Origin of the sequence: Dokdonia pacifica (genome assembly GCF_900188275.1) — a bacterium.
GTDB lineage: Bacteria > Bacteroidota > Bacteroidia > Flavobacteriales > Flavobacteriaceae > Dokdonia > Dokdonia pacifica.
Genome location: NZ_FZNY01000002.1, coordinates 576714 through 634384 on the forward strand (window position 1 = coordinate 576714; position 57671 = coordinate 634384).

Annotated in this window: 50 protein-coding genes (2 of these 50 cut by a window edge); 24 read left to right on the forward strand and 26 right to left on the reverse strand. The window is 34.1% G+C overall.

What is annotated here, in order from left to right:
- The 20 genes from CHB80_RS09760 to CHB80_RS09855 form a co-directional block, all read right to left on the reverse strand.
- Positions 1-1498 carry the 5' portion of a GumC family protein gene (locus tag CHB80_RS09760; RefSeq protein ID WP_089371254.1) on the reverse strand. It extends 863 nt beyond the left edge of the window, so only the first 1498 of its 2361 coding nucleotides appear in the window; the start codon lies at positions 1496-1498; its stop codon lies off the left edge, out of view.
- A gap of 20 nt (positions 1499-1518) precedes the next feature.
- Complete coding sequence (locus tag CHB80_RS09765; RefSeq protein ID WP_229746849.1) at positions 1519-2358, reverse strand: polysaccharide biosynthesis/export family protein; 840 nt, start codon at positions 2356-2358, stop codon at positions 1519-1521.
- 85 nt (positions 2359-2443) lie between these two features.
- Positions 2444-3604, reverse strand: coding sequence for a glycosyltransferase family 4 protein (locus CHB80_RS09770; RefSeq protein WP_089371256.1), 1161 nt, complete (start codon positions 3602-3604; stop codon positions 2444-2446).
- A 118-nt stretch (positions 3605-3722) separates the two neighbouring features.
- On the reverse strand, positions 3723-4802 hold the full coding sequence (locus tag CHB80_RS09775) for a glycosyltransferase (RefSeq protein ID WP_089371257.1): 1080 nt from the start codon (positions 4800-4802) through the stop codon (positions 3723-3725).
- Positions 4799-5704 (reverse strand): glycosyltransferase family 2 protein, encoded by a 906-nt coding sequence (locus CHB80_RS09780; RefSeq protein WP_089371258.1) that lies wholly within the window; start codon positions 5702-5704, stop codon positions 4799-4801. Before CHB80_RS09780 ends, CHB80_RS09775 begins: the two co-directional genes overlap by 4 nt.
- A 3-nt stretch (positions 5705-5707) precedes the next feature.
- Entirely contained in the window at positions 5708-6799 is a 1092-nt protein-coding gene (locus tag CHB80_RS09785) for an EpsG family protein (protein WP_089371259.1), read from the reverse strand.
- A complete protein-coding gene (locus CHB80_RS09790) occupies positions 6796-7920 on the reverse strand; it encodes a glycosyltransferase family 4 protein (RefSeq protein ID WP_089371260.1) in 1125 nt (374 codons plus the stop codon). Before CHB80_RS09790 ends, CHB80_RS09785 begins: the two co-directional genes overlap by 4 nt.
- A gap of 6 nt (positions 7921-7926) precedes the next feature.
- Positions 7927-8808, reverse strand: coding sequence for a glycosyltransferase family 2 protein (locus tag CHB80_RS09795; RefSeq protein ID WP_089371261.1), 882 nt, complete (start codon positions 8806-8808; stop codon positions 7927-7929).
- Complete coding sequence (locus tag CHB80_RS09800; RefSeq protein WP_089371262.1) at positions 8805-10145, reverse strand: glycosyltransferase family protein; 1341 nt, start codon at positions 10143-10145, stop codon at positions 8805-8807. Before CHB80_RS09800 ends, CHB80_RS09795 begins: the two co-directional genes overlap by 4 nt.
- On the reverse strand, positions 10138-11289 hold the full coding sequence (locus CHB80_RS09805) for a glycosyltransferase family 4 protein (RefSeq protein WP_089371263.1): 1152 nt from the start codon (positions 11287-11289) through the stop codon (positions 10138-10140). Before CHB80_RS09805 ends, CHB80_RS09800 begins: the two co-directional genes overlap by 8 nt.
- The gene (locus CHB80_RS09810; RefSeq protein WP_089371264.1) at positions 11286-12350 is read right to left on the reverse strand and encodes an acyltransferase family protein; all 1065 of its coding nucleotides are present in this window, start codon (positions 12348-12350) and stop codon (positions 11286-11288) included. The genes CHB80_RS09805 and CHB80_RS09810 overlap by 4 nt, the downstream gene beginning before the upstream one ends.
- 4 nt (positions 12351-12354) lie before the next feature.
- Positions 12355-13353, reverse strand: coding sequence for an acyltransferase family protein (locus CHB80_RS09815; protein WP_089371265.1), 999 nt, complete (start codon positions 13351-13353; stop codon positions 12355-12357).
- Positions 13343-14896 carry an oligosaccharide flippase family protein gene (locus CHB80_RS09820; RefSeq protein WP_089371266.1) on the reverse strand — a complete coding sequence of 518 codons (1554 nt, stop codon included), beginning with the start codon at positions 14894-14896 and terminating at the stop codon, positions 13343-13345. The genes CHB80_RS09815 and CHB80_RS09820 overlap by 11 nt, the downstream gene beginning before the upstream one ends.
- Before the next feature lie 27 nt (positions 14897-14923).
- Positions 14924-15763 (reverse strand): phytanoyl-CoA dioxygenase family protein, encoded by an 840-nt coding sequence (locus tag CHB80_RS09825; protein ID WP_089371267.1) that lies wholly within the window; start codon positions 15761-15763, stop codon positions 14924-14926.
- Positions 15764-15791: 28 nt separating this feature from the next.
- Complete coding sequence (locus CHB80_RS09830; protein ID WP_089371268.1) at positions 15792-16514, reverse strand: 4'-phosphopantetheinyl transferase family protein; 723 nt, start codon at positions 16512-16514, stop codon at positions 15792-15794.
- Positions 16515-16519: 5 nt separating this feature from the next.
- Complete coding sequence (locus CHB80_RS09835) at positions 16520-18946, reverse strand: condensation domain-containing protein (protein ID WP_089371269.1); 2427 nt, start codon at positions 18944-18946, stop codon at positions 16520-16522.
- Positions 18947-18985: 39 nt separating this feature from the next.
- The gene (locus CHB80_RS09840; protein ID WP_089371270.1) at positions 18986-21166 is read right to left on the reverse strand and encodes an acyl carrier protein; all 2181 of its coding nucleotides are present in this window, start codon (positions 21164-21166) and stop codon (positions 18986-18988) included.
- The gene (locus CHB80_RS09845; protein ID WP_089371271.1) at positions 21166-21963 is read right to left on the reverse strand and encodes a class I SAM-dependent methyltransferase; all 798 of its coding nucleotides are present in this window, start codon (positions 21961-21963) and stop codon (positions 21166-21168) included. The genes CHB80_RS09840 and CHB80_RS09845 overlap by 1 nt, the downstream gene beginning before the upstream one ends.
- Before the next feature lie 9 nt (positions 21964-21972).
- Positions 21973-24927, reverse strand: coding sequence for a non-ribosomal peptide synthetase (locus CHB80_RS09850; protein ID WP_089371272.1), 2955 nt, complete (start codon positions 24925-24927; stop codon positions 21973-21975).
- An 8-nt stretch (positions 24928-24935) separates the two neighbouring features.
- Positions 24936-26165: a HupE/UreJ family protein gene (locus CHB80_RS09855; protein WP_089371273.1), complete on the reverse strand. Its 1230-nt coding sequence runs from the start codon at positions 26163-26165 to the stop codon at positions 24936-24938.
- 596 nt (positions 26166-26761) lie between these two features.
- On the opposite strand from CHB80_RS09855, the gene CHB80_RS09860 reads away from it, so the two are divergent.
- The 8 genes from CHB80_RS09860 (at position 26762) to CHB80_RS09895 (ending at position 39084) form a co-directional block, all read left to right on the forward strand.
- Positions 26762-27913: an acyl-CoA dehydrogenase family protein gene (locus tag CHB80_RS09860; protein WP_089371274.1), complete on the forward strand. Its 1152-nt coding sequence runs from the start codon at positions 26762-26764 to the stop codon at positions 27911-27913.
- A gap of 30 nt (positions 27914-27943) precedes the next feature.
- Positions 27944-29509: an amino acid adenylation domain-containing protein gene (locus CHB80_RS09865; protein ID WP_089371275.1), complete on the forward strand. Its 1566-nt coding sequence runs from the start codon at positions 27944-27946 to the stop codon at positions 29507-29509.
- 1 nt (position 29510) lies between these two features.
- Positions 29511-29747 carry an acyl carrier protein gene (locus CHB80_RS09870; RefSeq protein WP_089371276.1) on the forward strand — a complete coding sequence of 79 codons (237 nt, stop codon included), beginning with the start codon at positions 29511-29513 and terminating at the stop codon, positions 29745-29747.
- Positions 29748-29760: 13 nt separating this feature from the next.
- Entirely contained in the window at positions 29761-32916 is a 3156-nt protein-coding gene (locus CHB80_RS09875) for a non-ribosomal peptide synthetase (protein ID WP_089371277.1), read from the forward strand.
- 56 nt (positions 32917-32972) lie between these two features.
- Entirely contained in the window at positions 32973-33440 is a 468-nt protein-coding gene (locus CHB80_RS09880) for a hypothetical protein (RefSeq protein ID WP_089371278.1), read from the forward strand.
- A 149-nt stretch (positions 33441-33589) separates the two neighbouring features.
- Positions 33590-35896, forward strand: a complete 2307-nt coding sequence (locus CHB80_RS09885; protein ID WP_089371279.1) for a TonB-dependent receptor — start codon at positions 33590-33592, stop codon at positions 35894-35896.
- 133 nt (positions 35897-36029) lie between these two features.
- The gene (locus CHB80_RS09890; protein WP_089371280.1) at positions 36030-37988 is read left to right on the forward strand and encodes an alpha-ketoacid dehydrogenase subunit alpha/beta; all 1959 of its coding nucleotides are present in this window, start codon (positions 36030-36032) and stop codon (positions 37986-37988) included.
- Positions 37978-39084 (forward strand): acetyltransferase, encoded by a 1107-nt coding sequence (locus CHB80_RS09895; RefSeq protein WP_089371281.1) that lies wholly within the window; start codon positions 37978-37980, stop codon positions 39082-39084. The genes CHB80_RS09890 and CHB80_RS09895 overlap by 11 nt, the downstream gene beginning before the upstream one ends.
- Before the next feature lie 45 nt (positions 39085-39129).
- Here CHB80_RS09895 and CHB80_RS09900 read toward each other — a convergent pair whose 3' ends face one another.
- The 3 genes from CHB80_RS09900 to CHB80_RS09910 form a co-directional block, all read right to left on the reverse strand.
- Positions 39130-39582 carry a carboxymuconolactone decarboxylase family protein gene (locus CHB80_RS09900; protein WP_089371282.1) on the reverse strand — a complete coding sequence of 151 codons (453 nt, stop codon included), beginning with the start codon at positions 39580-39582 and terminating at the stop codon, positions 39130-39132.
- Between the two features lie 79 nt (positions 39583-39661).
- On the reverse strand, positions 39662-40240 hold the full coding sequence (locus CHB80_RS09905; protein WP_089371283.1) for a Crp/Fnr family transcriptional regulator: 579 nt from the start codon (positions 40238-40240) through the stop codon (positions 39662-39664).
- Positions 40241-40250: 10 nt separating this feature from the next.
- Entirely contained in the window at positions 40251-41621 is a 1371-nt protein-coding gene (locus CHB80_RS09910) for a capsule assembly Wzi family protein (protein ID WP_089371284.1), read from the reverse strand.
- A 140-nt stretch (positions 41622-41761) separates the two neighbouring features.
- Between CHB80_RS09910 and CHB80_RS09915 the strand changes: the two genes are divergently transcribed.
- The 10 genes from CHB80_RS09915 (at position 41762) to CHB80_RS09960 (ending at position 51208) form a co-directional block, all read left to right on the forward strand.
- Positions 41762-42616 (forward strand): helix-turn-helix transcriptional regulator, encoded by an 855-nt coding sequence (locus tag CHB80_RS09915; protein WP_089371285.1) that lies wholly within the window; start codon positions 41762-41764, stop codon positions 42614-42616.
- An 89-nt stretch (positions 42617-42705) separates the two neighbouring features.
- Positions 42706-43056: a hypothetical protein gene (locus CHB80_RS09920; protein ID WP_143337094.1), complete on the forward strand. Its 351-nt coding sequence runs from the start codon at positions 42706-42708 to the stop codon at positions 43054-43056.
- A 2-nt stretch (positions 43057-43058) separates the two neighbouring features.
- Positions 43059-43553 (forward strand): anthrone oxygenase family protein, encoded by a 495-nt coding sequence (locus CHB80_RS09925; protein WP_089371287.1) that lies wholly within the window; start codon positions 43059-43061, stop codon positions 43551-43553.
- A gap of 190 nt (positions 43554-43743) precedes the next feature.
- Positions 43744-44574, forward strand: coding sequence for an SDR family oxidoreductase (locus CHB80_RS09930; protein ID WP_089371288.1), 831 nt, complete (start codon positions 43744-43746; stop codon positions 44572-44574).
- A 135-nt stretch (positions 44575-44709) separates the two neighbouring features.
- Positions 44710-45291 (forward strand): TetR/AcrR family transcriptional regulator, encoded by a 582-nt coding sequence (locus CHB80_RS09935; protein ID WP_089371289.1) that lies wholly within the window; start codon positions 44710-44712, stop codon positions 45289-45291.
- A 104-nt stretch (positions 45292-45395) separates the two neighbouring features.
- Entirely contained in the window at positions 45396-46289 is an 894-nt protein-coding gene (locus tag CHB80_RS09940; protein ID WP_089371290.1) for a hypothetical protein, read from the forward strand.
- A gap of 9 nt (positions 46290-46298) precedes the next feature.
- Positions 46299-48650 (forward strand): efflux RND transporter permease subunit, encoded by a 2352-nt coding sequence (locus CHB80_RS09945; protein ID WP_089371291.1) that lies wholly within the window; start codon positions 46299-46301, stop codon positions 48648-48650.
- 5 nt (positions 48651-48655) lie between these two features.
- Entirely contained in the window at positions 48656-49429 is a 774-nt protein-coding gene (locus CHB80_RS09950) for an outer membrane lipoprotein-sorting protein (protein ID WP_089371292.1), read from the forward strand.
- A 206-nt stretch (positions 49430-49635) separates the two neighbouring features.
- Complete coding sequence (locus tag CHB80_RS09955; RefSeq protein WP_089371293.1) at positions 49636-50835, forward strand: hypothetical protein; 1200 nt, start codon at positions 49636-49638, stop codon at positions 50833-50835.
- A gap of 4 nt (positions 50836-50839) precedes the next feature.
- A complete protein-coding gene (locus CHB80_RS09960; RefSeq protein WP_089371294.1) occupies positions 50840-51208 on the forward strand; it encodes a hypothetical protein in 369 nt (122 codons plus the stop codon).
- Here CHB80_RS09960 and CHB80_RS09965 read toward each other — a convergent pair.
- Positions 51205-51942: an alpha/beta hydrolase gene (locus tag CHB80_RS09965; protein ID WP_089371295.1), complete on the reverse strand. Its 738-nt coding sequence runs from the start codon at positions 51940-51942 to the stop codon at positions 51205-51207. The two genes, CHB80_RS09960 and CHB80_RS09965, sit on opposite strands and share 4 nt — an antisense overlap.
- A 40-nt stretch (positions 51943-51982) precedes the next feature.
- Complete coding sequence (locus CHB80_RS09970) at positions 51983-52861, reverse strand: RNA polymerase sigma factor (protein ID WP_089371296.1); 879 nt, start codon at positions 52859-52861, stop codon at positions 51983-51985.
- Positions 52862-53056: 195 nt separating this feature from the next.
- Here CHB80_RS09970 and CHB80_RS09975 point away from each other — a divergent pair, with 195 nt between their 5' ends.
- From CHB80_RS09975 to CHB80_RS10000, 6 genes are all read left to right on the forward strand, one after another.
- Complete coding sequence (locus CHB80_RS09975; protein ID WP_089371297.1) at positions 53057-53563, forward strand: SRPBCC family protein; 507 nt, start codon at positions 53057-53059, stop codon at positions 53561-53563.
- A 129-nt stretch (positions 53564-53692) separates the two neighbouring features.
- Entirely contained in the window at positions 53693-54214 is a 522-nt protein-coding gene (locus tag CHB80_RS09980) for a DinB family protein (protein WP_089371298.1), read from the forward strand.
- A gap of 132 nt (positions 54215-54346) precedes the next feature.
- Positions 54347-54850, forward strand: coding sequence for an SRPBCC family protein (locus CHB80_RS09985; protein WP_089371299.1), 504 nt, complete (start codon positions 54347-54349; stop codon positions 54848-54850).
- A 16-nt stretch (positions 54851-54866) separates the two neighbouring features.
- Positions 54867-55481 (forward strand): SRPBCC family protein, encoded by a 615-nt coding sequence (locus CHB80_RS09990; protein ID WP_089371300.1) that lies wholly within the window; start codon positions 54867-54869, stop codon positions 55479-55481.
- 2 nt (positions 55482-55483) lie between these two features.
- A complete protein-coding gene (locus tag CHB80_RS09995) occupies positions 55484-55837 on the forward strand; it encodes a nuclear transport factor 2 family protein (RefSeq protein ID WP_089371301.1) in 354 nt (117 codons plus the stop codon).
- A gap of 154 nt (positions 55838-55991) precedes the next feature.
- Positions 55992-57074, forward strand: coding sequence for a DUF2652 domain-containing protein (locus CHB80_RS10000; protein WP_089371302.1), 1083 nt, complete (start codon positions 55992-55994; stop codon positions 57072-57074).
- Between the two features lie 8 nt (positions 57075-57082).
- Here CHB80_RS10000 and holA read toward each other — a convergent pair whose 3' ends face one another.
- A protein-coding gene (gene holA, locus CHB80_RS10005) for a DNA polymerase III subunit delta (RefSeq protein WP_089371303.1) crosses the window boundary here: on the reverse strand, positions 57083-57671 show its 3' portion. 416 nt of this gene lie beyond the right edge of the window; 589 of the gene's 1005 nt are visible here — the last part of the coding sequence; the start codon falls outside the window, past its right edge — the gene reads right to left on this strand; it ends in the stop codon at positions 57083-57085.

Sequence of the window (57671 nt, forward strand, 5' to 3'; positions counted from 1 at the left end):
TAGGTGATACAGGTAAAAAGCTTGTGGGTGAAGCTCTATCTATAATTCGAGAGTTAGGCACTGTAATATGACTTGTAATATCTGCTTCTTCTTTTTTCTGGAGTAAGTATAAATACAACTGTTCTGTTACGCCTTGTTCTCTGGCAATCTCCCTCAAGTCTTTTTGTCTTTCAGGAGCTTGATATAGCTTACTTTGAAATCCGTTTTCTCGACGTTGCACACTATTTAACTTAATAGCTACTTTATCTTGTAAACTCACTAGACTTTGGAATAGTACTTCACGTAATCCAGCTAACTGGTCGTCTATTTTAACTACTACTGGGTTCTTAATCGTAGATGTTTTTAGTAGTTTTTTTCGTTGTAAGACTAAGGTATTATACTTTCCTATATCTGTAGAAATAGAAGAATCATCTATTCCTAAATTACTTGGAATAACTTCATTTTTTGCTTCTTTATTTTTTAAGAAATCAATGGTAGATTGTATCAAGAGGTTTTGTGTCTCGTAAATAGCAATCTGTCGTTTGTTTTCTGTAGAGATATCTGCAAGTCTTCCTGAAGATCCAGCTACATCTTCAGTAATGCCATATTGTGACATATACTTTGCAGCTTGATTATCTACACTGGATAAATCTTCAGATATATCTGTAAGACGGTCATTTATAAATTGAGCCGTTTTATTGGATGTTTCTTTTTTGTTATTAATAGTTCTTGTACCATAAGCATCTACAAGGTTATTTATAAAATCTTCTGCTTTTGGAATAACAGCATCTCTTAATGAAACTTGTAATACCGATGAGTTCTGTCCTACTCTAGTTATCATAAGACGTGCTCTATAACTCGCAACTAAACTTCGTACAGGTAGTAATTTTATTTTAATTACTTTTCCTACAGCACTATTGATATTTGTTTGATTAGGAATTAAAACAGCTTCTCCCACACTTGTCGCTACTGGAGTTCCAAAATCATGAGCACTTAATTCATTACCATCAGTATCAATAAAAGAAAAAGAAGTCCCCGAATTGATACGCACATTAAATATCCCACTTCTTCTGTAAAGCAAAGAATCAGGAACTAAAAAATCGATGGTTACAATAGGTTTTTCATACTCTTCTATATCTAGAACCCTACCTTCATAGAAGTATTGTACATGGAGCTTGAGCTTTGTGATTACATTCTTGATTAATGTTTTAGATTTTAATATCTGGATTTCGTTTTCTATTTGATCATTAGATTGTTCTAATCCTAAATCTTTAAATACAGAAAGTCCAGCATCGCTCAAATTATCTTCTTGGGAAATTACAATCGTAGAAGACACCTCATACTGAGGTACCGAATATCGCAATGACACGTATGCACATACTGTAAATACAATAAAACACAACACAAACCAATACCAATACCGTAGGTATTTAAGAAGTAAATCTTTTAGATTAAAATCTTTAAACCCCGGTATAGAAGGGGGATTAAGAGTCTCATCAGAAGTGGGATTTGATTTCATAAATTTCTAATCTAAATGGTTTATTGGGTGATTGCAATAACAGAAATGATAATCCCTAAAACAGATGTAACCGATGTTAATACGCGTGGCCAATTGCTATTTTTAGATGATTTTGCTTTAGACGCATTAGGCTCTACATACACGACATCATTTTGTGACAGATAGTATACAGGAGAGCTAAAAACATCTTTAGAAGTAAGATCCACTTTATGTATTACTTGCGTGTTATTTTCTTCTCGTATTACGGTTATATTGGTACGTTTCCCTTGAATACCTAAATCGCCTGCAAGCCCTAATGCTTCTATAAGTGTAATCCGTTCGTTGTTGACAGTAAAAGGTCCTGGATTTTGCACTTCTCCTAGAATCGTAATTTTAAAATTTTCAAGTCGTACAGACACAATGGGATCATTAATATATTCGGTTAATTTTTCTTTAATCATATCCTTAACCTCAGCACTAGAAAGTCCCCCTATTTTAAGTTCTCCTAATACAGGAAACTCTATCATCCCATTATCATCTATTAAATAGGATGGTCTCGGTGCTGTTGTACTTGTAGTTAAGGCACCACTTTCTGAATTTAATGAGGTCGTTCCTGCGTTAAATGGGATTGCAATAGCTGCATCAGGAGCAGAAACCTTAATACTAATAATATCATGAGGTTTATAGGTCGCTATAAAACGATTCCCAGAAGTGATTTGTTCTAAGTTTTCTGACTCTTGAAAGTACACAATGTCTTTAGGTGCTTTACAAGACACAATAAAGAGAACTAATACAATACAGTATATTATTTTCAGTAACCATCGGTGGTATACAGACATCTCGTTAGGATGTTTTTTGAGTATTTTGTTATTTATTTTCATGACTGGGTGGGTTGATATGATTTTTATGATTGCTTTGTATATGTTTCTTTATACGCTTTCGCGAAAGCGTACTCAGGCTATTTATTTATAATGATTCATATTCTTCTAAAAGAGACTTCCAGATACGTTTTCGTTCATACTTTTTACATATAGGCGCTCTTGCGTTTTGGGTTAGGTAGTTGTAATATTTTTTATTTATTAGGAGCTCTTCCATGCTATTTTGAAGTGCTTCTACATTTTTTACGGGAATAATTGTTCCATTGATGCCTTCTTCTACAATCTCATTACATCCATTAATATCAGAAACTATACTTGGTATTTGCATAGCACTAGCTTGCAATACTGTGTTTGGGAAACCTTCTCGATAACTAGGAAAAGTGAGCACATTAGAGATGGCTAAAAATGGACGAACATCTTCTTGCCATCCTATGAGAATGATATTCTTATTTGTTTCTATTTCATTTTCTGTTTCTAGAAATAGTTGCGCTGTTTCTTGATCATAATATCCTACTAAAAGCAGCTTTGTATGTGCATGCTCTTTTTGAATATTTTTAAAAGCTTTTACGAGCTCATTAATTCCTTTATCTTTTACAATTCTTCCTAGAAAAGTGTATACAAAATCTGATGGGTTTATTGATAATTGTTTGTAGAGCTTTTGCTTTTCAGTCTCTGTATAAAGCGATGGTGTAAAATGAGAGGTATCAATACCATTTGAACTTCCAGTTCCTATAACTTTTATTTTTTTAGAATCTGTAAACTTATGATCTAAGATAATCTCTTTAAGACCGAAAGAATTGGGATATACTTTTGTAGCACATGCATAGGTGATTTTTTCGACAAAATTTAGTAAACGCCTTCTCGACCCTGTGGCTTCTACCAGAGGTAAACCTGCTACGGTGTGTAATCTATTAGGGACTCTGGCAATTTTTGCTGCGAGCATTGCAAGTGTTCCTGCTTTTGGGGTATGACTATGAACAATGGCCGGTTTTTCTTTTTTGAAAATTTTATAGAGTTGATATAATGCTTTTAAATCTTTAAGTGGTGTGATTTCACGAGTCATTTCTACAGGAATTACTCGTACATTTTCTTTTTTAGCTAGCGTATCAATCACGGCTTCTCCATTGGTTACATCTCCCCTACTACCTATGCCTATCATTTCGTAGTAGGCAGACATAAAATGAAGTTGCCCTTGTAACAAAGTTCCTAAGGAACCTGAATGTGTCGCTACTCTAATTATTTTTTTCATCACTGGATGGTATACACTCTAATTTATGATACAAATAAACCTCAGTTCCTGCACAATACATTATAAAAGAATGTAAAGCGGAAAAAACAGGTTTGAAAAGGAATAATTGATCATTACTTTACAGCGCTTTATATACATTTATATAAGCATCTATCATGAATGATAGATCGTACTCTTGTGCCCTATCAAGACACTGTTTCTGAATTTTTAAATAGTATTCTTTATCATATAATAATTGTTCTATACTGTTTTTTAATTGCACATGATTACCGGGTTCAAATAAAATTCCTTCTTCTCCAATTACTTCAGATAAACCAGGAACATTAGATCCTATACATGGATTTCCAGCAGCCATACCTTCTACAATAGCAAGTCCAAATCCTTCATAATGGGAAGAAAGCACACTCACATCTGATAGTTTCAAGAGCTGAGGGATATCTGTTCTATAACCTAAAAAATGAACTCTATGTTTAATATTTAATGTCGTAGCAAGTCCTATTTTTTCTTCTTTTAGCACACCATCTCCTATCAGTAATAGATGTACTTCATCTGGTAATAGGGATATGGCTTTAAGCAAAGTGTCTTGATCTTTCTGAGGCGTAAAACTGGCTACTTGAATAATCACTTTTGCATTTTCAGGAATACCAATATGATACTTAGATAGTCCTGTAGCGTTTTTAAATACTTCTATAGGAATCCCATTGGGAATCGTTACAATGGTATCATTGCTTTTCTTAAGATGACTTTGCAAATTTTCTTTTACACCTTTAGAAATGGCGATTACTTTATCATATTTTTTATAGATCCATCTATCTATATATTTAAAGACAACGGAAGCTCTTCGTCTATTATCAGTATTATGTTCTGTTACAATAAGTTTTGCTCGATTTTTTAAAAACAATGTTGCTAATGACACCCAATATAAACTTGGAAATAGATGTACATGTACAATGTCATATTCCTTTAAATACTTTCTAAGTGCAATACTATATAATGGATTATATAAGCTCTTCTTCTTTGTAGTAACTATCTTTACTTGATGTTTTTGCGCTAACTCATTGTAGAAAAATGTCTTTTCGGGATGTAATACTAGAACATCAGTGGTGATTCCTCTTTCTATAAATTTAGGAATTGTGTCTACTAGCAGTTTTTCTGCGCCTCCAAAATGAAGTGAATTAATGACATGTATTATCTTCATAATTCCTTCTTTTGAGTGAGACTATCTTTTAGATAAAAAAACATTCCTAATGGAATCCATACAAAAGCGAGGTATTGCTTTTTAAGTAGTTGTATATGCTGGAGCATATGGGATCTATTACAAAAAAAGAATCTCCAAAAATTGATATGGGCTTTACATCTATTGACAAGACCTATTTTAGTAACAGCACCTAATTCTGCATATAAATGCATCACCCCTTTTGGGTATTTTCTTCTGAGTGTTATAGATTGTGCCGATAGTCCATCTTCTAAGTATTCACATTCATATACATTTTCATTAAAAAACAACATTTGATACTGTTGTCCTATCCGATTCCAAACTATACTTTCTGGGAGGAATTTTTCTTCTTCAAACTTAGGAAACGGGTATTGTTTTAAAATAGTCGTTTTAAATACCTCAGCTCTATCTCCTTGAATTTTATGAATATATCGATAGTCAAATATATCACAAATCGCATCTCTGTGAAGAGAATCAGAACCTACCACTTGTTTATTAAAATAACATTTTAGCCCTACAACACCTGCTATATCAGGGTTGTCTTTTATAGATGCTATTTTCTTATGAAGAATCGCTATAGCATCAGAGGGCAATCTATCATCACTATCTACGATAAAGAAAAAGGTTCCTTTTGCTTTAGAAACTCCTGTATTAATAGCAATATGTTTTCCTTGATTTTTTTGTTTATAATAACGTATCGGAAAAGAAGCATTTTGCTCAAATCCTTTTAGTACCTGAGCTGTAGTATCTGTACTTCCATCATCTATCACTATCCATTCAAAATGAGTATTTGTTTGCGCTTCAAGACTTCTATAAAGTATAGGAAGTAACTCACTTCTATTATAAGTGGCAGTACATATTGATATGAGTATATTGCTATCCATCTTTTATAAATATGTGAGTAACCAAACGAAAAACAGACTTACAGAAATCGCGCCTGCCATAAAATAAGATTGGTTTTTTAAATTCGTTGCGTAAATAATTGGGTATACTACAAGTACTGGTATTAAAAACCAGGATAAATAGGCTATTCTATTTGTATATGGGAAGTATATAAAATACAGCCATATGGTATTTGAAATAATGTAGAGGTTAAAAATCTTGGAGAAAAAAACATTTTTGAAGTGATATTTATAGATAAAATAATACCCTAAGTAAATAACAATACCGCTGTAGATGATAAAATCAATCCTAAAAGATGATCTTGCAAATACGCCATTATCAATGGCACTAAAATCTCCTCTATCATCTACCAATCCTATGGAAGATGTGACTAAGAAATTAATCACCGTAAGTAATCTTTTTCCAAACAAAAAACTTATTGGAATACTTACTAGCCAAAGCCCTAATAATACTTTTGTATTCCTATAAAACTGTGCAATAATAAGTGCCAGTGTAGGAAGTGCCATACTTGTATGGAAACTTATCGATAATGCGATTAAAGCATACATTATCAACTTTCTTTGATTAAAGGCTAAGGCAAATATGAAAAATGAAGTGGCCAATCCATTACGCATTCCGTTAATTCCAAATGGCCAAAAAGACATAGAGGTAACATACATCACCACTGCGAAAAAAGCATACTTTTTAAACCATTTTTGAAATGAAAAATACACAGGGAATACATACAATATGGCAGTAATTAGATAGAAGGTTTGAATATTAAAAAACTTTGCTAAGAACTTCATGTAGTAATAGAAACCAAAATCTTTGCCTGATTCCCATAAAGGATCTCTTTGAATATTTAAGTAGATGGTAGTGTACTTATAGGTATCTCCATAATAACGCCAACTTCCAAAGGGATTTCGCAAACCTATAAACAGGGTAACAATAACGAGTAGCAATATAGTCCCTACAAGCAAATTTGCTTCTGGAAATTTTTCAAGTGTTCGATAGCGCAACAACGGTAAGATACCAATCATAGATAGAATGGTAATTACCGTAAAGAAAGTGGTCATATAATATTGATCTGCTATCACGTTGAAATAATTTTATATAATTGTTTACAATAGAATTCCCATGTACTTCTTTGTAACACACGTTCTCTTGCTTTTGTAGCTTGTTTAGCAATAAGTTCAGGGGTTTCTATAATGTTAGTGAGTATGTGTGTTAATGCTTCAACATTATCTTGTTCAAATAACCATCCGCCATTTCCTACTTCTATGGCATCAGAAATTCCGCCTGTTTTTGTCCCTATTGCTGGGATTCCACAAGATTGTGCTTCTAAAAAAACTAATCCAAATCCTTCGACTTGATTGGATGTTTTTTCTTCTCTTGTAGCAAGAATAAATACGTCTTTGGTATTGTAAAAATCAGGAAGTTCTTGATCTGGTATAAACCCATGAAGATGGATTTGAGATTTTATAGAAGAAACCATTATTAACTTTTTTAGTTCTTCTAAATAAGGTCCCGTGCCTGCTATATGCCATTCTATTTTAGATTGTAGTTTCTGGGGAAGACTCTCTAATGTTTTTAAAATAAAATCATGGCCTTTAAATTTTAAAATACGAGATACGGTTACAAAGCGTATTACTTCATCTGTAGTGCTTTGTATGGATGTGTTAGGTGTGAAAAATTCATGATTTACTGCTAATGGTAATGCTTCGACCATAGCTTTCGGTTGAATATGTGCTACTAAGCCTTTTGTATAATGACTATTGGTGATTACCTTTTTTGCTTTCCCTAACATCCATTTTGCATAGATAGGTAACCAAAAGTGTTTTCTCATCATAGCATTTCCAGCTAAAAACTCAGCGCCATGGCCTAATATGTATATATTCTTCATTCCTCCTAGAAAGGCTAATAATGCTTCAGGATGCCAAATGCCACAAATAACATCATAAGATTGCTTATCCTTTATCTTACTAATCGTACGTATGGTAGCTAATTCACATTGTATACGCTTTGCTGGCAATCGGATAACTTCTACAGTAGAGCTTGTTTGATATGGTATTGAAACAGTAGGTATATCTACGGTTAGTATGGTGATTGTATTATAAAAAGAAGATAACCCACCTGTAATCTCATGACATAAACGAGCAATACCTCCAGTGGATGGAGGATAATCGTATGATAAGATTAATAGGTTTCTATTTTTCATAATGGTTTACTGTGTTCTTAATGAAGGTTGTTTTGCTACTCGTTTTCCGTCTTTTAATCCGTTGTAATAACTCTTGAAAATGCCAATATCTTTATACGCAATTGTATATGAAACAATAAGTTTTATGAGATAGAGATTTGCTGTTATGTTATGATGCCACGGTAAATGTCTGTAGATAACAATGGTACGATTTCGCGAAAGCGAATATATATATGCACGAATATCTGACACCCTACATCCCCCTGTTTCTGCTGCTAAATGTGTCATATGCGCTTTATGATTATAAAAAATGGTATGTCCTGTTTTTTTGAAACGCAAGCAAAAATCTGTCTCTTCATAAAGAGCTGCGCCTTTGGTAAGTTGCTCATCTATACCACCTACTTCTGTGTAGACACTTTTCTTTACAGAGAAATTTCCTCCGCCCGCATGATCTACTTCTCTTTGCCCTTCTAAATGAAACCCTCTAAGAGGGGTTGCTGTCCGAGACACAAATTTTCCGATCTCACAATCTGAATTTGTTTTAAACTTTTCTGTGATACCGCCCGCAACCATACTAATATCATTAGCATCTAAAAAGATAGCGTGTTGTGCTAATAAATCAGGCTCACACCGTATATCATCATCAAGATACAAGAGATACTCATAGATTGCATTTGTAGCGCCATAATTTCTAGCTTCTGGTAGGCCTTTAAAACTCGTAATATGATGGTATGTAATAAAATCAAAACCTTTGATATAGTTAAGAACCTCTACATCTTTTTCTTGTGATTGATCTACAATTATCACCTCAAAAGGATGTTCATACTGCTGTAGCACTAAATCCTTTAATGTATTTAACAGAAAAGCTGTTCTATGAAGGGTTGGTATGATGATAGAAAATCCTTTCATGATTGTAACGCTTCAAATAGGTTGATAAATGCTTGTACTTGAGAAGAAGCTAAATAGCGCTTGCAATAGGTTGTATTTGGGTTATGGATTGTTTGTTGATTTTGAAAAATAGTTTTTAGTTTCTCTACACTATCTTCTTCATTAAATTGTAAGAATGTGGCTGTATTTGCTTTTATAAGTTCTTTTTTAGCTTCACTTATTTCTGGTACAAATGCTAGTACTTGTTTTTGGAGCGCTATATAGTCTATTAGTTTTGCAAATACGCACCACCAATAAGCTTTATCTCCATTGATCAATAAAACATAAGCAGCTTTCTCTATCATGTCATAGAGCTGTGATTGCGGCATATGGTCATAGAATGTGACATGATTGGTAAGTTCTAACTCTTTTACATAAGGTAATGCGACACGTTCATTAATTTCTTTATTCCCTATAATTTGTATTTGAGGAATTTGCCCAATAGGAAGTCCTTCTATTGCTTTTTTATAAATCGTAAAGAAGGCATCTTTATACTCTTTTAAATACTCTCCTACCAATACTAAAGTATTCTCCTTTTCTACTTGTGGTGTAGGGATATAATCATCATCAATTCCTGTAGGAATGAACTCAAATTTTGCATCATATTCGCCTGCATATTGATCGTGAAATATCATCCCATAAGATGAGGATGTACCTACAATCTTATCGGCATATTGAAATGTAAGATCCTGAATACGTTTTTGTTTTGCATACACCTTAGCTATAGAAGAATGAAACCTTTTGCCATATGTAATAGGATCTCTAAAATCTGCTACCCACTGAATAGGCATTGTTTTTTTTAATTCAATCCCTATCTCATTTGCTGTAAACGGGAGTGTCGTTGTAAATACGGTTGCTATATTTTCTTCTTTTATTAGTTTTTTAGCAAGCTTTATAGCACCTCTCTTCCATGTCCAAAATCTATCTGGGTTTTTTAAATGTCTATTAAGGATATAATGATAGCATTTAGCTGCAAGTGTTGGTTTGGATTCTTTCTTAGTATGGGTAGTAGCAATAGTAGCTGCTTGGTCAAAAACACCTTGTTTTTTTAATGTTTTATAAGTTCTATCTGGACCCCCAAGTGCCATTTTAACACCTCGTATACTTGGTTCTATGTAGCTTGTTCTGTAGATAGGGATATCTTCTAACTCCTCTAATAATAAAGGGTCTTCATTATATTCATAATTAATCGACACTGTAATGACATAGGGTTGCCATCCCATCCGTTTTAAATACTTTACAAGCTTATGTGCCCTAAAAACAGCAGCATGCGTTTCAGGAGCAAAAAAGGGTGTGATGACAAGTACTTTCTTATTCATGTCCTATTACATTTTTGTAAACATTGATATTCTGTACAACCAATTTTTTCTGATCAAAGAAGTCGATCACACGTTGTTTTGCATTTCTTCCTAATCGCAAAGCATAGGAAGTATCTGTGAGTAATCTATTTATTTTCTGTGCAAAAGCTTGATATTTATCTGGATACTCTAACAAACCTGATTTTGTATCTTCTATAGATTCATTTGCCCATCCTATAGATGATGCAACAATGGGTTTTTCCATAGCCATAGCTTCTAACCAAGAGATAGGAAATGCTTCTGCAAAACTTGGGAAAACACAAATAGCCGATTGGGAAATCATTTGAGACATCTCTTCATAAGGAACAACACCTTTATAATGAACATTCTGTAATGCAGATGGTGTTAAAATAGATTTCATCACTTCCCAAGTAGATTTCTTTTCTATGAAGTCTACTGCATCTTTCCCTACTAGCGTTAAAGTTGCATTGGGATTTATGGTATGAAGAATATTAAAAATATGAGCTAAGGCCATCATTCCTTTTTTACGTACCAAGGTTCCGAAATAAAGGATGTTTTGACTTTCGGTAGCATTTTGAAATAAGGTATTGAATGCTTCTATATCTATTCCATTATACACCACCTCAAAATTAAGACACGGAAACTCAAAGACACTTTCGGTAAGTTTTCCTGAAAATTCGCTTACAGCTATTACTTTTTTAGATCTGTTAATCGCCATTTTTTCTAGATAATACAATAATCTAGGTTTTGACATTCCTTGAAGATGATTAAAATAAGTTACAGATCCATGTATTCTTGTCACCACTGGAATCTTGAAATTAAAAAAGGCATGTAATCCTTCCCAATCTGGTGCTTCAATAAGGTCTATGTGATCTGTTGCAATGTGTTTTTTAACTCTAGTACGTATTTTGAAACGATCTTTGATAGGAGAAAACCTAGAACGAGATACTCCTTTAATCGCAACAATACGTATATCTTCATCATACCATATACGATCACTGGATGATAAACATAAAAATATAGTCACCTGATACCCATTCTTTACTAATGAGGTAGCCATCATCTTGATAAAAGACCCTATTCCCCCTGCTGGTGGTGTACTAGGATGTGGATATTCTGAGGTTATGTAGGCTATATGTTTCACTTGCGAATGTATTTTTTACGTAAATAGATATTGAGAGGTTTTTCAAAATAACGATATAAAATGCCGCTCCCAAGCACAGAAATTATAAATGCTACAGCAATAAGCAGGTAGCCATTTTCAAAAAGACGAAACTTATAATTCACAATCCATAACACTTGGATCACTAATTGGTGAATCATATAAAAAGCAAAGCTTATTTCGCCTAACCATATCAGTGTTTTCTTTGATAAAATATGAGAGATAATCCCACGTTGAAATGAGAATATAAAAATCAAGAAAGCCATAGGAAGCCAGTAGTAAATAGACCACCTAAAATCTTGTGAAACTCCAGAGCGAAAAATATAACACATACTAAAAAATGCAATCGAAATAACTTCGAGTAATGTTGCATTCTTTTGTATCCATGCATGCTCTTTATAGCGGGTATACATATCAAAAAGTAATATTCCCAATATAAAATCAAAGACTCTAAAAAGCGGATTAATATAATATACCCAATGATTGGCATCTGTACTAGGTACAAAAGCGATAATGAGTATAGGAATTAGCAACACCAAAAGGATATACTTTCGTAATAAGGCAACAGCAAGAAGCAATAGAGGAAAAAGTGTATAGAAAAACATTTCATTTGAAATGCTCCAAGAAACTCCATTAAAAGAAAAGAAATACTCTTTTGCTGGAATAAAACTTTGTACCAATAATGTATTAGCTACCGATTTTAGCCAGAAGGTTATGTCTCCTAATCTTCCATAATAAGATAGCAAAAATGCAACCCCAAATGTGAGAATATGTAAGGGATAAATTCTAAAAATTCGAGCAAGTATAAATTTCTTAAATGGTATCTTTTTTTGTAGAAATGCATCTTTGTATTTGAATGACAAAATAAATCCGCTTAGGATAAAGAAAAAGCTTACACCTAAATATCCTTCACTCATGGATAAATAACTAGCATATGTATCTGTTAGAAAATCTTCATTGTAAGATAGAAACAACCCTCCTAAATGGCCTGAAAAAACCATGTAAGCAAATACAAAACGAAGGGATGTGAGTGGTTTTAGCATAGTTTTACTTAAAAATGATTTTTTTAATAATTCTTTTTAAAGGTGGTTCTATATAATAAGTGATGACTGTCGCTATTAAAACCGCAATAGATGTGGTCAATAAAATACTAATAGACCGATCCATATGCTTATCAAAAAATAACATGAAAATATATCCTACAAGTTGATGTACTAAGTACAATGGATATGAAACAAAGCCAAGGAATAATAAGAACTTACTTCTTCCTAAGATTTCAAATTTCAAATACACAAAAACGTAAAAAAACAAGACGATAATAGGAAACGATATCAGTAAAATGGTAAGTTCTAAATGAGGTCTTACCACACTATATAAAGCTATTGCTAGCGAAAGGTTTGCGATGATAAGCGCATGTAAGTATAGCGCTGGTTTACCCTTAGACATGTATATTCTATAAAAGCAAATCCCTATCATAAACAATAACACATAATTAAGATCTAGTAACCTACTTATAATCGGAATTGGGAAAAAATAGTGAATCAAGCAAATCACTAGCAAAGCGCCATTGTACAAAAGTATTTTATCTACTTTCTTGATCATAAAGAGAAATGCCATCAGTAAATAAAAAAGTAATTCTGGTAATAAAGACCAATAGGCTCCATCTACATGGTGAAATTTCAACAACTCATGAAACATGGTAAAATTGAATAGAATATCAATTACAGGTCTATCAAACATAGGGTCAATAGACTGAGACTTTGTAATCCAAATGACTCCTAAAGTAATTAGAATACAGATCCAAAACGTAGGATATAGCCGTATAAAACGTTTCTTTAAAAATTGCCACCCACTCGTACACCGTTCTATAGTAAGTGTAATTACAAAACCGCTTAGGATAAAGAAGAAAGGAACCCCTAACCATCCATGAGGAAAATACAGAGATGATTCGACACCAAAATCTTTACTATAAATAGTAGTATAATGATATAAAACCACACCTAAGGCCGCAAGCCCTCTAAAAGCATCTAACTCTTTAATTCTCATGACTAGACATTTTTTTTAAGGGATGAATAGATTTTGTACGCTTTCGCGAAAGCATACCCAGAAAAATTCCCATTAGAGATGTACGCTCAGTTTTACTTAGGAGCACATACATTCCTATTACAAATAATAGGGTAAATACAATACCTTTTAGAATAAAGAATCCCCATCCGTTTCCAATAAAATGAACAGCATAATATGTGATCACACACACCGGAATAAATAGTAACAGGTATGGGAATAATGCTTTTGTAAAATATTGTTTCATATCAAGACCTAATTTAATTTGATAGTAAAACACCACCATAATTTGAAGTATCATGAGTGCTCCAAAAATGCCGTAAATAATTCCTTTAAGTCCGTATATTGTAGATAGATAACCTCCTATACCAATACCAATAATGGTGAGGATTAAAGACGATAACGATTTAAATCGCATCAGTTTTTTAGCTTCTAAAATAGCATGGGCATACCCTTGTGATATAGGCATCACATAAGCTATCATAATAAGCAAAGCCACAAGCCACGCATCTTTATAGGTCTCTCCTACCCATAAAACAATAAACTCTTGCCCTAAAATCAAGAAACCGCCAAGTATATAAAAAAGTACGATCATCGTGATTCTTGAAATACGTATCATCTCAGCTGTAAGCAATGCAGTAGTATCATTTTTATAAATAGATTTTACCGCTTTAGGTAATACAAGCCCGTTAATGACATTACCAAATGTTAGAAAATATAACCCTAGTGTAACGCCTACTGCATAAATAGCAACGACAACTGTATTTGTTGTAGCTCCAAGAATAACTTGACCTGTACGCCATTGAAACTGATAGACCATTCCGAATACAAAAATCCAGATAGAGTAACTAAAAATTTCTTTTAAAAAGCGATGATCAAAACGGTGTAATTTGATACGTACTTTAAGTTTTGTAAACACATAATAGATGGTAGTTACAATAAACAATACATTTAATGCACTATCTAAGATGACTAAGCCCAATGCATCTGCGCCTTTATATAGTATTGCAATCACAAGCAATGCTCTGATTACATACTTACAGATAGTTAGCACCCTTGGAAAAACAAAGTGCTCATAACCATTACAGATCCCTGTAAAAGCGCCTCCTGGTAATGTAATCGCAATGTTGAAGATAAAGAGTAAAAGCATCATCTTTGCTTTGCTCATTTGGTCTAATGTCAAGGTATCACCAAATAAAGTTTCTACATTTAGGTACATGATCATTCCAAAAACGACCACGACTAAACTGATGATCGAATACAAAATAAGACTAACTGCTAAGAAGTTTTCCTGCCCTTTTTCATCTTGTTGCGCTCTGTATTGCGCAACAAATCGTACAATAGCATTTGTCAATCCTAAATCTAATATGGATAAGTACCCTACAAATGCTCCGATAAGTGCAAACAGTCCGTATTCTGAGTCACCTAACATCTTTACGATAAAAGGGGTCAAAACAATCCCTACAATATTGGAAATACCAAGATTGATATAGGAAAGTAATGCTGCTTTTTTTATCTGACTCAAAATGATTGGTTGTTGGTTAATTGATTATTATATACTTACAGATATACTCTGTGTAACTTCTCGTATCGATCGATTATCTATTTGTATAGGATTAAAATCCCGTAGACAGATATAATCGGGTCTATTTTTTTCTTTTCTATCTTCTGGTAAATTGGACGTTACATTGTAAGTCATGATCGCTGTATTTCTATCGTATGGAGAAATATTTGCATTAGAACCATGATATACATTTGGATGAAAAAAGATAGCGGTGCCTATTTTTCCAATACCAGGTTCAATGCCATCTTGATCTACCATTTTTTTAATCAATTCATTTTTAATGGTAAATTTTAAATCACCATTTAAAGAATTTTCTAGTGCTATCGTCCCTTCAGTTAAGTGTTCTTTGTGTTGAAAATCTGCAATACCAGTAGTATGCGATCTAGGAATAAACATCAAAGGTCCCTGTGCATGATCTGTATCTTGTAGTAATACCATAACAGAAAGCATATTTGATTCCTTTACACCATCATCTATATGCCAAAATGGATAATCTTGATGCCACTCCCATATACCACCTCCAAAGGCCTTTTTGTTATTAAGCTTATACTGATAGAGATAAATTGAAGGATCATTTAATAATTGTTGTGTTGGTACAACTAAACGTTCTTGTTTATATAACCAATCAAACTCTTCTCTAATAGTTTGTGGTGCAAATACAGAGCGTATAGCTCCATTTTCTTCTCTTATAATATTGGGCATGGGTTTATCATCTATCTGATGAACCCCATCTCGTATGCCTTGTACCTCATCTTCTGTAAATAAACCATCAACGATGAGGAATCCATTTTCGTGATAATGATCTATTTGTGCTGTTGTTAATTTCATTCTTATATTTTTTAAAGTGGATTTTCTGCTATTGATACCTCCATGAGGTTATACCAGACACATTTCCTTTTACAGAAACAGCACCGATGTAATCTTTTCTAGGTTCAATAGCATGTAACATCCATTTTTCTTTTTCTTTTTTATCCCATTTTGTATCGATAAGTGTTGCTTCTTTAGTAGAATCTAAACTCACTACAAATTGATCTAGCGGAAATGCGAGTCCGCTACCCATTGCTTTTATAAATGCTTCCTTTCGAGTCCAGCAATTGTAAAAAGCTTGAGTATGATAGGTATGATCTAAAGCAAACAGAGAAGTCACCTCTTCTTCAGAGAAAAAGAGCTTTGCAATCTTTTTAACATCTACTTTTCTCTTGGTATACTCTACATCTATTCCTATGGTATGTTCTTGAATAAATCCTAAGAGTATGGTATCTCCAGAATGCGAAATATTAAATTGAAGCGCTCCATAATTTTGCACAAAGGGTTTCCCGTTGTAACCAAACTGAAACTCAATTTGATCTGGAGCACTCTTTAAATAATTTCCTAATAATAATCTCAAAACCCCTCTTGCTATAATAAAACAAGAGCGATCTTTTTGGAACCTGTATTTCAAAGCACGCGCTCTCTCAGATGCATCAAGAAGATTCCAATAGGTAGCTAACCTATCTTCATGCGCATTTTTACACACAGACCAAATATGTAATTGATCTGATGATAATGAGAGGTGTTGATTTGAAAAATTAGTCCACATACGATTTAGCTTTCTATAATTACTTGATCCATCGCTTGCGCTGTATGTAATACATCTGGATCTTCAAAAAATGTAGCATGCTGTCCTTTTGTAGTCTTCACAATAATTTCTCCAAGTACCAGAGGTTTCCATGAGCGTACAATCTCATGATTGTAATGATCGTCTCCTTTTTCTGTAAGAATTAGCGATACATTATCAATTTTGGAATCCCATGTATATGCATTAAACAAATCCACCAGATGTAATCGCATCTTTTCTGTATTCTTTTCGGCTTCATTTCCAAAAAGCCTTACGCGTATAGGTTTTAAATAAAACATTACACGAAATCCAATCATAGCATATAAAGCTTTGAAAGGGTTTGAGAAAAATCGCTTTAAAAAGGCAGTTACTCTAATAAGTAATCGTTCTTTATCAAATAATAATCTATGTTCTGCAATGGTATCTGCAACAATAAGATGTGTTTCTCTTCCTTTAGATTTTAAGTAGCTTACCATTTCTAATCCTACTGCTGTACTAAAACAATAAACAACAATATTAAGCGTCCCTTCGGGTTGTACTAGACTTATCTCATCGGCATAATCTCTTGCCATGTCTTCAATACTTTGATGCATATTATCTTCTCCAAAAATCCCAACAGGCTGTAATGCATATACAGGTCTTTGAATATCTATTGCATCTGCTAAACTCTTATAAAAAAATACATGACCTCCCCCCGCATGAATACAAAATAAAGGTGTCTTATCTCCTTTTGTTTTGATAGGCACTAAGTATTTCCATGCAACAGTATCTGTATTTCCTTTGGTAGTAATCACTTCGGCTAATGCCTGGATGGTAGGTGATTCTAATAATGTTGTGGGAGGTAGTTTTACACCTAATTTCTCTTCTATAAGTGCAAACATTTTGACAGATAACAATGATTTTCCACCTAAATGGAAAAAGCTATCGGTGATACTTATATAATTTATTCCAAAGAGTTGTTCCCAGATTTCAACCAATGTTAATTCTACTTTATTTCGAGGAGCGATATAGGTAGTTTCTTTCTTTTCAAAATCCTCTTGAACTTGTAAATCATCTAGTATACGCTTTCGCGAAAGCGCACTAGGAATGATTGGAATTTGTTGTAAGGCGTCATTTACAGAAGTGTCTTTATTTAAAAGTAGCGTGACCGCTATTGTAGGAATCACATTAAGAAACCATTCTATAATAGCTGTGGGAATCACAGTTGTATTCACTAATAAATCATACTGAATACAATCTTCTATTTTGAAAATTACCGTCAAAGGATAGGTAGTTGTAATACCGCTTTCAAAACTACTCACTGTAAGATCTCCACTAGAAATATTTTCCCATGGGAAGTTTTCAAAAACAAATAAATTATCAAATAATGGTTGATCTTCAGGTACATTAGCCCAAGAAACAATCTCATCTATCTTACAATATTCATAGTTACGCGCTCCTTGTTGCTGAGATTGTAACTGCTGTAAACAAAACTGAAATGAGTGAGAGATATCAAATAGTGTTCGTACGGGAAGTACATTGGCAAACATTCCTGCCATACGTTCTATATTCGGAAAAGGAATAGAACGGCCAGAAACAGTGGTTCCAAAAGTTACATCTTTCGTATTGAAACATTTTGCAAGTGCCAATGACCAAATACCTTGAAACAACGTATTAAGAGTAACTTTATAATGTTTGGCTAGACTTTTTAAATCTTCAGATGTCTGTACCGTAAACTTATTTGTATAGGACGTAGGTGTTTTACCTAGCGACTGTGCTGTATTTTGTTGAAATAAAGATGCTTTTGTAAAGTCTTCAAAAGTAGTTTTCCAGAAATCTGCAGCGCCATTTAATGTATTGGTCTTTAACCAATTTCTATACGATGTATAGTTTGGAATTGTAGGTAATTGTGGTGATACTCCTGAAGATAAACTTGCATAATATGCAAATGCATCTTTTAAAATAATAGTAGATGACCATCCATCTAAAAGTAAATGATGACATTCCCACACAAAGTAATAACTATCTGATTCTTTTTGAATAACACTTATTCTGGAAAGAGGGTTTTCTTCAAAGGCAACTCCTAGATCTTTTCGTTCTTTTTTATAAGCTTCTAGTGATCTATTTTGTTCTGTAGCAGGTTGATCTCTCCAATCTAAAAAAGACCATTGAATTTCCTTTTCAGGTCGTACTAAAAGTACAGGACGCTCTACATTTTTCCAGTGTACAGAAGTACGCATTACCTCATGACGTTTTGAAACTGCTTTCCAAGCTTGCTTAAATAATGCAATATCTAACGGTCCATCTATCACACACTGAACAGTCAAAAAGCCTTGATCTTCGCCTTCTGTTAAGTGATGGAAAAGTAACCCCTGTTGCATTGCATTAAGCGGATAGATCGCATCTATTTTAGGTTTTTTGATCGTTGTTTCCATGTCTCTTTACTTTTATATGATGACTCTGTGTTTTCAGGTTTATTCTAAAAAACCGAGTAAACTATCTAAATCATCTTGACTTATTTCTGCATCAGAAAAATCAGAAGGCGTATATCCTCCATTCTCTATTTGATTGCAGTACGCCCCAATCTCTTGAATACGTTCTTTAAAGTCGTTTACTAATTGTGTGATTGTTTCATCTGCATGTACATTGCTTCCATAACTAAAGGTGCCGTGTAATTGCTCATCTATTATCTGTACATTAATTTCTAATTTGTAATGGCGCTCACTTCGTAAGTCTCTAAGATTTTCTGAAAGCGTACTGACGGTAATTCCATGATCTGCAACAGAAGTGGTTTTCGTTCCTAAGAAGTTAAATACGATTTCAGGGTTTCCAATAGCTCCAAAGGCATTTTTGATATAGCGTAATGCGCCATATCCTATCCCTCCGTTGGGAATGCTTCTCATTTTTTCTTTTACAGAAACGATTTGACTCTCTAAGTCATGGTAGGATGTATGCACAAACTTCATAGGGAAATAAGAGGTAAACCATCCTACGGTCTTAGATACATCTAGCGCCGAATTTGAAGTTTCTCTTCCATGTCTCTCAAAACCAATAGCCACTTCATCTTGATTACTCCAAGTACTAATTGTAGCTATGAAAGCTGTAATAAGAAGTTCTTCTATCTTTGTATTATACGCTTGATTTGCTTCCTGTAGCTCTTTGGTAAGTTCTTTATCAAGTGTAAAATGCAGTTGTGTGATATCTTTTTCTTCAATGACTTCGATAGCTTCTTTATCATAGGGTAAAGCACCCACTGGGATTATCTGAGAGGCCCAAAAATCAAACTCATCATTTGCTATCGTGTCTGCATACCTATGAAGATATTCACTCCATGATTTAATAGAGCTCGTTTTAGGTTCAGATGTTATAGTTCCTACTTGTTGTAATGCATTTATAAAATCGTCTGTAATAATCTGCCAAGACACGGCGTCTACTACCAAGTGATGTGCAATAAGTATACAGAAATTAGTAGTTGATACTCCTGTATTAAAGTAGATACACTTAAATAAAGATCCTTCAGATAAGATAAATGCATCTTGAACACCTTGTATATGTTGGGATGCTACTTGCTCATACTCTTCTGGGGCAATCCCTGTACAATCTACATACTCTAATGCAAAAATTTGTTCTGGTTTCCCTATATCTTGTATCCATCTATCTTCTTCAAATCTAAATCGTGATCGTAATGCATCATGTTGGATAATCATATAATCGCAAACTGCTTGCAATTGTTTTTCAGAAAAAGTAGCTAGTCTGTCTAACCAAACGCCTTGATTCCAATACTGGGGCGCATTTTTATGATCCTCAAAAAACCACTGTTGTATTGGAGATAAGGGTACAATACCTTGTAATAGTTCCCTTTTAAATTCTTTTGTTTCCGCTTTCGCGAAAAGCGATAACTCAGCAATTGTCTGATGTTCAAAGATGTGATTAGATTCAAGAATAATCCCTTCTTTTCTAGCCTTTGCAATGATCTGGATACTTAAGATAGAATCTCCTCCTATTTCAAAAAAGTTATCATTTGTATGTATAGGAGAAAAACCAAGAGTCTCTTCCCAGATACCTACAAGTTTTTCTTCCACAGAGATGTCATGAGTTTGAGTAGTCGCTGCAAAAAGACTTAATTCAGCAATGGTTTGATGTTCAAACAGTGCATTGGATGCTAAAACAATTCCCTCTTTTCTTGCTTTTGCTATAATTTGAATACTTAAAATAGAATCCCCTCCTATTTCAAAAAAGTTATCATTTGTATGTATAGGGGAAAAACCAAGGGTCTCTTCCCAAATGGTCACTAACTGTTGTTCTAGTGTATGAGAAGTACTTTGGGAAGTATGAGATGTAGATTCTTTGGTTGTTGTTGTTGTTGTTGTAAGTAACTGTTTTCTATCAATTTTTCCATTGGGTAATACGGGCATTTGAGCCACAGGCACAAATTGTGATGGTACCATATAATCTGGTAATTTACCATGAAGTTCTTGTCTTAATTGATCTACCGAAAACTGCGCACTACCTTGTACATAAGCAACAATACGCTTACGACCAGAAGTAGTTGTGTTTTTTGCTTGTATCGCAATGGCTTCCTTTACTTTAAGCAATAGTAATTGTTTCCTTTTAGGACTTAATGCTTCTATTCTATCTTCTATATTTCCTCCCATTATTTTATTGCTTTTACAACTACAATTGAATTTGCCCACCAGATATCTTTTACATCTTCTGGCATTGTCAAAGCAACTGTCTGAATACTAAATGAAGAAAAATGCTTCAATAATAAACGTTGGTGCTCTCTACTTAAAGAGTCTATCTCATTAGAGAAATAGGTGAAAGATCCGCCAGGATTAAGATGACTAGAAGCATACGGAAAGAAATGCTCTGCAAATGTGATACTCTCCTGAACATACTTCATATACTCCTCTTCATTTAATGGATATGTATGAAAAAATATTCCATCAAATAATCCAATATCATCTATTCTATCTTGCCATAATCCTTGTACCATTCGGATATCATTTCCTTGATATTTTTCTTTCCATTCTTGAAAATAATCATTGATGACAGCTTCATTACACTCTATAATTGTGTGAGATTTTACATCATACGCCTGAATCATATCTGAAGAGATGCCTCTTCCAAAACCAATTTCTAGAATATCACCCTGAGTTTCACAAATCACATCAGCCATCGCTTGCATGAGTGGTATTTGCCAATCTTCCATAATCTCCTGATCAGAAAGCTTTGTATGTGTTCTATCATGTATTTCTCTAATCTCCGTAGCGACATTTCCAGGCACAAAGTGTTTTGCCTGCTCATCTATCGCTTCTATATCTGCCGAGAACTCTTTGAGCGCTCTATTTATCACTGCCGATCGCTGAATAGCTCTAGGTGGATTAATAAAATTCTCCTCCTTTATCGTAAGTTGTACTTCGTATCCTTCTGATCTTCTAACTCTTCGCATGATCTCTTTTTAATCTAATGTATCTAGTACTACCTCTACAGCTTCTTCTTGAAGCGTCTCTATAGAAGTGAGTATTTGTTGTACTTCTTTATTTGAAATGTGTTTCGTAAGGGTATTGGTAAGTTGTGTAGCATTTAAAAATGCTAGGTTTTCCCAATCAATTGTGTCTGTTTCATTCTGAACCATCACTACCGCTTGTTCTACATGAGGCGCACTATGTATATGTTGCGCAATCTCATCCAGTTCTATTCTATACCCTCTTACTTTTACTTGTTGGTCTTTTCTTCCTAAAAATTCAATGGTACCATCGGCTCTATATTTGGCAATATCACCGGTTTTATAAAGACGTTTTGTAACATCTGTATCAAATGGATGTTGTATAAATGCTTGTGCAGTTTTCTCAGGATCATTTAAATATCCAGATGCAAGCCCTAAACCACCTATATATAATTCGCCAGGAGTACCATAAGGAACTCGCTTTGCATCATCATTAAGAATGTATACTTGTATATTTTTAATAGGGCTCCCAATAGGAATACTACTCGCATTACTATCGCTAGGTTGCAATTGATGTGCAATACACCATACGGTACTTTCTGTAGGACCATATTCATTATACAGTTTTACTTGTGGTATCGTATCAAAATGCTGTGCTGCCAATTGTGTTGTGCAGGCTTCTCCTGCTACAATAACCGTATCTAATGATGCGAGTTTTTTTACATCTCCATAGTTGATCAAATGCGTATACAATGAAGGAAGCATTAATGTATGTGTTACTTTATTTGCTTCTATGGTTTGTACCAGACGATCTATATCTTGTTCTAGATGTTTTTCTGAAATGACTAAGGTTCCTCCTGTACATAAACTCCAGAATATTCCTGTTTTTGAACTGTCAAAAGAAACCGAAGACATCACTAAAAATGATGTAGGATCATATCCATAAAAATCGGTTCTAGACAATGTAGAATTGATGATATTCTTATGTGTGATAGGAACTCCTTTAGGTTTTCCTGTACTTCCAGAGGTATAAATTACATAGGCAAGGTCACTATTTGATACTTGTGGTAAGGTAACCTCAGCAACATCTGTTTCAAAAATAGCTTCGATGGTAAGCGTTTGAACGGGTACATTCTCAAAACTTGATGCGATATGTTTTTGGGTGATAACCGCTTTCGCGAAAGCGTTATTAAGAATATAAGAAATACGTTCTGACGGGTATTCAGGATCGAGCGGAAGATAGGCAGCGCCTGCCTTAAGAATCCCTAATAATCCAATAATCATATCTTCTGAACGATCGATACATAGTCCTACTATATCATTCTTTTGGATGCCTCGTTCTAAAAGTTGATACGCAATGCGAGTTGCTCGTGTGTTTAACTCTTTGTAGGTGATTTTTTTATCTTTAAAAGTAATGGCTATCGCTTCTGGATGTTGTAATGCTTGTGCTGTAATAAGTTCGTGAATGCCTTGCTCAGCAATCTGATATTCTTGTACAGGAGCTTCTAGAGCAGTATAAAACTGTGTTTCTTGTGCTGTTTGTAATTCGATATCTGAAAGAATTACATCTGGGTTTTTAATCACCTTCGTAAGAATTCCTTCAAAATGCGCATGCATACGTTCAATAGTTGTTGCATCAAATAGATCTGTTGCATACTCCATTAATGACATAAGTGAACCTTCGTCTTCAGATATATATAGCGTTAGATCAAACTTTGCAACACCTGCATCATAAGGTTCATAGGTGATTTTTATAGCATCGCCTAACGTAGGGGTTTCTGGAACTTTATGATATAAAAACATCACTTGAAAGAAAGGATGTACACTTAAAGACCGTGTTGGTTTTAATGTATTTACTAAGGTGTCAAAAGAAATATCTTTATTAGAAAATGCATCTAAGGTGGTTTTCTTTACTTCTTTTACCAATGCGCTAAACGAAGCTTGTTTTTCAACCTGTGTTCGCAAGACTAACGTATCATTAAAAAATCCAATAAGGTTTTCTAAACGTGTTTGATCCCTTTTAGTAATAGGAGTTCCAACAATAATATCTTCTTGACCTGCATATTTCTGTAACAATACATAGTAGATACTAAGCATGGTTACATACGGGGTTGCTTCTAGCTTTTTACAGAGATCAAAAAAGTCTTTCGATATTTGATCACTATATACTTGCTTGTGAAATGTCCCTTTGTACGAAGGCTGTGCTTTTTTGGGATAATCTGTTGGTAGATTTAATGTGGATAATTCTCCAGAAAGTTTTTGTTTCCAGTAATCTAGATGCTCGTTATTAATTTCTTGATTCCCTTGCCAATGTGCATAACTTGCGTATTGTATTTCTGGTTTTTCAATTTGTGGTGTTACCCCATTTACAAGTTTTGCATAATTTGAAGCGAGTTCTTTTCTAAAAACCTTCATAGACCATTTATCCGTAATGATATGGTGCATGACGATTAAAAATAAAAAGTCGTTCTCTGCTACCTTTATAAGGGTAGATTGTAATAAGGTTTCATCAGAAAGGTAAAATGTATGACTCGCATTTTTACGTATGAGCGCATCTGCTTTTTGAGAAGCTATCTCATATGCTGTATTACTGAAATCATAGTATGAAAATACCGAATTAGAAGTAGGTGCTGTATGTACCGTAGGAATCCCCTCATCTACCCGAAAGTTGGATCGCAAGATATCATGTTTATCTTCAATGAGTCGTATACTCTTTTCAAATAATGCTACCTGAACATCTCCTTGTAATTTATAGAGTTCTGAATAATTATAAAAAGGATTGTCTGGAAATAATTGCTGTAAAAACCATAGTCGTTTTTGTTCTCGAGATAAGGGTACAGTTACTGCTTCTGGTATTTTTGTAATCTCAGTAGTATCTGTAGACTTCTTATCACGATTTTTCCATCTAGATAACAAAGACGCTTTGGAAGAGAGTGCACTTTCTTTTTTCACAATAGTTGTATTCATTTATGTTTTTATTTCAACCCTAATTTGACAGCAATTTCATATAACCAATAGGTAATAGTATCTTCTACTCCAAGGTTTACATCAAACACTCTTTCTATAATCCAATAGATAGAGGCAAGAATCAAAAAGATAGATCCTCCAATAAGTATTTTTGGGTATGATTTTCTATTTCTAATAAGAAAAAGTATAGGGAAGATCAGAGCGATAATAACGAGTTGTCCTATTTCTACACCAATGTTAAATCCTAGTAAAGAATACACTAAAAACTCATCCTTAAGACCTATATCTCCTAATACACTAGCAAATCCAAAACCGTGGAATAAGCCAAAAACAAAAGCAATAACCCAATCTCTTCCTTTAAAAATAGGCTTGATATTATGAAATGCTGCAAGTCCAATGGAAAAGGCGATAATAGATTCTACGATCCATCCTGGCAAACTAATAATTTGTAATGCGGCAAGACTTAATGTAATGGTATGTGCAATTGTAAAGAATGTTACAATCTTTATGATATATGAAAAAGCTGGTTTAAAACGAGTAACAGGTTTCCAACTTTTAAGAGGTGATAGTTTCTTATCTCGTCTACGCCATACAACAGCTGGCAATATAAGAGCGATGAGAAAGAAAATATGATCTGTTCCTATCCATATATGCCAAACACCTTGTTTGATCATAGCAACAAACCCTTTCCAAACAGAAACCTTTGTTAAGTCTAAGGTATCTGTAGTGCTACTTGGTGTAAAGTATAAAGAGATATTAGACTCATTATTAATAACACCAGCTTTCCAATTATATTCCATTGTTAGAAAGCCTCTATGTGTAGGAGATTCTTCAAATGCAATATCATAGTTAACATCCATAGTATCTGGAAGAGGGTCTACATTATCAAGGTCAAAAAACACCTGTATGTAATCTCCCAGTCCTGTGGACAAAACATCAATACCTTTAAAGGTTACATTATGGATTCCTGCAGATGAAGAAAAACTTGAATGCTGCAGTATATATGCTCTCAATTCTTGATAGTGAGGCTCTATAGCCTCCAAACTATTTCCTTCTTTAAGAAGTCCCCAATTAAAAATTTTATTTAAGTCTTCTGCTTGTATTTCAAATCGACCTTCTATACCATCAGATTCATATATCCTAAGAAATATAAAACCTTGTTCTGGAGCATGCGCATTTGCAAACAGAGAATTCAGTAGTATAAAAGCAAAAAGAAAACGGGTGATTATTTTTTTCATTAAAATGAATATTTTGTTTTTAAAAAATAGAAGAGAGCCATTTTGGTATTGTCAAAAATTAAAGCATCAATACTGCTTACATTATTTCATTTTGACAATCTCTAAAATTCATATTTTGTACACATCAGTGCTGTTTAAAAATGATCCCTCAACCAACTATTTTTAATTATCAGATCAAAAGAACAACATAAACACATCTTATTCTATTAAATATAGATGAAGAGGAAAAAGAAGACCTAAAAAGGAATTATATCCCATGAAAGAATTCCTAAAATCATAAGCAATCATCTTTATTTTCATTCAGCTTCATAACCATATCTTCACTATTGAAAGATATATTCATGAAATACCAGATAAGTTCACAAATCAATGATATTGTATTTAAATACCTGATTTAAAGTATTTTATGTTTAAAATAATAATATAAAATCATAAATAATATATCAGCACGTCTTATATTAAATTGGACTTTTTTCCTTTTTAAAGGGAAAAATTCCCATTGACCTAGTTTTAATTTACAATAAGAATAAGCTGTTGTTAATTTGCTCCAGTAATTACTCAAAGAGTGAAAAACAACCATTAAAAAGGATACTATTTTGGATTTTTCTTGGACAGAAGAACAGCTACAATTTAAGAATGAAGTTATCAGTTTTGCAGAAACAAAATTGAATGATTCACATCTTGTCAATGATCATAAATTAGAATTTATGAGGAAGAATTGGCAACTATGTGCAGACTTCGGCATGCTTAGTTTATCTGTTCCAAAACAATATGGTACTCATACTAAAGACATAGATATTCTATCTGCAATATTAGCCATGGAAGGTTTGGGATATGGATGTAGGGACAACGGATTACCCTTTGCAATGAATGCGCAAATGTGGACGGTACAGCTTCCTATTGCTCAATTTGGAACAGAAACGCAAAAGGAAACATTCCTTCCCAAACTTACTTCTGGAGAATGGATTGCTTGTCATGCCCTTACAGAACCAGAAGCAGGCTCTGATGTTTTTAATATGCAAACTACAGCTACAAAAGTAGAAGGCGGATATATACTTAATGGAAAGAAACACCTTATTACATTAGGCCCTGTTTGTGATATCGCATTAGTATTTGCAGTTACAAACCCAACGTTAGGAAAATGGGGACTTTCTGTTTTTATAGTAGAAAAGGGAACTAAAGGATTTGAAACAAGTCTTAATAAAGCAAAAATGGGACTTCGTACTGTCCCTATAGGCGACCTTACATTTACCGATTGCTTTGTGAAAGAAGAAAATAGATTAGGATCTGAAGGTGCAGGATGGAGTATTACAAATCACTCCTTAGAACTAGATCGTTGTAGCGTACATGCAAGTCAGATAGGTGCTATGGAGCGTCAACTAGAAGCTTCTATAGCTTATGTAAAGCAGCGTAAGCAGTTTGGAAAATCTGTGGGGCAATTTCAATCGGTTTCTAATAGGATTGCCGATATGAAATTACGACTAGAAACATCACGTCTCTTATTATATAAAGTAGCTTGGTTAAAAAGCCAAGGGAAATCGGCGATGCTAGAATCGGCGATGCTCAAATTACAAATTAGTGAAAGCTTTGTTGCTTCAAGTCTGGATACTATTCGTAATCATGGTGGGTATGGGTACTTAACCGAAAATGAAGTAGAACGGGATTTACGAGATGCCGTCGGAGGTGTGATTTATGCAGGAACCTCAGATATTCAACGAAATATAATTGCTAAAACTATTGGGTTATAAGCTTTCGCGAAAGCGTACTAAAAAACAGATATGTTAGTATACACACTTCCACATATTATAGAAAATGCCGCACAGCAGCAGCCTGATAAAATTGCATTTAAATACCTAAGTGATACCCTTACTTTTTCGGAGTTACATGTAAAATCTAATCAGCTAGCACAGTATTTAAAAAACAAAGGGATTCAAAAAGGTGACCGAATTGGAATATACATGCCTAGATGTCTGGAAACTACTATTGCAATATATGGCATCTTAAAAGCTGGAGCTGTTTATGTTCCTTTAGATCCTTTTGCACCTATAACTCGAACAGAATTTGTATGCAAAGATTGTGATATCAAGCATATTATAAGTATTCCGCAACAGACACGTAAACTAAAGAAGTTTTCAGGTGATACAGGTCTGGTATCTATTATAGGAATTCATCAAGAGCTATCTGTAGCAACCGCTATTTCTTGGGAAACTATTTTTGAAGTTTCGATAGTTCCATCTGCACCCGTAAATATTCTTGGAGATGATCTGGCTTATATTTTATATACATCGGGCTCTACAGGAACGCCAAAAGGAATTATGCATACGCATACCAGTGCATTGGCTTTTGTGAAGCTTGCAGCAACTATGTATGAGATGCAAGATGCTATTTATGGTATGCATGCGCCTTTACATTTTGATCCATCTGTACAAGGGTATTATGCAGCACCTTATGCATTGGCTACAACAATTATAGTATCAGATGCGCATACAAAAATGCCATCTAGTCTTGCTGAGCTTATAGAAAAAGAAAAAATAACGATTTGGTTTTCTGTACCATTAGCATTGATACAAATGCTTTCACATGGAAATCTTGATCATAGAGATATGTCATCTTTAAAATGGGTGTTATTCTCAGGAGAAGTATTTGCTACAAAGCATTTACAAGCATTAATGAAGCGTTGGCCTTTTGCAAAATTCAGCAATATATATGGGCCTACAGAGGCCAACCAATGTACTTATTACCATTTAGAAACACCTCCTCTTACGGATGTTCCTATTCCCATAGGATATATCTGGGGAGATACTGCTTTTAAAATTATAGACCCACAAGACCAAGAGGTCAATGATGGAGATATCGGAGAGCTTGTTATACGTACTGCAACCATGATGAAGGGATATTGGAATAACCCCGAATTAACACAAGCTTCTTTTTACAAAGAGGAAACTATTGTTGGCGCACCACATATTTATTACAGAACAGGAGATCAAGTTTGTCTAGATAAAGAAGGTAGACTCCTGTTTTTAGGAAGAAAAGATCATCAGGTAAAAATAAGAGGATATAGAATTGAATTAGGAGAGATAGAAAGTGTGCTTTCTTCTTATTCTGGCATTGAAGAAGCAGTGACCATTGTCATTAATGAAGAGATAACAGCCCAGAAAAAACTTATAGCTATTCTTTTACCTTCTCATCACACTAGTATAGACATCGCGGCATTAAAGGCGTATTGCCAGCAGAATTTACCTGCGTATGCAATACCCGATAGCATAGAAATTTATAATGAGTTTCCAAGAACTGCTTCAGGAAAAATAAATCGGAAAGAGATTGAAAAACGAATAACATCATAAAATGCAGGAGAAAATTATAAAATACATAGAAGAAGAATTAGCTAATGAAGAGTTAGATGGCGGATTAGAGGCTACAGAAGATTTATTAGGTAGTGGCATTTTAGATTCATTAGGGATGATGAAACTCATCGCATTCCTAGAAGATGAGTTTGGGTGTAAAGTATTACCAGAAGAAATGGTTATTGAAAATTTTATGACCGTAGCACACGTAAATGATTATCTAGTAAGTAAACAGTAAAAAGCATTTTACAATGAAAAACAACTACGAGCCTTTAACACAAAGTCAATCATTATTATGGATAGGACAGGAAATGAATCCTGAATCTCCTATGTATAATATGGTGATGACCTATGAACTAAAGGTTTCAATCTCTGTAATGCACTTTCAAATGGCTTTTCAAAAGCTGATACAAAAATATGATGCATTACGATCTGTTTTTCAGATAAACGAAGGAATACCTACACAAGTTTTTTTACCTGATCATACGTATGAACTAGAAATTATTGATTTTTCTAATGAAGAAGATCCAGAAAACTCTTATAACCTTTGGCAACAAAATAGAATTACAAAACGATTTGATATAGCTGCTTGTCTAGTAGATAGTGTACTTATAAAACTACACGATTCTCATTATATCTGGTATATAAATCAGCATCATTTAATTACTGATGCTTGGAGTAATAGCCTCCTTTTTTCTAAGATTGCGCACTATTATAAAGCGTATAAAAATGAAGTGTTGTTACCAGCAATTCAAGAAGAATTCTCTTATAAAACCTATATCCAGCAAGAACGATTAGAAAGAACACTCACAAAAAATGATACTGCAAAAGAGTATTGGGCACAAAAAATAAAGACCAGTCCTCCCACTCCAAACTTATATTTCAATCCCCCAATTAGTCTAGGCACTGAATCCACTCGATCGTATATAAATTTAGGTCTTGAACGATCTAAAAAACTAAGAGCATTAGCCAACGAAAGAGGGATTCGTGTCTGGACCGAACACTTATCGTTATATAATATATTCTTAACCACCCTTTTTGCTTATTTATATAGAGTAAGTGGACAAGAACAATTAACTATAGGTTCACCAACTCATAATAGAACTTCCAAAAAAATTAAAGAAACCGTAGGATTTTTTGTAGAAGTATTTCCATTGTTTGCTACGATAGATAAAGAAGAAACTTTTCTTTCCTTATTACAAAAAGTACAAGTAGAGAGTAATCACTTCCTAAAACATGCAAAACCAGGGATTTCTACATCAGATTTGCATAGAAGTTTTCATGTATTGTTCAATTACATCCATGCCGCAAACACAGATTTTGATGGAGTGCCAGTTCGTTCAGAATGGGTACATTCAGGGCATCATGATCCAAGACATCAAATACGCTTACACGTACACGATTTACAAAACACAGGAGAAATTCAACTGTATTTTGATCTCAACAATCATGCATTTGATACTCAAAAACAAGCATTAATTCCACAGCATTTCGTAATGCTCTTGGATGCATTTATTGCTCATAAAGAACAAGCAATAGCTCAACCCCCTTTAGTTAGCACGCATGAATATGAGAATATGTTTGCTGCTTTACATCAACATACAACTCCTACAGCTACCTATGATACTATCATAACTCAGATAGAACAGCAAGTAACAAAAACGCCTTTTGACACGAGTGTTGTTTTCGAAAAAGATACGATTACCTATCAAGAACTCAATGCAAAAGCAAATCAGTTTGCGCATTATTTATTAGCACAAGATATAGGTGTTGGGTCACAAGTTGCTATATGGCTTAAGCGCTCTCCAGAATATATTATAAGTGTACTTGCTATTCTTAAAACTGGAGCAACGTATATCTCAATTCCATACAATTTCCCTCAAGACAGGGTTGCGTATATAATAGCAGATAGCAAAGCATCATTGTTAATTTGGCAGGAAGAAGAACAACTTACAGATTTCAAAGAATCAAAATTAAAAACGCTCTGTATAGACACATTAGAAACAACCATACTTTCTCAATACAAGCATACAAATCCTGAGATTGCTATTCCAAAAGAAACGATCGCTTTCTTAATATATACATCAGGATCTACAGGAAATCCTAAGGGTGTTGAAATTACACATGAAGCCTTAAGCAATTATATTAAGTGGACCGAAAATGCATATATAAAATCACATGAACTAGAGCAACCATCTATCCCATTATTTACAACTGTTGGATTTGATATTACTGCAAATTCTGTATTTCTACCGCTCATTTGCGGAGGAAACATTCATGTCTATCAAGAACAGGATACCGAAGTAGATCTTTCGATTACAGATGTGATAGAAGATAATAGTGTTTCTTTTATCAAATTAACTCCTGCACATGTACACTTTTTAAAAGGCAAAGACCTTTCTCAAAGTACTATCCAGGTAATTGTAGTAACCGGTGATGAATTCAAAACGGCTTTAGGGGTTGATATTGTCAACACTTTCAATAAACCAGTACATATATACAATGAGTATGGACCTTCAGAAGCAACTATAGGATGCATCTATCATAAATTCAATCCTGAAGAAGATGTAGCCGCTAGTGTACCTATCGGGTTGCCTATACATAATATGCAAGTATACGTATTAGATCGTTTTCTTAACCCTGTACCGCAAGGCGTTATAGGAGAACTATATCTAGGAGGAACAGGACTCTCAAGTGGCTATTGGAATAAACCTGAACTTACCCAACGTAAATTTATAAAAAGCCCATTTCAATCTACAGATACTATATATCGTACAGAAGACCTTGTGAGAGTAAATGATCAAGGGATTATTGAGTTTCTAGGACGTACCGATTTTCAAGTAAAAATAAACGGGTATCGGATTGAACTGGGAGAAATAGAAGCCCATCTTTTATCGTATACTGGTATTACTACAAGTACGGTAATAGTCTCAAAAAATGAAGATGATTTTAAGAGTCTTGCGGCCTATTTTTCTGCTACTACCCCTATTGATTTAAAGGATTTACAATTGTTTCTCAATACAAAATTACCCAAATACATGGTGCCTGTGTATTACAAGCAATTAGAGACCCTGCCGCTTTCACCCAATGGAAAAGTAGATAGAAAAGCGCTAGAAATTATAGAAACAAAAACCATACAGAGTAATACTTCGTATGTATCCCCAAGAAACGAAATAGAAGAAGAAGTTGCTACCATATGGCGTGCTGTATTTAATCTAACAAAAATTGGAATACATGATTCCTTTATTGAATTAGGCGGAGAATCATTAATGGCTATTCAAATTACGACACGAATTAATGAAACATTTGAATTCAAACTGCCGCTTAATAAAATATTTGAATTACAGACCATTGCCCAGATAGCATCTTATATAGAAGAAACATTAATCAATTTATTACAAGAATAACACACTATAAAAACAATAACCATACAGGGTACGCTTTCGCGAAAGCGCATAAAAAAATGAAAACTACAGTATCAAAAGGCTTAAAGCCATTCGTCTTTCACCTCATCATAGTCGCCATGAGCGTATTGTATGTGTTTGGTCCTGTACATGTAGAAGTAAATAAACTTTTACATACCATCAGTCATGGTTTAGAAATGCCTGATTATATTCTTGATCATCAAAATACTTCAGGAAGTCATACCAATACTCACAAAAGTGAAACACATGAAAATATTGCTGTATTCCATGATCATAAAGTCATCACCCTGTTAGATAAAATACTAGAAGGAGCTGACCAAAATAGTGACGATTCTGATATACAAACTATTATTTTCAAAATAGATAAACATATAACTCAATACACAGGTAATCCTGAAGAAACCTTTTCCATAGTAGCTTTAGAAGCAACACAACCCATTTTAGAACAGAAAAAAAAGGTTTGCAAAGGATATTTAAGAGGATTCAGGAAACCTCCAAAAGCATAATTACGTATACACATTTAGAAAGCTTAAAGTATCTGAATACATAATTGAGGATACACTCATTTACATATTTAAAAACACTACTCAAGCTAGATATATCACAGAAAAAATCAGTGATATAGGGATTGTATTGAGTAAAAATTAAAAAAACCATGTTTAAAAACATACTATATGTCGTACTATTTTTAGTAATCAGTACTACATATGCAACCGAAACCGAGACGATAATAATAGATCCAATAACGACAGCTCCTCATGAGATAAATGGAGTGGTTAAAGACAGCCAAACTGATCTTCCTATTGAAGGTATTGTTGTCTATAATAAAACATCAGGAGCATATGCATCTTCAAATATTTCTGGATATTATAAATTAAATGATATTTCAGTAGGTGATATCATTACTTTTTCAGGATTAGGATATGCAAGTCAGGAAATTACAATTACCGAAACGCAACTAGATACGATATTAGACATTCGCATGGATGAAGAGGCAGTATCTTTAGAGCAGGTAGTATTAGTTTCTGAAATAAATTCATTGACAAGCCTCGTAGATATAGATGTTCAAAATAATCCTGTAAAATCTGCTCAGGAGATTTTACGTAGAGTACCCGGATTGATCATTGGGCAGCATGCTGGAGGAGGAAAAGCAGAACAACTTTTCTTACGCGGATTTGATATAGATCACGGAACCGATGTAGCCATAGATGTAGATGGACTCCCCGTTAACCTACCTTCACATGCGCATGGACAAGGGTATGCCGATCTTCACTTTGTGATTCCAGAAACAATAGATAATATAGATTTTGGAAAAGGCCCATATTATGCAGATAAAGGGAATTTTAATACAGCAGGTTATGTAAGTTTAAAAACTAAAAAAGCCATTGATGAGAATCTGATTTCTTTAGAAGTAGGACAGTTTAATACTGTAAGAGCAGTAAGTTTAATTAAACTATTAGATGGAGAATATAGTAATGCTTATTTCGGATCGGAATTAGTTCTTACTGATGGGGTTTTTGACTCTCCACAGGATTTTAACCGTATCAATCTACTAGGGCGTTATAACTTTAATAATTTCGAAGATGAGGAATTAACCATTTCTATTTCTCATTTTCAAAGTAAATGGAATGCTTCAGGACAAATTCCACAGCGAGCTGTAGATCAAGGGTTAATTTCTAGATTTGGGGCTATTGATGATACTGAAGGAGGGCTCACAAGTAGATCAAACATATGGCTTAATCATAGAAAACAGTTGAGTGAGCACCAAGAATTAAAGACAAAAGCATTTTTATCTCGATATGATTTTGAACTCTACTCTAACTTTACTTTCTTCTTAGAAGATCCAGAAAATGGAGATCAGATTCGTCAGCAAGAAGGGCGTACTATCTTTGGAGCAGAAACGGTATATGAACATACATTTGATCAAAAGAATGAGCGTAATAGATTGCGTTTTAATGCTGGATTAGGATTTAGATATGACGACAATAATGATGTAGAATTATCCCGTACACGTGACAGAAGAGTCCTCTTAGAGAGACTTGCCTTTGGTGATGTAGATGAAGTAAATGCTTATGGATTTGCAAGTGCTACATACAAAGTAGGAAATTGGACCTTCAATCCTGGACTACGTATTGATTATTTTGAATTTGATTATGTAGACTTTTTAAACCCTTTTGGTTTTCTAAATCCTGATTTAAACATTGATTCAATAAGTGAGGACGATATTATTTTTAGTCCAAAATTTAATACCGTATTCACACCTAACTCACAATTACAATTATTTGCAAAAGCAGGCTTTGGATTTCATTCAAATGATTCTAGAGTTGTAACTGCAAGAACTGGAGAAGAAACACTTCCTTCTGCATTTGGAGTAGATATAGGTACCATTGTAAAGCCATTAAATGGATTAGTGCTTAATGCCACTTTATGGGGGCTTTCACTTGAACAAGAGTTTGTATATGTAGGTGATGCAGCTGTCGTAGAACCAAGTGGTAGATCTAGACGTTTAGGAGTAGAGCTTGGGGCGAGATATCAAATTAACAAATGGTTATATGCCAATGCCGATGTTAATTATACCTATGCCAGAAGTATTGATGAGATAGATGGTCAAGACTTTATTCCATTGGCGCCAGACCTTACCTCATCAGGAAGTATCGCTGTTCAAAACTTAGGTAAATTTTCTGGAAACCTATCCTATAGATATATCAAAGATAGACCAGCAAATGAAGATAATTCTATCGTAGCTGAAGGATATTTTGTAACTGATTTAAGTGCCAATTATGCTTTCGCGAAAGGTTGGAATATAGGTTTAATCGTAGAAAACCTATTTGATACTGAGTGGAACGAGACTCAATTTGCAACAGAGACACGATTATTCGATGAAGTAAATCCAGTTGAAGAGATAACTTTCACTCCTGGAACTCCTTTTTCCGCTAGAGTTAAATTATCTGTGACTTTTTAATAGAAGTCAAGATATTGCATATTGTATTAATGACACTCATGGCAGTTATAGTTAAAAGCATTTTTATAGCTGTAACTGCCTCATTTAAAAATCAAATAAACATACCTATACAGCTATTTTTTAGTACCATCTGATGACAGAAAAAACGAGACATAGAATCATTAAAAAAAGCCTTCTTATCCGTTCTGTAGAGCAAAAGCTTTTAGAACTTTTTCAGCAAGGCAAAATTAATGGTACTGTACATACTTGCATTGGGCAAGAATTAATAGGCGTATGCGCAGCAGAATTTCTAAATGATAATGATCACGTATTATCAAATCATCGTGGTCATGGTCATTTTTTGTCCAGAAATGATAATCTTGTTGGCTTCTTTGCAGAATTAATGGGCCGAGTAGATGGAATTTGTGGCGGTATAGGAGGTAGTCAGCACTTTTATACTCATAATCATATCTCAAATGGTATTCAAGGAGGGATGACTCCTATCGGAGTAGGTATTGCCCTTGCCAATAAAATTAAAGTCACAAACAATATTGTTGTATGCTATATTGGTGATGGAACTCTAGGTGAAGGTATCATTTATGAAGCCTTCAATTTAGCCTCCTTATGGGAACTTCCTATCGTATTTGTACTTGAAAATAATAAAGTAGCACAGTCTACAGCTATAGAACAAACTCTATCAGGTTCTATAAAAGAGAGAGCTATTGGTTTTGGATTAGAATACCTAGCTTCCAATACATGGGATTTAGAGCATCTAGTAACTACTTTTGAAAAGGCTACTACGCTTTCGCGAAAAGATAACAAGGCGGTTTTCCTAGAAATAGACACCTATCGTTTAAACTCACACTCAAAAGGAGACGATAATAGAAATCCAGAAGAGGTTCGACGTTATGAAATAAAAGACATTTTAAATAAAGAATTAGAAGAAAATAGTGATGTATTAGCCCCCGTACTTCAAGATATAGATACTAAAATTAACGAGGCATTACATAAAGTACAACACTCCCCTTTTACAGAAACGATACTTCCCATACCATCGGCATATACCGAAGTTACCTATTCAAAACAAGAAGGTGTTCAAAGTGATAAAAGAATAAATGAATTAATTCATGATGCTTTACGATCACAATTTGAAAAGGAAGAGAACACCATTATGATTGGTGAAGATATTGAACATGTAACCCCTTGGACATCAGCACCGTATGGAGGTGCATTTAAAGTATCTAAAGATCTAAGTGAACATTTTAAAAATGTAAAAAACACCCCTATCTCAGAAGCAGCTATTACGGGAGTAGGTACTGGTTTATCAATAGGAGACATGCTCCCTATTATTGAAATCATGTTTGGCGACTTTATGACGCTAACCTTTGACCAATTGTATAACCATGCATGTAAATTTCATAGAATGTGTAGTGGTCAAGTATCTATTCCTTTAATTATACGAACCCCAATGGGAGGTAAAAGAGGATACGGTCCTACACATAGCCAATCTTTAGAAAAACATTTTTTAGGAATTACAGACCTAACTATGGTTGCACTTAATTATAGAATTCCTCCAAAAGATATCTATGCCTCTATTTTTGCACAAAAGAATCCTACCATTGTTATTGAAAACAAAGTATTATATACAAAACGTATCCAAAAACAAGTGCTCATAGGATATGAAGCAGTTATAAGTGATGAAACCTATCCTACTCTAAAAATAACTCCTCAAAAAAGAATACCAGACATTACTATCCTCTGTTATGGAGAAGTACTAGAAGATGCTGAAAAAGCAGTAGAGCTTGCATTTGAAGAAGAAGAAATTCTATGTGAAATCATCTGTCCAACACAAATCAATCCTATAAACATAGTACCCATACTTCAATCTATCAAGAATACACAAAGCTTATTAACCATAGAAGAAGGAACAAACATTGCAGCGTATAGTTCAGAAGTTGCTGCGCTCATTATGGAACATAATGTGCCTCTTAAAACATTTAAAAGGTTAGCAAATAATAACATTATACCTAGTTCATACCAATCTGAATTGAATATCATTCCTAATGAAAATTCAATTTTGAAAAAAATCAAAGAAACCTATTATGCAAAATAGTATAGCACCCATTATTGTAACAAAAGAAGGCGTTAGTGACGATTTTTATAAAGTAATAGAATTATACAAAGATCACGGATCGTGGGTAGAAGAAGGTGATTTAATTCTCTGTTTTGAAACATCAAAAACGGCTATTGATATAGAAGCGCCTAAAAATGGATATGTATTTTTTGATACCAATGAAAATGAAGAAATAACCATTGGGCAAACTATTGCTGTTATCGCAGAAGAAGAAACATTTTCTTATGACGATTGGTTTCGATTTGTAAATAAATCACAAGAGCATAAAAAAGACATCCAAAATAATACTATAAAAATATCAAGACCAGCACAAAAGCTAATCGATCAACATACTATTGATATTGCTGTTTTTAAAGACGCATCCATGATTACCCGAGCTGATGTAGAAGACTATATCAAAAGCTTAGACTCTGTTAACATTGTAGATGATATTCAACTAGATAAAGGCAGTGTTCTGATATTTGGTGGTGGTGGCCACGCAAAAGTGTGTATTGAAATCATAAAACAAACAAAAACACATACCATGATTGGTGTGGTAGATGATAATATACCACTAAACACCCCCATTTTAGATATTCCTATTATTGGAAATTTACTAACAGTAGATCAACTTATACAAAAAGGGCTTCAGAATGTTATTTTAGGAATAGGAGGCATTTTGCGTAAAGGAATGCGAAAAAAAATATTCCTTTCACTAAAAGAAAAAGGATTGTATGTACCTAATATTATACACCCTTCTGCCTCTGTTGAACCCTCTGTACAATTAGGCGAAGGAAATCAAATCATGCAAGGAGCTATTGTAGGAAGTAATGTCACCATTGGAAATAATTGTATTATCAATTCAGGAAGTATTATTTCTCATGATACTGTGATAGGTGACAATGTCCATATTGCGCCAGGTGCTATCATTGCCGGAGGTGTCACTATTAAAGAAGACAGTATTATTGGCATGGGAGCAACTGTCTTTTTAGGACTTACCATTGGTAAAAACGTAATCATTCAAAATGGTACTCACATATTTACTGATATAGAAGATGATAGCCATATCAAGAAAGATGTAATCATAGAAGAATAATTCCATTACCTCTACACACAAAAATTATATATGTTGATATATGATTTAATGAGCAACTTTATAATTACCAGGCGTAAATTGAAATGTTTTCATTAATCGTGTCCAAGTATTTATTTGAGCAATTGCTAATGTCAAAAAACATATTTCTTCTTTAGAAAAAAAGTTTAATAAAGGAGTATATACCTGATCAGGAATAGGTTTTTCAGATAAATCTGTTAACACCTCTGTAAAGGTAAGTGCCACTTTTTCTTTTTCTGTAAAATAAGGTGCCTCTTGCCATACACACAAAGAAGAAAGTCGTAGGTCGGTTTCATTTACTTCTTTTAATTCTTTATGGTGCATATCAACACAATAAGCACATCCATTTTTTTGAGCAACTCTTAGTCTTATGATTTCGAGTAATTTAAATTCTAAAGTAGATGAGCTAATAAAACTTTCAATCTTTCTTAAATTTTCAAACATTCCATCAGGAATATCTTGATACGTAATTCGTTCCATGCTATATGATATGTAAATTAGTGTACAAATGTATAGCAGGCTTCTATAAGAACTACTTAAGATATCTTAAGAAAAATGATTAGATATTCTTTCGTATTTCGCTTAAGTACTCAGGAGTAATATCTAGATAAGAAGCAATCATATACTGAGGAACTCTTTGAAAAAAATCTGGTAGCTGTTTTACCATAGTATAATAGCGCTCTTTACTATTAGTTTTCATAAATATTTCATCTTTCCGTTGAAGAGCAATCAACATATTTTCAGTAATTTTTCTAAAGGCTCTTTCTAAAGCAGGAATCTTAACATATAGTACTTCTAGGTTTTCTTTTGTGATTTGAAGTACTATGGTTTCTTCTATTGCTTGAATTGAATTTGTAGAAGGTGTCTGATTTAGAAAACTATTTAAATTAGTAATCCACCAATTTTCTATCCCAAAAGCACTAATATTTTCATGTCCGTTATCATCAAATCTAAATTGACGTACTAAACCTTTCAGAATAAAAAAATTGTATTGACAAACGGTCCCTTGTTTAAGTAAGAAATCTTTCTTTTGATACTTCTCATATGAACACTGATGAAAAATCAATTCAATATCAGTCTCATTAAAAGTTGCGTAACGAGTTAAGTATTCACGCAATTGATTCTTTATTTGAATCATTTTTCTTGAATTAAAAAGTATACCTATACCCTATTCCAGCACCAAAAAATGTATCACGATCTTCATTAAAATCGGCGCCAATTTCTGCACTAAAAACCCCTATATTTTCTACAGGTAGTAATGCTTTAAAATAGCTATATACAAAAGTATCTCTAGGGGATCTAGGTACTGCAAAAGTTCCTAAATTTTCTAGATAGGTAAGTTTTAATATATAATCTAGCTTCCAGAAACTTCCTGTTACTCCTAAGTGATGTGCAATACTCCTATTATTTGTTCCAGCAGCTATACCCTCAGCAGAAGGAACTACAGTGATAAAAGGTAAACCTATCGTTCGGCCTTCATAAGTCCATCCTGATCTATACGTACCATTTGTAAAATAATTATCCCCTCCACTTTGTTGTCCATCATTCTGTACAGCTCTTGGGCTACCACTTTGCGATACCGTTTGAACGTACTCATATAAAAACTTCTTAAACAATGTAGAAGACTTTGGAGAGACTGAAATTCCCCAAACACCATCAGGAAAATTATTAAGTTCTATTCCTGATCTATCTTCAAATAGAGATTGATAGTATACATCAAAATCTATCCCATCTGTGTTTCTTTTTTTATACTCAATACTATAAGAACCAATATGATTTCCTAATGCATTTACTTGATCTCCAAAATCGGCATTATCTCCCCCTCCGCTTCCAAAAAATATTTTTGTAAAGTCAGAAAAACCATCAGGTTGCTCTCCTCGCAACGGAGACGTTCCTCCCCATTGAGCCGCGTGTTGTAATCCAAAACGCAACGTACTGCTCGTAGTAATATCCCAATTAAAATATACGTTTTTGTAATGTACATTTACATTATCTACAAAACGATCATCATTAAGTATAAAATGAGCAATAGTACCATCTACCGAAAAGTTTTTAAATAATTTAATAGGCGATGAATTTTGAATAATTATACCAGGCAATGCGCGTGTATTAGATGAGAATAAAATGTTCCTTCTTACACTAGATAACTCATAAGTATTATCTGTAAAATCTTTAGATCCTACCGTAATATCAATCCATGAGTTTCTAAAATTTGCATATAACTCTGCTCGTTGCACACTTGGATCGATCCCATCACGTCCAACTCCAGATGCTTTAATAATTATAGAACTATTAGGAGATAAGGCGTAGTCCGCTTTCGCGAAAGCGTATACCAGCCCATTAGTCTCAGGGCCTAATCGACCGTATGTGTTTGTAAATGTCCAGAAAGGAAGTTCTTCATTTGAAAGGTAACCAAAGGCTTCAACACCTCCGCTAAAACGTATATCTTCTTGCTCCTGAGACAATGCCAAGGTATATATACCCACAGAGAAAAGTATTGAAATGAACAGTTTTTGCATACTGAGAAAATTTTTCTAAATATAGTAATACCTGCTCTTAAAACGGGTGTTTTTTTACCCTATTTAGAGATGCATACTAAAAATGTTTTAGATATATCGTATCACATATTTGATAACAAATACGTATTTTTATGTGAGGTATGACAAGAGATTTTATACATATTAATGACTTTATCATTTTGGTTGAAGAAGCCAAATCGGCTACTACAGAAATAGATGCATGCCGCTTTGAAGAACCACTTATAGCCGTCGCTTTTTATGGCTCTGGAAATGTAGATCTTGCCGTTCAATATGGTGAAAAGAAAAAGAAATTTAAGCATACTAAAGGGCTAGCGCTTTCTTTTTATGCCAATGACCAAGTAATATTTGAACATACTATTTCTCCTGATAAAAATTTAGAATGCATTGTGGTAGCTACTGCTTTACGGAATCTAGACCAACTTCCAAATCAAGAAGGCGAGATTTTTAGAGATTTATTACAAGAGTTAGTACACCCCAAAGATCATTATGTAGAAGGACCTAGTTTCTTCATGACCCCAGATATGCAAAGCATTGTAGATGCCATTTTTGCCAATCAATACTCAGGTAAAACAAAAATGATGTTTTTCAGAAGTCAGATTACGGCACTTCTTTCTCACTTCTTTGGGCAACTCGCTATGATGCATGAAATGACCTCAACATCAAATCATAGTGATCAATTAAATAAGGTGAAAGAAATTCTTATCGCCAACTTAGACAATCCACCTTCTCTTACAGAGCTTTCAAAGCAAATAGGACTCAATACCACCAAACTAAAAAAGGAATTTAAAGCAGTTTTTGGAGTCCCTGTGTTTAAATACCTCCAGAATGAGCGCCTTTCTACTGCACATGCATTGATACACACAAAAAATGCAACAGTGCAAGAGGCCGCTTGGCAAGTAGGTTATGATAGCTTGAGTTCTTTCTCTAATGCATTTGCAAAAAAGTTTGGCTACAGACCTAGTCAAATTAAGTAACGCTCTTTTCGAACAAATCAAACTTCCGCTCGAATAAATGTTTCGAGCTACATCCCTGCATCTTTGTATCATCAAAACAATAAAAATGTATGATGATGACAACACTTATAAAACTCATAATTGGACTTACGCTTTCACTAGCAAACATGACTGCGATATCTAGTACTTCATCAGAAGAAGTAACCCCTATTATTCTAGAAAATAATACTCGCACAGAAAAAGAAACAGCTTACCAAATACTCAATAACAAATGTAATGTCTGCCATATAAAACGTAATAAGAGACGTGTTTTTACTCTAGAAAATATGACGCAATGGGCAGACGATATTCATAGGCAAGTATTTATCAAAAAGAGAATGCCCAAAGGCAAAAAAATCAAATTAACAACTACAGAATATCAGCAATTATTAACGTGGATTACTACTACAAAAAATCAATAACTATGGAATTTTCAATCAAAACGGGGATACTTTTCATGAGTATTCTATGTACAGGACTTACCGCAGGATTATGCTTTACATGGTCTAATGCCATAACACCTGGAATAGGTAGACTAGATGACCTCTCATTTTTACAGTCATTTCAAGGGATGAATAGAGCTATTATCAATCCTAGTTTTTTAATCGTGTTCTTTAGTCCTGTAGTATTACTTTTTCTCAATGTATACTTTTTTAAAGAGGCGCATCGCGCTACATTTTGGTCATTTCTTGTTGCCGCAATCCTGTTTTTTGTAGGGATAGGATTGATCACCATTTTCAAGAATGTACCACTTAATGAAATGCTGGACAAAGCTTCTTTAGAAACCATGTCTACTATTGAGTTAAAAGAACTACGAGAAGCCTTTGAAAAACCTTGGAATCGTTGGCATATACAACGTACTATCACCTCGTTTACGGCTTTTACATTACTACTTATAGGAATTATATACACAAAATAATAATACTGTATACGCTTTCGCGAAATCGAGCTTGCGAGATTCACGACCAGAGGGAGAGCAAAGCGATAAAGCGGACTTATAAAATTCATAATCAAAGAGATAGTGAAGCGTTAAAGCGTACTTAGGAGGATTCATCATGTACATCAAAAAACGAATTATATCAATTAATACTCATAAAAACGAACAAACAATGAAATCAGAAAACATCTTAGTCATCGGAGGAACCGGAAAAACAGGGAGAAGAATTGTACAACAACTTCAAGAACTCGGACATCACGTCCGTGTGGGATCAAGATCTAATCAACCGTCATTCGACTGGCACCAACCAGAAGGCTGGGCAGAAGCATTAGAAGGAATGGATAAAGTGTATATCACCTACCAACCAGATCTAGCGGTGCCTGGCGCATTAGCAGCCATAGAACAATTGGTTAAAGAAGCAAAAAGAGCCCAGATCAAAAAACTCGTGTTATTATCTGGAAAAGGAGAACGTGAAGCAGAACTATGTGAACAAGTAGTGATTCATTCTGGAATAGCATATACAATTGTACGTGCCAGTTGGTTTAACCAAAACTTTAGCGAAAGCTTTTTATTAGATCCTATTTTAGAAGGGGTCGTAGCACTTCCACAGGCAGCAGCGCAAATTCCATTTGTAGACGTACAAGATATTGCTGCCGTTGCAGTAGAAGCATTACTAGACGAAAAGCATAATGGACACATTTACCAACTCACAGGACCACGTACACTCACCTTTAATGATGCAATTAATGAAATTGCAAAAGCAAGTAATAGAACCATTACATTTATTCCTGTAAGTGTTCCTGAATATGGTGAAGGAATGCGTAAAGCAAACCTCCCTGAAGATTTTATATGGCTTATTGAATACCTATTTACTGAAGTGTTAGGAAATCCAAACAACTCCGAAGTAACAGAGGACATTCAGAAAATATTAGGAAGAAAAGCCATTGACTTTAGTGACTATGTACAACGAACAGCAGCTACAGGTATTTGGAATAAGAATTAAAATCCAACCGATCTTATATGATCATATCCAGAAACGGTTTTGCTGTTTCTGGATATTTTTTTGAAAGAAAAAGTTATGTTAAAATAAATTAAACCGATTAGTCTAATTTAAAAATATTTCTATATTTGCAATCAAATGGGCTATAAATATAACAAAGAAGAAATTCTAGATGTAGGATATGATGTTTTTCGTAGAAACGGATATCACAATGTGGGAATTAATCAGATTTTAAAAGAATCTGGTATCCCTAAGGGCTCTTTTTATAACTTTTTTGACTCTAAAGAAGACTTTGCGCAACAGGTAATCAAACGATATGGTGAAAACAACCAATGTTGGATGCAAAAATATTTTGATGATTGTGAGCTCTCCCCTATTGAGTGTTTAAAATCATTTTATGCAATGATGATTCATTACAACGAAGAAGATAATTATGCCGGCGGTTGTTTAGTTAATAATATGTGTGTTGAAGTGGGAAGAAATAATGACATGCTAGCAAAAGAATCTAACCAGCAGTTTGTAGGCTGGTTACAAATACTTGCAAGTGTTGTAAAAAAAGGACAAGATCAAGGACAAATTACCACACAATATAACTCCTTATGGCTAGCAGAATATTTACATGCTGGATTTTATGGAGTCCTTTCTAGAACTAAAGTAACTCGTAATCGTGAATATATGGATGCTTGGCATACCATGACTTTTAATTTTATCACACAGTAATAAAAAAATTTATTGTAAAATTAAACAGAACGGTCTAATTATTTTAATATAACACTCTAAAATCAAGAATATAAACTGTTACATCACCCTTTAAAAACAATTTAATGAAAAAGTACATTCAATTATCTGTCATACTTTGTGTTATCATTTCGATTCAAGCATGCAAATCTGTAGACTTACGATCTGAGGATTTAAAATCACAAAACATTACAAACGCTGAGCAAAAGGGGAAAGCACTTTTACAGCAAGCTAAACTGGCAATGGGTTATGACAAGCTTGCAACTTCTGAAGTCTACCAAGTAGATGCCCTATTTAACTGGAAAGGTGCCTGGTTATTATTTCCTATGAATGCATTCCCAGGAAACAACAATAAAGATCTCAAACTAAAATTTGCTACTAACTCGTTTGATGGGCAGTTAGAATACCTCGAAGGGCGCAAAAAAGGAACCATCCAAGGGGTACAATCATGGCATGGTTATAAAAAAGAAGTCGGTAGTGATTTTTTAAAACAACATGAACATGATCGTTATATATGGGGACTCGCTACCTATCATTACTTATTAGAGGCACCCATGCATCTACCTGATGCTGAGATTATACGATATTCAGGCACCAAACAACTAGATGGGATTGTGTATGAAACCGTCTATGTTACTTGGGGTTCAGAAACTCCTAATAAGCAATACGATCGCTTTTTAGCCTATATCCATCCTGAAACAAAGTTTATAGATCTTTTAGAAGTTACTATCAATGATTTCTTCCTTCCTATGCCTAAAGGAATGCAACATGCAACAGCTAGGTATGAACGTAAAAAAACAAGTATAGGAGCTTACTTACCAAGCAACGTCACTATTCAGTTAAAAGCTCCAAAAAAGGCTGAGAGCAAAGTCTATAGTTTTTCCTTAGAAAACTACGAATTTGACTCTTTTGAGAAAGAAACCCTCTACCCTATTGAAGGACTCACCTACTATGGATTTTCAAAACCTGTAACTGAATAAAACATAGCTATGAAAAACATTAAAAAAAATCATTCGGATAAAAATACATTTGCAAAAAAATGGGCAACTTTTGTAATTAAGTATAAATGGCCCGTTGTTATCCTCTCCATACTACTAGCTATGGGGTTAGGCTCGCAAGGAAACATGCAATTTGATGGTGATTATCATGTTTTCTTTAGTGAGTCTAACCCAGAATTGGAAGCCTTTGATGCCTTACAAGACACCTACACCAAAGATGATAATATTGTATTAGTATTAGCTCCTAAAAATGGAGATGTTTTTACGAAAGAAAATCTTATTGCTATAGAAGAACTCACTGCAGAAGCATGGAATACTCCATATTCTTCTCGCGTAGATGCTGTGACTAATTTTCAACATACTAGCGCAGTAGGAGACGATTTATATGTAGATGATTTATCTTATGATTCTGCCTCAAAAACAGCATCTGACATCAAAGAGATTAGGCAAAAAGCATTAAAAGAACCTTTACTCGTTCATAGGTTAATAAATGAAAAAGGAAGTGTGACTGCTATTAATATTACGGTAAGACTTCCTGGAAAAGATAGCGCATTAGAAATCCCTGAAGTGACCGCTGCTACTAGAGAAATGGTTACTAATTTTCAAGAAAAACATCCAAATTTTGATGTATATACCACTGGACTTGTTCCTTTGAATACAGCCTTCTTTGAATATTCTGAAAAAGGATTTGCCTTAGTTGGGATCATGGTATTAGTAGTATTATTACTTACATTATTGCTTACGCGAAATTTCTTTGCGATGCTCTCTACACTACTTGTATTCATGTTTTCGTTCATGGCAGCATTTGGATTTATTGGTCTAATGGGTATTAAATTAACGCCGCCTTCTTCTGTATTTCCTACCATGATTTTAACACTCGCCGTAGCAGATAGTATACATATTCTAATTACTTACCTCCAAAAAGTAAGAAAAGAAGGATATGATAAACAAGATGCTATTATAGAAAGTATCAGGCTTAATTTTATGCCTGTATTTATTACCAGTCTTACCACAGTGATTGGGTTCTTAACAATGAATTTTGGAGATGTACCTCCTTTTTGGGATTTAGGAAATATTGTAGCTTTTGGAATGACCATGGCGTTTCTATTTTCAACAACATTTCTTCCTGCATTTATGGCAATACTCCCACTCTGGAAACGTAAAAAAGGAACACAAGAAGCAGCAGTTCAAAAAATAAGTATTTATGCTCAATTCGGAAACTGGGTTATAAAACAACCTATCAGGCTTACAGTTATATCTCTAGTGATTATAGCAGGACTCACTTACCTATCTACTTTAAATCAATTTAATGATGAGTTTGTAGAATACTTTGACACTTCTGTAAAATTTAGACAAGACAGTGACTTTATTAATGAAAATCTTACGGGTTTTTATAATGTAGAGTTCTCTGTAGGTAGTGGCGAAAGTGGCGGAATAAACGATCCAGCTTACCTTACGAAACTCAATCAATTTGAAGATTGGTTAAATGAACAACCCGAAGTCGTACATACCAATGCTTTTAGTGAAGTAGCCCGAAGAGTCAATAGATCAATGCATGGAGACAACGATGCATTTTACCGAATACCTGACACCCGTGAAGAGGCTGCTCAATATTTATTACTCTATGAATTATCACTTCCCTTTGGTTTAGATTTAAACAATCAAATTAATGTCGATAAGTCGGAAACCAGAGTTACAGCTACGCTAAAAAACAATTCAAGTCCAGAAATGATTGCTTTTTCAGAACGTGCTGAAAACTGGTTAAAAAATAATGCTCCAGAAGCCATGCATAGTATTGGAGTAAGTCCAACCCTTATGTTTTCAAAATTAGGGTTTAGACAAGCAGACAGTATGTTTAATGGAAACATTGTTGCGCTTATCCTTATTTCGTTAATCTTAATGATCGCGCTAAGAAACATTAAACTAGGACTCCTAAGTATCATACCTAATGTAACACCAGTAATTGTAGGCTTTGGGCTATGGTGGTTATATAAAGGCACAATTAATACAGGAATGGTCATTGTATTTGGAATGACATTAGGTATCATTGTAGATGATACTGTACATTTTATGAGTAAATTTTTAAGAGCACGTAGAGAATTAAACTATTCGGCTAAAGAAGCAGTTATCTATGCCTTTGAAACCGTAGGAAAAGCTTTAGTTACCACTACAATTGTCCTTGTCGCAGGATTTAGTATTCTTTCTACATCGCCTTTTGCACTTAACAGTTATATGGCGCGTATTACCCTTATCATCATACTTGCCGCATTAATTATAGACTTTATACTACTCCCCTCTTTACTCATCCTATTAAGCAAAAAAGAACAAAATTCAATTCAATAAAAATCATGAAAACATCCATAATAACACTACTATTTCTAGCTACTTTTACAGTAGGAATTGCTCAAACCCCACAAGAACGTGGCATTGAAATTGCAAAAGCCGCAGAAACGGCAGATTTAGGTTTTGGAAGCTCTACTGTAGCCATCAAAATGACACTCAAGAATAAAAATGGTCAAACCAGTGAGCGTTATTTAGAAAATAAAACCCTAGAATTAACTGAAGATGGTGATAAATCTCTTATCGTATTTAATAGCCCTAAAGATGTAAAGGGAACCGCTACCCTTACATTTACTCATAAACAAGGAAGCGATGACCAATGGTTATATCTTCCAGCAATTGCACGTGTAAAAAGAATCTCTTCCAATAATAAATCAGGTCCTTTTGTAGGAAGTGAGTTTGCATATGAAGACCTTTCTTCTCAAGAAGTAGAAAAATACAACTATACATTTATAAAAGAAGAAGGAAGTAATTTGATTGTAGAGCAAGACCCTGTAGACCCAAAATCTGGTTATACAAGACGATTAGTCACCTACAATAAAGACAAGGGATATCGTATTGAAAAAATTGAATTTTATGATCGAAAGAATGCCTTATTAAAAACACTTACGTATAGCAATTATAAACTATATAAAAATAAATTCTGGAGAGCCAGTACTTTCAATATGGTCAATCACCAGAGTAATAAAGAGACTTTACTCGAATTTAGTGATTACAATTTTGAGGTTGATCTAGCTGAAGAAGATTTCAGTCAGGTAGCACTAAAACGAGCAGGTAGTTAATTAGTTATTGGTTAAGTGATTAGTTAGACAACTGGCGGAAGACATAAAATACTTTTCGCCAGTTTAACTCATAGCAATCATTACAAGAATTAGTTACAAAAAATAAAAATGCTTTCCCCCACAATAATGTTGTTGCTTTTTTAAAGTCCAAAGAAGTCACGTTACATCTATCATTTTTGTAGCGTGATACTTTGGCACAATATCGTATGAAAAATGCCTTTATTTTAATTGCTTTCCTTTCTTTTCACGCTTTCGCGAAAGCGCAGACAGAAACTAAAAAAACAACCCAAGAGTTTGAACTTGAGATTGAAACGGAGTATCGTTATTTTTATGAAAATGCACAATTTGAGCAGCAAGAAGATCATTATCCATCTATTGCGTTACGCCCAGAATACAGTATTGAATGGAATAAAGGATATGAAGGGATTCATTTTAAAGGATTCTTGCGTTTAGATCGTGATAATGAACGTACCCATTGGGACATTAGAACACTGTATTACCAGAAAGCAAAAAATAATTGGGAACTAAGTATTGGTTTAAAAAAAGTATACTGGGGTGTTACAGAAAGTAACCATCTGGTAGATATTATTAATCAGACAGACGCTGTTGAGAGTTTTGATGGTGAAGACAAGCTAGGACAACCTATGATTCAATTTAGTTGGATTACGAATCGTTGGGGAACTTTTGATTTTTTTTACCTTCCCTTTCATCGTAAACGTACCTTCCCTGGCACTGAAGGAAGATTACGTTTTGCAACTGTAATAGATAAGGATGATGTAGGGTATGAAAGCGGAGCTCAAGAATGGCGTCAAGATATTGCATTTAGATGGAAGTATTATATAGGGGCATTTGATATTGGCGTTTCTCACTTCTATGGAAACGGAAGAGAACCACTTTTTACTGTCTCTCCTACTGGAACAATTAATGCGTTTTACCCAGTAATTAATCAAACAGGAATAGATATACAAATCACACACAATGCATTCTTATGGAAAGTGGAATCTATATATAGGCATGCAAAAGCGCAAGATTTTATAGCGCTAGTAGGCGGATTAGAATATACTTTTAGTAATATAGATGGGAATGGTCTAGACATAGGTCTCTTGGGAGAATACCTTTATGATGAACGTGATGAATTAGCACTGACTGCGCTACAAAATGATCTCTTCTTTGGAAGTAGAATTGCTTTTAATGATATACAAGACACTTCCATTCTCATAGGCGGTATTACAGACTTAGAAAATTCGAGTACCATTATGAGTCTAGAAGCCTCTAGACGTTTTGGTTCTAATTGGACTGCCGAAATAGAAGCAAGAATCTTTAATAACGTAGATACTTCCGAATTTATCTTAGCAAACTTTAGAAACGATAGTTTTTTAAGAGTTAGTATTTCAAGGTTTTTTTAAAAAAATGGAGACAATACGACTTCGTTATACCATCAAGAAACCAAAAGCTATTGTCCAAAAAGCATTATTAGAAGGAATAGCAGTACACCAAGAGTTTGAGACATTAACGATTCTTAAACGCAATAAAATCTCTCACTCGTATATTATTCATATAAATCCGCTATTACAGTATAAAAATCTTACTGATGTTTCATTAGTTATTGATGTATACGATGCTGCAAACTCAAAACACCATACACAAATAAGACTATTATTACATTATACGAATACTACATACTATACCTTTAGGAAGTTGATCCTAAAAGGACATCTTAAGTGTGAGCTATTAAGTCATTTTAATAGATTTAAATCTCGCGTTGAAAAATGGAGTTAGTGATCTAGCATAAAATTTAAAACTTGCTCCAATTGACTATTCCAATTTTCAAAATCATGAGCGCCTTCTGTCTTTAAATTCTCAATATGGTAGTCTTTTGATTTATATAACTGAGTGAGAGGTACAACATAATTCTCAGCATCATTTTTTCCTGTAGAAATGAAGATATTCAAATCTTTATTCTCTGAAAAGGCAATGGAGGAAAGTGCTTCTTGGCAAGGGTACGTAATGGGTGATAACAAAGCATAATTCTGAAATAAAGCGGTCTTCCCAGAGAAATACGCCCCATTAAGCCCTCCGAAGGACAGCCCTACTAGGCTTCTGTTTTTAGGTTTTCGCGAAAGCGTGCTTTCTATAGTAGGGATTAATTCTTCTTCAAAAAACCTTATATAATCATCATTACAAAAAAAGTAGGTGTTACGTTTATCTTCTTTGGTTTCTGGATCAATAGTACTTACAAAAACATAAAACGTATCTGGGATTTTTCCTTGTGAAGTGAGTTGTTTTATTTTATTCAAAGTGCCATTAGCTATCATTTTCTCGCCATCGGTGATATAAACAATAGAAATCGGCTCTACGTCCTGAATAACTCCATAAGTAGTCACTGATATCTTTTCTGAAAGAATCGTACTGTTGATATGAAATTGAGTTTGGATATCCTTAGGAAGGTATGATAAATATTGAAGTGTCAGTACTATAAAGATAGAAAAACCTGTAGAGAAAATACGCATCATAATATGCTGTATAAGGTTAGGAAGATAACAAGTGCATATTTCAATTTAATCGCATGGCTTGATTGATCTTTTCATCATTAATGATATCCAATAAAAAGGTTTTCTTGTCAAAATCTTTCTTGAAGGGCATTTGTCTGTAGAGTTCGTCAAATTTATCTTCGACTGTTTCTATCATAAAATCGGCATCAGGTTTGATCATTTCCTTAAAACTTGCATGTTCCTTCCTATTAAAAAGTAAATTCTTTGCATCTATGATTTTATTATCAATAGCAAATTGTACTTTTTTATGGCAACGACACGGGTTTTCTTTATTGACAAGACCACATTTATTATTCATGTAATTGAACATGTCTTTACGTGCTCTTGAAAGTCGTTTTCTATAATTATCTTTAGAGATATTCAAAATTTCAGAACCAATAGTCTGATCTGCATCAAACATTTCTCCCAGAATATACACCATACGTTGGTCTCTATTTAAACAAAGTAGCATCCCACTCATACAAGAATAATTCATCTCTTTGATCAATTTTTCATTGGCTTTTTGTTCTGCTTCTGTCATATTAGAATCGGGTGTTTGTTCTAAGGCATTAGCATGTACCTCAAAACTGGTAAAAATCTTTTCACTAGCTTTTCGTTTTGACGCTAAAAAATGATTGACCACAATTCGATAACACCATGTAGAAAATTTACTTTCCCCTTTAAACTTACTCAAATTTGTTACGATTTTTATAAGTGCTTCCTGTGTCAAATCTTTCGCATCGGCTGGATGGCGTACCATCTTCCAAGCCACATTATAAATAAAAGGTTGATGCTTTAATAAAAGCTCCTCTAGTGCTGCTTTGCTTCCATTTTGAGCACTTTCTACAAGAGTCGCATCTGTTTTATCACCTGTATATACTTTTAAAAAAGGATTATTCATTGTATGTGTTTTATTCTTTTAGATGCAACTTTTAACAAGGTGTGACAAAACCTTATCTCCATGGGTAGTATGATAGTTTAAAATTAAGTAAATATCTCTTGGTACGCTTTCGCGAAAGCGTATAAAAAATAATCCTACTCGTCACACATTACATATTCTGTCATCAAAAGAGCATAACTTTTTAAATAAAAAAACATGAAAACTTTAAAATTAGTAGCGCTAACTGCCTTATTTATGTTAGGATTAAATACCACAAATGCAGTTGCCCAAAATGCCGATGCAAAACTAGTACATACCCAAATCGTTGAAAAAAGTGCAGATGACGTATGGAAAATTGTTAGAAATCTTGATTTTTCAAAATACTCGTCTACAATAGGTAACGTAAAAGTAACTGGTAATCATGAAGCTGGAGCCTCAAGAGTATGCGCTACACCAGATGGCAAAGGTCAGTTTAAAGAAAATATTCTTGCCTATGACAATGTAAACAGAACTTATACCTATGCTGTTGTAGAAGGTGTTCCTGTAAAAGGACTCATTAATAACTTTAAAGTAGTTGACCTAGGTTTTAATAAATCTATGATCGTTTGGTGGTCCAACTATGAAGCATTTATGAAGAATCCTCAAATGACTGAAGAACAGTTTACAGCTTTTATGCAATCTTCTATCCAGGAGATTACTACAAACATGGCAAATGACGCTTAATTTTCTTCCCCCCTATATAGTATGGGCTCACTTTATGAGTGAGCCTTTCTTAGTATTTAATGTGCTATGTATGAAGAAATATGAGTTTAAAACAACAAGCATAAAAAGAATCTTATACCTCTAAATAACATGACATTTCATCAAAAAGCACGAGCCTTATTCATTTTAATAATTTCATCCTGGATGCCTATGACAGCACAACAATCATCATTCAAAAAAGAATTTCTAAAAAAATGGAAGAATGCCACAACATATACACTAGAAGTTGCAGAAAAAATGCCTGCAAGTAAGTATGGCTATCGACCTAATGAGGGCATGCGAACTTTTGGTGAACAAATGGAACATATTGGGTATGCCATGACCTATTTATCTATGAATGCTATACATAGTAAGGAAATTCCATACCAGGGAAACCTTACCGATAAAGATGCTCTTATTGATTACTTAAAAAAACAATTTGAAATCGTTAGAGTTGCTGTAGAAAAGATGGACAGTACTGACTTTGAAAAGACAGTTTCGTTTTGGGCAGGTAGAATGACACGTAGGAAAATCTTAAACATCGCTTTTGACCACACTACTCATACGCGTGCGCAAGCCATTGTATACCTTCGGTCACAGGATATAAAACCACCTCAATACATTGCATGGTAAGCAATTACAATAGCTAAAAGGAACTTATGTTTTTATGCAAAGTTGTCACAGATATACTATTTCTGAATCAAAGTATAAACATAGAGAGCGACTTTTCTAATCTCGCTTTCGCGAAAACAAAACCAGATACCTATGAAAGTCAATAAGACAATACAAATTAATGCATCAGCGGTTACCGTCTGGGAAACGCTATTCAAAAACTATGGCCAAGCCTGTGATTGGGCTAGCACTGTAAATGAATCGAAACTACGTGAAGCTGTAGGATCGAAATACGGAGGAAGAACTTGTTCAACCACTTTTGGTGATGTAAGTGAGATTATAGACCATGTAAATGAAGAAACCATGGAACTACAATATCATCTTGATGATACGCCCTTTATTATGAAAGCCGCTACAGCACACTGGAAAGTAACATCCGCAAGTGTTAATACCTCTGAAGTTACTATGCATCTAGATGTCACTTTAGCAACACTCCCTGGTTTCTTAATGGGTTGGCTAATAAAACCCAAAATGCGTAAAGACATTTATCAAACTATAGATGATCTAAAATATTTTATAGAAAATGGAGAACAATCTGAAGTAAAGAAGAAATCTGACGCTAAATATTTCAAGAAAAAAGGCAAAAAAGCCGCATAACCTTAAAACATAAAAAATGAAAAATAAATCAATTGTATTCATAGTCATTGCCATCATGGCAACTACTTTCTCTTTTGCGCAATCCATGGAGAAAAGTTTTAGAACTGTACACGTAGAACTTATAATCAATGCTCCAGCAGAAAGAGTATGGGAAGCAATGGTGCTAGATTATGGAGAAATTTCAAACTTCTCTCCATATATCTATACATCTGAATACACTAACGGATCTTTAAAAGGAGAAGTGGGTGCAGAGCGTAAATGCAATTTTAATGAAAAAGGTACGCAATGGTCTAAGGAACGTATTGCAGCTATTGACACTAAAAATATGGTGATGCGCAATGTAGTTATAGATGGTGCAAAGCTTCCATTAAATTTTGATAATTCTCAAGCATTTTATCGTGTAAAAGATAATGGGGATGGAACCTCAACGGCTTCCTATGAATTTCAATTTAGAACGAAACCTGCATTTCTTGGTTTTATAGCAAAAGGCTGGTTTAAAAAACAAATGTCTGGAACTTTAGTAGGATTAAAACATTATATAGAAACCGGAGAAAGAGTAACAGGCGGAACAGATACCTACAAAGAAATAAAAGGAAATTATCCCAAAGCAACAATCGTTAAAACCAACTAAAAATGACAAATCAAGAAGTAGCAAATAGATTGGTGAGTCTTTTGAGAGATGGAAAATTTGAGACCGTGTATGATGAACTTTTCCATCAAGATGCACATCATATAGAGCCACAATCAGAATATTTTTCAGATATAAAGGGTATTGTAGCTATTAAAGCAAAAGATGCTGCGATGCAAGAAAATATTACAGGTGTTGAAGCAATGGAAGTTGGAGATGCAATTATTGCAAAAAACTACATAGCGATACCCTATAAAATGACGGTCATTCTTAAAGATGGAAATAAATGGCCGCTAGATGAAATTATTGTTTACAAAATCGAAAATGGCAAGATCATTTCTGAACAATTTTTCTATTAAAATTTTAGTGGTTGATAGTGAATTATCCCTCATAGTCATTAAATAAACTATGGGGGATTTTTATGCAATATAAAATTAAGATTACCTTGATATATTAACAAATCTTTTACGACTAATGCTAGAAATCATGTTTGAATATTTTTACCTTTAGTGTATGCCAAAATCATTACTTTTTATTCCAGATATTTCAGGATTTACAAAATTTGTTCAAACAACAGAGGCAGAACATAGTCAGCATGTTATTGCAGAACTTCTGGAAGTCCTTATAGAAGCAAATACACAACAATTACGGCTTGCTGAAGTAGAAGGTGATGCATTGTTTTTTTATAAAGAAGGGCAAATACTCTCTCAGGAAAAGCTTTTAGCGCAAATTGAAACGATGTATACTGCTTTTTACAGTCATCTTAAATTACTAGAAAAAAACAGAATTTGCCCGTGTTTAGCATGTTCAAGTGCTGTAAATCTCGAACTTAAGATTGTAGCGCATGTGGGTGAATTACAATTCATAGAAGTTCAGAATAATAGAAAACCTTTTGGAGAAGCAGTGATCAAAGCCCATCGATTACTCAAAAACTCTGTAGAGAGTGATAATTATGTGCTTTTAAGTAAAGAACTGGCTACAGAAATCAAAATGCCCTTAGATTATAAAAGTTCCTTATTCCGCTTTCGCGAAAGCGTAAACACCTATGATGATTTCCCTGTGCATTATATTTTTTCTGAAATCGCTGTAAATAATTTAAAACTGCAGCCCTTCCAACAGGGACAAACAGTCAATTTTTTACGACTTCCAGATGTCCAACTTGAACGCACTTTTCCTGTAAAAGCAGAAAAGTTATTAGAATTGATTACGAACTATAAGTACAGGCATTTATGGGCTGAAGGCGCTGATGAAATACACTATGATGAAAATGAAGTAACCCGATTAGATTCAGAACATATGTGTGTGATTGGGGGTAAACATTTTAATTTTAAAGTTGTAAACAAACCTCCTAAAACCGATGAAATCGTATATGGAGAGTACACAACAAACCCGCCACCTGTGGATGCACTCTATCAGTTTTATAGTGTTAAACCAATTTCTGATAACAGCTCACTACTGACAGTAGAGCTTTTTTGGGAAGCACGATCTATTTTTAAGAAAATAATGATTGCATTGGTTGTAAAAAATGGATTCAAAAAAAATATTAAAAGTGCCTTACATAAACTGCATGAGGTAGTTGCAAATGATCTAAGTTAAATACAGGATCACCCCATAATTTTTACGAGTAATTCCTTGAGTATATCTGGTGTTGCAAAAGCACTTGACCCTACGCCTTTACTCTTTACATCTGCTTCTCGTAAAAGAGCAATAGCTGCACTCACGCGCTTCATAGGATAATGACGTGCCGCTGTTGTATATTCACCTACAAAGTATGGATTTACACCTAGTGCTTTGGCAACAGAGCTTTTATCTTTTTGAGGAAGTCCGTGGTATTTAAGAAGATTAGAGAAAAAACCATATAAAGAAGATATGGTAAGTACTAATGGATTATCTTTTGGGTTTTGTGTAAAGTATAAACTAATACGCTGTGCTTTTACAATATCACGCTCTCCAACTGCCTTACGAAGTTCGAAATTATTGAAATCTTTACTGATTCCTATATTCTCTTCAATGGCTTCTGGAGTAATTTCACTTCCTTTTGGAAGGATGAGCATTAATTTTTTTATTTCGTTATTTACTTTACTTAGGTCCGTACCTAAATATTCTACAAGAATATGTGCTGCTTTAGGGTTGATTTGATAGCCTTTTTGGGTCACAATACCACGTAACCAATCCCCTACTTGGTTTTCATAT

Coding starts and splice junctions, on each gene's coding strand:
- CHB80_RS09765 (WP_229746849.1), bottom strand. CDS start 2,358: ATGAAAATAAATAACAAAATACTCAAAAAACATCCTAACGAGATGTCT.
- CHB80_RS09770 (WP_089371256.1), bottom strand. CDS start 3,604: ATGAAAAAAATAATTAGAGTAGCGACACATTCAGGTTCCTTAGGAACT.
- CHB80_RS09775 (WP_089371257.1), bottom strand. CDS start 4,802: ATGAAGATAATACATGTCATTAATTCACTTCATTTTGGAGGCGCAGAA.
- CHB80_RS09780 (WP_089371258.1), bottom strand. CDS start 5,704: ATGGATAGCAATATACTCATATCAATATGTACTGCCACTTATAATAGA.
- CHB80_RS09790 (WP_089371260.1), bottom strand. CDS start 7,920: ATGAAAAATAGAAACCTATTAATCTTATCATACGATTATCCTCCATCC.
- CHB80_RS09795 (WP_089371261.1), bottom strand. CDS start 8,808: ATGAAAGGATTTTCTATCATCATACCAACCCTTCATAGAACAGCTTTT.
- CHB80_RS09800 (WP_089371262.1), bottom strand. CDS start 10,145: ATGAATAAGAAAGTACTTGTCATCACACCCTTTTTTGCTCCTGAAACG.
- CHB80_RS09810 (WP_089371264.1), bottom strand. CDS start 12,350: ATGCTAAAACCACTCACATCCCTTCGTTTTGTATTTGCTTACATGGTT.
- CHB80_RS09815 (WP_089371265.1), bottom strand. CDS start 13,353: ATGAGAATTAAAGAGTTAGATGCTTTTAGAGGGCTTGCGGCCTTAGGT.
- CHB80_RS09825 (WP_089371267.1), bottom strand. CDS start 15,763: ATGAAATTAACAACAGCACAAATAGATCATTATCACGAAAATGGATTC.
- CHB80_RS09830 (WP_089371268.1), bottom strand. CDS start 16,514: ATGTGGACTAATTTTTCAAATCAACACCTCTCATTATCATCAGATCAA.
- CHB80_RS09835 (WP_089371269.1), bottom strand. CDS start 18,946: ATGGAAACAACGATCAAAAAACCTAAAATAGATGCGATCTATCCGCTT.
- CHB80_RS09840 (WP_089371270.1), bottom strand. CDS start 21,166: ATGGGAGGAAATATAGAAGATAGAATAGAAGCATTAAGTCCTAAAAGG.
- CHB80_RS09845 (WP_089371271.1), bottom strand. CDS start 21,963: ATGCGAAGAGTTAGAAGATCAGAAGGATACGAAGTACAACTTACGATA.
- CHB80_RS09850 (WP_089371272.1), bottom strand. CDS start 24,927: ATGAATACAACTATTGTGAAAAAAGAAAGTGCACTCTCTTCCAAAGCG.
- CHB80_RS09855 (WP_089371273.1), bottom strand. CDS start 26,165: ATGAAAAAAATAATCACCCGTTTTCTTTTTGCTTTTATACTACTGAAT.
- CHB80_RS09865 (WP_089371275.1), top strand. CDS start 27,944: ATGTTAGTATACACACTTCCACATATTATAGAAAATGCCGCACAGCAG.
- CHB80_RS09870 (WP_089371276.1), top strand. CDS start 29,511: ATGCAGGAGAAAATTATAAAATACATAGAAGAAGAATTAGCTAATGAA.
- CHB80_RS09875 (WP_089371277.1), top strand. CDS start 29,761: ATGAAAAACAACTACGAGCCTTTAACACAAAGTCAATCATTATTATGG.
- CHB80_RS09880 (WP_089371278.1), top strand. CDS start 32,973: ATGAAAACTACAGTATCAAAAGGCTTAAAGCCATTCGTCTTTCACCTC.
- CHB80_RS09885 (WP_089371279.1), top strand. CDS start 33,590: ATGTTTAAAAACATACTATATGTCGTACTATTTTTAGTAATCAGTACT.
- CHB80_RS09890 (WP_089371280.1), top strand. CDS start 36,030: ATGACAGAAAAAACGAGACATAGAATCATTAAAAAAAGCCTTCTTATC.
- CHB80_RS09895 (WP_089371281.1), top strand. CDS start 37,978: ATGCAAAATAGTATAGCACCCATTATTGTAACAAAAGAAGGCGTTAGT.
- CHB80_RS09900 (WP_089371282.1), bottom strand. CDS start 39,582: ATGGAACGAATTACGTATCAAGATATTCCTGATGGAATGTTTGAAAAT.
- CHB80_RS09905 (WP_089371283.1), bottom strand. CDS start 40,240: ATGATTCAAATAAAGAATCAATTGCGTGAATACTTAACTCGTTACGCA.
- CHB80_RS09910 (WP_089371284.1), bottom strand. CDS start 41,621: ATGCAAAAACTGTTCATTTCAATACTTTTCTCTGTGGGTATATATACC.
- CHB80_RS09915 (WP_089371285.1), top strand. CDS start 41,762: ATGACAAGAGATTTTATACATATTAATGACTTTATCATTTTGGTTGAA.
- CHB80_RS09920 (WP_143337094.1), top strand. CDS start 42,706: ATGATGATGACAACACTTATAAAACTCATAATTGGACTTACGCTTTCA.
- CHB80_RS09925 (WP_089371287.1), top strand. CDS start 43,059: ATGGAATTTTCAATCAAAACGGGGATACTTTTCATGAGTATTCTATGT.
- CHB80_RS09930 (WP_089371288.1), top strand. CDS start 43,744: ATGAAATCAGAAAACATCTTAGTCATCGGAGGAACCGGAAAAACAGGG.
- CHB80_RS09935 (WP_089371289.1), top strand. CDS start 44,710: ATGGGCTATAAATATAACAAAGAAGAAATTCTAGATGTAGGATATGAT.
- CHB80_RS09940 (WP_089371290.1), top strand. CDS start 45,396: ATGAAAAAGTACATTCAATTATCTGTCATACTTTGTGTTATCATTTCG.
- CHB80_RS09945 (WP_089371291.1), top strand. CDS start 46,299: ATGAAAAACATTAAAAAAAATCATTCGGATAAAAATACATTTGCAAAA.
- CHB80_RS09950 (WP_089371292.1), top strand. CDS start 48,656: ATGAAAACATCCATAATAACACTACTATTTCTAGCTACTTTTACAGTA.
- CHB80_RS09955 (WP_089371293.1), top strand. CDS start 49,636: ATGAAAAATGCCTTTATTTTAATTGCTTTCCTTTCTTTTCACGCTTTC.
- CHB80_RS09960 (WP_089371294.1), top strand. CDS start 50,840: ATGGAGACAATACGACTTCGTTATACCATCAAGAAACCAAAAGCTATT.
- CHB80_RS09965 (WP_089371295.1), bottom strand. CDS start 51,942: ATGATGCGTATTTTCTCTACAGGTTTTTCTATCTTTATAGTACTGACA.
- CHB80_RS09970 (WP_089371296.1), bottom strand. CDS start 52,861: ATGAATAATCCTTTTTTAAAAGTATATACAGGTGATAAAACAGATGCG.
- CHB80_RS09975 (WP_089371297.1), top strand. CDS start 53,057: ATGAAAACTTTAAAATTAGTAGCGCTAACTGCCTTATTTATGTTAGGA.
- CHB80_RS09980 (WP_089371298.1), top strand. CDS start 53,693: ATGACATTTCATCAAAAAGCACGAGCCTTATTCATTTTAATAATTTCA.
- CHB80_RS09985 (WP_089371299.1), top strand. CDS start 54,347: ATGAAAGTCAATAAGACAATACAAATTAATGCATCAGCGGTTACCGTC.
- CHB80_RS09990 (WP_089371300.1), top strand. CDS start 54,867: ATGAAAAATAAATCAATTGTATTCATAGTCATTGCCATCATGGCAACT.
- CHB80_RS09995 (WP_089371301.1), top strand. CDS start 55,484: ATGACAAATCAAGAAGTAGCAAATAGATTGGTGAGTCTTTTGAGAGAT.
- CHB80_RS10000 (WP_089371302.1), top strand. CDS start 55,992: ATGCCAAAATCATTACTTTTTATTCCAGATATTTCAGGATTTACAAAA.